Origin of the sequence: Intestinibacillus sp. Marseille-P6563 (assembly GCF_900604335.1) — a bacterium.
GTDB lineage: Bacteria > Bacillota > Clostridia > Oscillospirales > Butyricicoccaceae > Butyricicoccus_B.
In genome coordinates this window covers 1,049,055-1,105,244 of the sequence record NZ_UWOD01000001.1, presented here as the reverse complement: position 1 = coordinate 1,105,244, position 56,190 = coordinate 1,049,055, and the positions used below count along the sequence as shown (strand labels likewise).

Below are 56,190 nucleotides of genomic sequence, written 5' to 3'. Positions count from 1 at the left end.
GGAGGTGTTCTAGATTTATCTTACTTCAGTTCGGGCCAGTAATCCTTGTTGGCTTCGATCAGGTCATCGAGGATGAGCTTGGCCACCCGGGCGCTCGGTACGGTCTTGGACAGCGTCAGCGCCTGCCACAGCTTCTGATAGCTGCCTTCAATCCAGGCTTCGACAGCCAGCTTTTCCACGCTGACCTGCTGCTCCATCAGGCCCTTCTGGAACTGCGGGATGGCGCCCTGGCAGATGCGTTCGTAGCCGTTCGAACCAACGATGCAGGGGATTTCGACCATAGCCGTGCGGTCAAAGTTCTCGATGGCGCCTTCGTTGGGCACGATTAGCAGGAAGCGTTCCTGGGTATTTTCCGCGATGGCGCAGGCCAGATCGACGATGTAGGTCGCATGCGCGTCAGCCTCGAAACCGCCGTCCTTGGCCGTGCCCTTGGCGATGATGTCGCGGCAGATGCCAAAGACATGCTTTTCACGGCCCTCCATGACCTCGTTGGCACGGGTGTGGTTGGGGTCGGAATGTTCGACGACATAATCGGGGAACAGGTAGTATTTCAGATAGGTGTTTGGGATGGTGGTCGGGTCGACGGCGTAGACGTCGCGTGCCTTCTGGAAGGTCTCCACCCAGCTCTGGTCGACATGCTGGTTGGTCATGGACAGCGCATCGGCAAAGCCATTCTCCGCCATGTGCTTTTTGATGGCCGGCATCAGGTCGTTGCCTTCCTTGTCGTAGATCTTATGCCACCAGCCGAAGTGGTTGAGGCCATAGTAGCCGACCTGCATTTCCTTGCGGCTCTTCAGGCCGACCATGTTGGCCATTTTTTCTTCCAGGTCGATCGGCATGTCGCAGATGTTCAGAATCTTGGAGTTCGGACGCAGACGGCGGGTCGCTTCTGCGACGATGGCTGCCGGGTTGGAGTAGTTGAGCATCCAGGCATTGGGGCTGTACTTTTCCATGTAGTCCAGGATTTCAATAACGCCGCCGATCGAGCGCATGCCATAGGCAATGCCGCCGGGGCCGCAGGTTTCCTGGCCCAGTACACCGTACTTGAGCGGGATCTTTTCGTCCTTTTCGCGCATGGCGTACTTGCCCACGCGGATGTGTGCCAGCACGAAGTCGATGTCGGTGAACGCAGTTTCCGGGTCGGTGGTGTAACCGAATTCGATGTCCGGCGCATTCTCCTTCAGATAGATCTCGCAGGCCTTGGCCACGATCTCCTGGCGCTCGGCATCGTTGTCATAGAACATGATCTTGCGGATGGGGAAACGGTCGCGCTCGGCGAGCAGCATCAGGGCAATGCCCGGGGTGAAGGTGGAGCCGCCGCCGGCAACAGTAACAGCATATTTTTTGTTCGACATAAGAATTCCTCCCATTGAAAAATGTGGTTTGATGGATTATAGGGACATGCCGCCCAGCCGCATGGTAGCGAACAGGCACAGTCCCGCGAGCAGGGCGACCAAAATGCTGCCACCCACTTCGGAAAACAGACGTTTTTTATCAGCTTCGCGCCAGGCCGCGCCGGGTGTGACCCCATAGGTGCGGACGGTCTTCCATACGATGAGCCCCAGACCGATGACGCCGACCGTGTTCATGGTCATCAGTTCGGCAAGGAGCAGCACGGTTAGGTTCAGTACCGCATAGGCCGTACGGCCGTCGGCCAGACGGCGCTGGCAGAGGATGAGCAGCCAGCCGACATACGGCTGGAGCATGGCCGCCAGAAAGGAGACCGCCATGGTGGGGTTTCCGGCAAGAACGCCTTCTTCGGTCAGCGATGCGCCGCCGGTGCCCAGGCGCAGATAGGCCAGATAGACAAAGGGCATGCAGAAGAGTACGATTTTTAGAATCCCAAACCAGCGGTCCAGTTTGTCCGCCGGCGATGCGTGCCGGATTTTTTCCATAACGGTCATCCTTTCTGTTATTCGGTGATGGTCATGCCAAGCTGTTCTTCCACCTGGGCACGGACCTTGGCCACCGACAGGCCAATGATGACCTGTACCGATTTGCCCTTGACCATGGCGCCGTGCGTGCCGATGGATTTGAAATAGGTATCGGGTTTGACAAGATTGATGTCTTGGACGTTGACGCGCAGACGGGTCGCGCAGTTGGTCAGGTCAACGATGTTGTCTGCACCGCCCAGGCCTTCGATGATGCGTTCGGCCAGCGAATCCTTGGCAGCCGGCGCATCTTTTCCGGTTTTCTCGGCCGCCTGCTTGTCGCGGTATTCCTGCTTGGAGTAGAACTTGATATCTTCGGTGTCCACTTCACGGCCCGGGGTCTTGAAGTCAAATTTGACGATCAGGAAGCGGAATACCACAAACCAGATTGCGGTAAATACCAGGCCGATGACCAGCATCAGCAGGTACTGCTGCCAGTGGTTGGCCATGAGCGGGATCCAGTTGAGCGAAGCCATTTCAATGACGCCGCCCGAGTGGATGCCGACAATGCCCGCCAGATACATAACGGTCGACAGAGTCGCTGCCAGAATGGCATGCACGACAAACAGCGGCGGTGCGATGAACAGGAAAGTAAATTCGATCGGTTCGGTCACGCCGCAGAAGATCGCGGTGAGCGTGATCGGAATAAGCAGCGCCATGACCTTCTTTTTCTTTTCCGACCGGGCGGTGGCATAGAATGCCAGCGCAATGCCGGGACAGCCGAAGATCTTGGAGAAACCGGTCGCGGTAAAGCCAGCTTCGGGAACGAGCGACTTAAGCGACGCCGTGGAGGCTGCCAGTTCGGGCAGCTTGGTGGCCCAGTAAGCGTACAGGCCGCCGGGTACGACTGCGTTGTCGTAATAGAACGGAGAATACAGGATATGGTGCAGGCCAAACGGGATGAGCAGACGTTCGAGCAGGATGAACACCCACACGCCCAGCGCGCCCGCGCCCTTGACAAAGCCCTGGAAGGCCAGCATACCCAGCTGAATCTTGGGCCAGATGAGCGCCGAAAGCAGTGCGACCGGAATCATCACAAAGAAGCCGATCATAAACACGAAGGTGGAGCCGTTGAACGAGCCCAACCAGTCGGGCAGTTCGGTGTCATAGAACTTGTTGTGCAGCCAGATGACAATGCCCGAAATGGCCAGCGCACCGATCATGCCCATGTCCAGGGTCTTGATGTTGGCGATCATCGCCAGACCGCTGGTGCCGCCGACATCGGCCGAGAAATCCACGCCAAAGACGGAACCCCACTGGGAAAGCATGGTGCTCAGGAAATAGTGGAAGGTTAAGTACAGAACCAGCGCTTCCATACAGCAGCGCGCGTTTTGCTTTTTGGCCATGCCGATCGGCAGAGCCACCGCAAACAGCAGCGGGAGCTGGTTGAAGACCGTCCAGCCGCCTTGCAGAATCACATTCCAACACTGATAAAACAGATGGTCCGGCTTTGCCAAATCCCCCATGATCGCTTCGGTCGTGAACAGTGTGCCCACGCCGACCACGATGCCCGCAAACGCGAACAGCAAAACAGGAGTAAACATCGCGCCGCCAAACTTTTGAATTTTTTGCATCATAGCGTATTGTTTCACCCTTTTCTCATCAGATTTTTTCGGGCCGATCGCCCGTCGAAGATTGTGGATACCGTGTTCGGTTTCACGCCCTTTCCTCGGTTTCTTTTCGCCGGCTGTTCTTTCTGAGGACAGAATATCAGTTTTTGGACCGGGTTGCAATGCTTGCAAGCTCTTTGGGGAGAGGACATTCCATTTGATAGATTTTCACTTTTTGTGTGATTTTTCACACCCTCAGAAAAACAAACAGCGCGCACCGACAAAGAGCGGTACGCGCTGTTTTGCAATCCTAATAGAGAGGTAGAATAAAGCAGAATCAGGAGCCATCACTAGGCAGGCCTTCTTCTTCCAAAGCGGTCAGCAGCGGGACCACCAGCTGCTTTTTGCGGCTGACCACGCCGGGGAGTACGACCGAATTTTCGTTGCATTCCTTGTGGAAGGCCGCCTGTACCAGCCGGCCGGCATATTGGCCCACAAAAAGCAATTCGGTGGTTTCGTCGATGATATTGGTCAGCATAGCAAACAACATCGCCAGACCCGAGGAAGGCAGACAGCTTTCCATATAGCTGAGCATGCGGGGCTTGAGGGCAGTCAGTTCGTCGGCATTGACGCTGGTGACCTGAGAAACGGCGATGCGCCGGTCCCGCGCCTGGAAATATTTATAATCCATGTGGAAGATCTCATCGGTCGAGCGTTCGGCCAGATGGGAACCCGCACGGAACATAGCGACCGCATGGGTCTTGATATCGATGCCGGCGATCTGCGCCAGATGCTCGGCGATCTGCCGGTCATACGGCGTGCAGGTGGGCGAACGGAACATCAACGTATCCGACAAAATCGCCGAACAGAGCAGCCCGGCAATTGGCCGTTCGATGGGAACCTGATGTTCCTGATACATCTGTGCGACAATGGTAGCCGTGCAGCCAAGCGGCTGGTTGCGGAAATAGATCGGATGGCTGGTTTCGACCGAATCGATGCGGTGGTGGTCGATGATCTCGGTGACCCGGGCGGTGCGGATACCGTCCACGGCCTGGTCCTTTTCGTTGTGGTCGACCAGGATGACTTCCTGCTGCTCCATATCCAGCAGGTTACGCTGGGAAATCATGCCGATATACTTGCTGTTTTCGTCCAGGATGGGATAATAGCGGATGCGCCGCTTGGCAACCGTGGCCTTGACATCGGAAACCAGGTCCTTGTGCTGGAAGGTCACCAGCTTGTTGGTGCGCATGACATGGCTGACCGGCACTGCCTGGTTGATGACCTTGGAACAGGTGTATGTATCCAGCGGTGTTGCGATGATGTTGCAGCCCGCTTCCTGGGCCAGCTTGCGGATGGTGCGCGACACCTTGGAACCCAGGCCGATGATGATGCAGCCGGCCTTCATTTCAATGGAGCATAGCTGCGATTCGTAGCGGTTGCCCAGAATGACCAGATCGTGCTCGGCGATGTAGTCCTCCATCACATCCGGATTGGCGGCCGCCACGACCACCTTGCCTTGGGTAACATTGCCCTCCGGGTCGCCGACTACCAATTCGCCGTTGAGAACATCGACGAGATTGCGGTAGCTGGTGTGCGATTCGGCCAGCGCATGGGCGTCCTGATCTTCCATATAAAAGCGTGCGATATCACTCAGAGTCAGGATGCCATGCAGATAGTTTTCTTCATCCACGACCGAAACGGTCTGGATGTTGTGGTCGCTCATGTATTGCCAGGCGCGGCGCAGAGAAAGCTGGGCATCGATGCCCGCGACATCGCGGTATTGCACATCGGAAAGGCGCGGCTGTAACGATTCCAGATAGCGCGGCGGCTCCACTCCAAAGTGCTCGAGCACATAGCTGGTTTCTGCATTGATGTCCCCCGCCCGGCAGGGAATATGCTCCCGGCCGGTCAAAATGCGTTTGAGATTGGCGTAGCAGATTGCCGAACAGATGGAGTCGGTATCCGGGTTTTTGTGTCCGATGACAAACACAGGTTTCATAAGGTTTTCAACTCCTTCTCGGCTCGCGTTTCCCATCAACCGGATGGTTTGGGAAACATCCCCCGTTTTGTATATCATCCAATATACTGGATGGCAAACAATCTGTCAACCAACTTATGCACCGTGTCTAAAGTTTGGCAAAGATTTTCCCATTGACGGGATAACGCCAAAGAGCACAGGGACAAAAACCCCTGTGCTCTTTGTTATGTGTATCGCTTTGCGGGAGCCATCACGGCCATTTGAGAAAGGAAGTGATAGATCGCTTGTGTCAGAGGAATTAGAAAAAAAGGCCGAGGCCCGAACAAAACGTTACAGGCTGTTTTCAGAATGGGATTTGGCATTGCGCCGGCTGGCCGGCGGGATGCCCAGACTGCTGCGGTATTTGGCGACCGTGCGCCGGGCAATGGGGATGCCTTCGGCGGCGAGCAGATCGGTCAGATGCTGGTCGCTATATGCAGCGCCAGCTGGTTCGGAAGCGATGAGCTGTTGCAGGCGCTGTAAGATGTGGTCAAAGCTGTCGGCATCGGTGCCGGTGCTGTGAACAAAGAGGGATTTAAGGGGGAACACGCCCCACTTGCATTCAAAGAATTTGCCGCTGGCAGCGCGGCTGATGGTCGATTCGTGCAGGGAAAGCGCCTCGGCGATTTCCCGGTTGCCCAGGGCCACGCGATGGCCGGGGCCCTGATGGAAAAAATCCGCCTGTACGACCAGGATGTATTCCACGACCCGTTGCAGGGTGGATTTGCGATAGGAAAGGAATTTGACGATCTCCTGCGCCTGGCCATATTGATTCTGGATGTATTCGCTGTCGGTCGGGCTCAGCAGCTTGTTTTTGACCAGTTCGCTGTGCGAAGGGTCGATCTGAATTTTGGGGAGAAAATAATCGTTCAGGATGCAGCGAAGCTGCCCGTTGTCCTCCAAAACATAAAAGTCGGGTAAGATGTATTGGGTCGTCACATCGCCGCCCAGTCCGTTGAGCGGCCGGGGATTGAGCGCGCGGATGCGGTCGCAGGCGCGTAGGACCTCGGCCTTGGGGACATGCAGCGCCTTAGCAATGGCGCTGTACTGCTGCCGGGCCATACTTTCCAGAAAGCCGTCCACAATTTGCAGCGCGATGGCATCCGGGCGGACCGAACGCACCAGCTGCAACCGCAGGCACTCTTTCAGGTCAGCCGCTCCGACACCGGCTGGTTCCATACCTTGCAGCAGACGGATGCAAAGGTGCACATCCTGCTCGGAAACCCCAAATCGACGGGCGATTGCCTGCGCAGGCTCGGTGAAAAAGCCGTTTTCATCCAGCGATTGAATCAGATAATTGAGGATACGGTGCTGTCAGGAAGGCAGTTTGAGCGCCGCGCTTTGTAAAAACAGATCGTTGAGGGCCGACACCCCGGCGGAGCGGTCCTCCATCAGCTGCTCTTTGGAAGAAGGGGCTTGTGCGGTGCGGGCAGCGCCGCTGCGCTCAAAGGGGCTGGGGCGATAATCGATGTCGGGATATTCCAGTTCGACCACTGGGTTGCTGGTCATCAGTTCGCCCAGGTAATGGCGAAGCTGTAAATTGTTCAGTTGCAGCAGATGCATGGACGTCTGCATGGCAAGGGTCAATCCCTGCTTTTGGCTGAGTTCCAGTTTCATATCGGATACCCCCGTTTGGAAAAACACGCGCGTCCCTTGCCGGTTTGGACGCTATTTTTGGAAAGACCTGCTAATAAAAGTCAAGTAGAAATTTCAGATTTTTTAGGGAGGCAAAAAGGCAACACAAAATCAAGCCGCTGAGCATCTCAAAATTAAAACGGCGGCCAGCCAGATGGTATAGCACAAGAAAATCAGTCGTGTTCCAGGGAATCCAAGTAGGATTCCACAGAAGCGTAGTAGATACGCAGGAACTTATTTGCGGAGGCCATCATGTAGACACGGTAGGGCTTGCCTTCGGAGCGTTTCTTGTTCATGAACTGGTAGACCGGCTCATTCATTGGAGCATGCTGTAGGATGACACTCATCACCAGAAAGAGCGTTCTGCGCAGCGAAGCAGATCCGCGTTTGGAAATGCTGCGGCTACGGACATCCATTTGGCCGGATTGGTAGGGTGGGGCGTCAATGCCCGCAAAGGCCACCAGCGCTTTCTTGGAATGAAAACGGCGCACATCGCCAATTTCAGCCATGAGTTGAGGGCCGAGAGTAGGGCCAACACCAAACATCTCCATCACCACAGGATACTCCGGCAGAGAAGCCGCCAGGGACTGCATCTCCTGTTTGAGAGCAGCTAATGCGGAGGAAGTTGCCCGGAGTTGGGAAATAGCCTGTTCCACCAAAAGTTTTGCCGTATCCGTTTTGGGCATGACACCGAAGTGCCCACGGGCGGCGGCATAAATGTCCAGCGCCTTGCCTTCACTGAAATTGTAGCCGTACTTCTTGCACCACTTCTGGTATTTGGCGGCAAAGGCCTTCTCAGACAGGTCACAAACGCACTCGCGATGCCAAAAAGTAGCTACAAAGTCTATCCACTTCTCGCGGCCATCGTCGCGGGGCGGACTGGTGAACAGGCGGTTTGCATCTGGAAAAGTAGTGTCCAGCAGGGAGATCAGGTTATTCTTCAGCATGGTCTGTACTTTTGAATACTGCTGGTATTGCCGGTAGCAAGCCTTCAACATGAGACGAGTGTCCTCTTCCGGGACATATCTCGGCAGCGTGAGCCAGTGGTCAAGGCCGTAGTTGGCCAGCTTTATAGCGTCCTTCTTGTCGGTCTTGGCCCGTCTTAAACTGTTGTTCCCATAGTCGTGTACCAACATTGCATTGACTACGGAAACATAAAGCCCCGCGTCGTGGAGCAGCCAAGCCACCGGCGCGTGGTAATTACCCGTGGATTCCATCACCACACGGGTCTCGCCGTCCAAGCTTTTGAGTAGCCCTGCCAGCTCGCTCAGTTCATTGGCGGTATGACGTACTTCAAAAGGTGAAACCACCACTTCTCCGAAAGGCCGCATGACGGCGATCATGCTTTTCCCTTTGGAAACATCGATGCCAACGCAGTTCATCCATATTCCTCCAATACAAAGAATCTGCAACCGGAGTCCATCTTTTCTCGCTGCCGATTCAATCTATTGGGTGACGCGAACTCTCCGGCATCCGGTGGCTCAACCTGCTTAAATCGAACGCTACAACAAGAGGATGGCTAACAGTCTTTCCAACGGACATAGAAGCCCAAGGAGGGATAGGTCAGCCAGTTGCTCCTCTCATTGTAGCTTAGGCACGAGATGGAGGGAAAGCCGGACTGGCTGCCCGGCTTTCCTGTCCAAATTTATTGTAATAGGAGGGGAAAACGACTGCCCCTGTATGCAATAAAATTTTTTATAGATAATATTTTTCTTATCGTATCACAGATCGCCGTCCTGGGGCAAGGGCTGCGTCTGGCGTATTGGCAACTGGTCGAAAATCGTATATAATAAAGATAATCAGTCGCTTTTATAAGGACCGTCCCCGTGCGGGGAGAAAGGAGCAGGCGGCATGCGTTATCAAGAGATCATGGAGACCCTGTCGGAGTGCCGTCTGGGCGCGGTACTGATCGCCGAGGACAGCACCATTGTGTCGGTCAATGCGATGGGCGACCGCCTACTGCATGGACAAGGCAAATTACCGGGGACCCGGCTGCAAGACCTGGCTGCGCCGCTCTGCGAAGAATCGGAGGAAGTCCGCTATGCAAGCGTGGCATTTGGGGAATACCTGCTGCGGTGTCCATCCCCTGCGGCCGAGGACCTGCCCGAGGGCTGCCGCCTGGTCGTATTCCGGGCGGCCGACAAGGATGCCTGCCACGATATGCTGATGAACGTCATCAACCAGATCAGCGAATCGGTCATCCTGTGCGATGCGGACAGCCGAATCTGGCTGCTCAACGACGCGGCGGTCAAGATGGATTCGATCGTCACCCAGGATGTTTTGGGCAATGGGATTTCCAATGTATACGCCACCCGCGATGGGTCGGAACTGATCGTTCCCCAGACCATCCGGGATAAGCAGATCAAACGCAATGTGCGGCAGTATTACACCACCCGCTATGGCAAAGATGTGGACATCGTCGCCAGCAGTTATCCGATCGTGCAGAACGGCCAGGTGCTCGGCGGGTTCAGCATCATGGAGGACTGGAGCACGGTCGACAGCCTGCACAAGCAGATCATCGATTTGCAGGAAAAACTGACCGACCGCCGGGCCGGTACGCGCGGCAAAAGCGCGCTGTCGGCCAAATATCACTTTACTGATATCATTTCCATCAGTCCGGCCATGAGCAGCGTAGTGGCCCAGTGCCGGCAGGTGGCCAAGACCGGATCTTCGGTGATGATTTACGGCGAGACCGGAACCGGCAAGGAGCTGTTTGCCCAGAGCATCCACAACGCCAGCCGGCGGGCAGATGGACCGTTTTTGGCCATCAACTGCGCGGCGATTCCGGAAAATTTGCTGGAAAGCCTGCTGTTCGGCACCGAAAAAGGGGCTTATACCGGTGCGGAGCGGCGGCCGGGCCTGTTTGAGCAGGCCAATGGGGGCACCCTGCTGCTCGATGAAATCAATTCCATGAACATCAGTTTGCAGTCCAAGCTGCTGCGCGTTTTGCAGGACGGCGTCATCCGCCGGGTGGGCGGGGCGTCTGAAATCCAGGTGGATGTGCGGGTGCTGTCCAATATCAATATCCCGCCGTATCAGGCCATTGCCGAGGACAAGCTGCGGCAGGACCTGTTTTACCGGCTCGGGGTCGTGAATATCAATGTGCCGCCCCTGCGCGAACGGCGGGAGGATATCCCGCTGCTGGTCAAGCATTTTATCATGCAATGCAACGAAAAACTCGTGCGCAATGTGGCAGGCATTGATGAAAAGACTCTGCACATCTTCCAGGGCTATGCCTGGCCGGGCAACGTGCGCGAATTGCAGCATGCCATCGAGCACGCCATGAACATCCTGCCCGACGATGCCTGCACGATCACGCCCGACTATTTGCCCCGGCACATTGATGCGGCGCCTGCCGCACCGGTTGCGCCGCCGCCGGCTGCATCCGGGCCGTCGCTGTCGCATACCATCAAAGGCATCGAGCGCAGCGCGATCTGCAAAGCGCTGCGGGAGCATCACGGCAACATCTCAGAAACCGCCCGTGTGCTGCATATGAGCCGTCAAAATTTGCAATACCGTATCAAGCGGTATCAGATCGATATTCCTGCTCTGTTGCAGGGCGAGTAAAGGCGTCCGGCAAGGCAGCCTCCCAAGTTGGGAGGCTGCTTTTTTTCTGCCAGACCATGACGCTGAAAAGGGGCGCTTCCGGCAGAACAAAACCTGCCGGAAGCCAAAGAAATTATGGAAATGGGATTGAGAAAGATGGGAGCAAAAATCAGTCGGTGATACCGGCAATGTCCTTGGCCAGTTGTTTTTTGCCTTGGATATTGCCCTGGCGCGCGATCATGATGCGCTGCGCCTGCGGAGAGCCGGCTCCGTGCATGGATTCGGTGCGGTATGGTATCGCGTGTACTGGTACACGAAGGCGACGAGGTCGAACAAAACCAGGTCCTGCTGGTCATCGAAGCAATGAAGATGGAAACTTCGGTCGTGGCACGTGTCGATGGCCGGGTGGAAAGCCTTCTGGTTTCGGAAAATACCGAGGTCAAGGCGGGCGAACTGCTGGCAATCATCAAATAACAAAACAGGGGACGCCGTACTCGGCGTCCCCTTTGGTTTATGCCCAGGGCATCCAGGCCCAGATGACTGCCACCACAATGGTGGGCAGCATGTTGGCGGGTTTGAATTTTTTCTCCCAGATCAGATTGACGCCCACACAGAAGATCAGCATGGAGCCGGTGAGCGACAGGTTGTCCAGCGCGGGCTGGGTCATGATGGGCTGCAAAAACCGGGAAAGCAGCGTGATCGAGCCCTGAAACAAACCGACCGGGATGGCGGCAAACAGACAGCCTTTGCCGAGCGATGCGGCCATGACGCAGACGATCAGCATGTCGAGCACTGCCTTGAGCGCCAGAGTCGAGTAGTCGCCGGCAATGCCGTCCTGAATGGAGCCGACAACCGCCATGGCTCCGATGCAGATGGTCAGCGAAGTGGTCACAAAGGCGTTGACGAAGTGTGGGTCTTTGGCGTTGCCGGTCTTTTGGCGCAGCCAGGCGCCGAATTGTTCGATGCGGCCTTCCAGGTTGGCCATTTCACCCAAAAGCGAGCCGAGCGCAAAGCACAGCACCATCATGACCGTGCCGCCGCTGGTGAGCTTGCCGTTTTGGACGGTCAGCATTTTTTCCAGCGTGCCGCCGATGCCGACAAATAAAATACACAGGCCGGTGGCCTGCATGAGCGTATCCTGATACCGGGGGGTGAGCCGCTTGCCGCAAAGTAGGCCAATCAGCCCACCCAGCAGTACCCCGGCGATGCAGGCCGCGCGTGGGGTGGCGATTTCGATGCCGAGCGTGCAGGCGATGGCGTAGGTCTGGGCATAACCGTCGAGGATGCCCTTGAGATAGACCACCTCCTGGCTGTCGGCGACAAAGGGCAGCAGAATGGACAGACGGGTCACGCCGCAGCCCTGCGCGGTCTCGAAGAGCGCGTGCAGAAAGGTCTGGAACAAAAGGGGATTGGCGATCATCATCCGGCAGCCGCGGCAGCTGAGGTCGGGATTGATGGCGTGCAGCGTCTGGATGCGGTCATTCACCCAGTCGTCCGGACGGGACAGATGCGCAGCCAGGCGGGACCGTTCGGCCGGGGTGCCCGGCAGAAAGGCATCGAGCGGCCGGTCGGGCAGGCGGATGCACAGCTGTACTTGGGCGCATTCTGCGATCTTTTCGGTCCACAGCCGGGTCTGGATGCGGAAAAGCTGCCCCAAACGGGCATCGTCCGCCGTTTCGGGCGGATCGAGCAGCAGGCTTTGCATCAAAAGCCGCTGGGCTTCGGTACGCATCAGGCATTCTTCGCCGGTCAGCATGATGCCGTCGGTCTCATCGACCGCTTCCAGCCCTTCCACGGCGTCGATTTCGGTGAAATATTTCATGCCCATACCCCTTTCATGGATTTTGGCGGGTATTGGCCAGGGCCTGCCGCGGCAGGCCCTGGCGCTTCACACAAACAAGAGAGAGTCCCTTGGGGAGAGAACCGGATTACAGCGCCATGCGGTAAATTTCCGCGGCGATCTCGGGGGTGAGTTTGACAAAGTTGCCGTGATTGGGTGCGCCGTGGAACATGTTTTCCACCATCTTCGGGATATCTTCTTCCTTGCCACCCAGCTCGCTGATGGTGGTGGGCATGCCGATATCCTTCATGAAGCGCTGGAAGCACCGGATGCCTTCCATAGCGGTCACTTCCGGATGCTCAAAGTCGATCTGGCAGCCCCAAACGCGGTTTGCATACATCACAAAGCGCTCGGTGCCCTGGGTCTTCATGGCGTATTCCATCCAGTAGGGGAACAGGAGCGCCAGACCAGCGCCATGGGACGCGCCATAAAGGATGCCGATCTCATTGTCCATGTGATGGGTGCCCCAGTCCTGCGCACGGCCAACGCCGGTCGAGTTGTTCTGGGCGATCATGGCTGCCCACATGATGTTGGCGCGGGCTTCGTAGTCCATCGGGTTGGCCATGACGCGGCGGCCTTCCTTGATCATGGTGATCATGACCGCTTCGAGCAGACGGTCGGTCAGTTCCACATCCTTGGTGTGGGTGAAGTAGCGCTCCATGCAGTGCGCCATGATATCGGCAATGCCGCTGGCCGTCTGGTAGGGCGGCAGGGTCATCATCAGTTCGGGGTTCATGATGGCAAAGAGCGGGCGCAGGATGTCGCCGTCCGCGCAGCGCTTATACTGGTTGCCGTCCTCGGTGACCAGAGTGACAACCGAGTCGGTCGAGCCTTCCGAGCCGGACGCAGCGATGGTGACCACGCAGCCCACCGGCAGCGCTTCGGTAACCGGGCCCTTTTTGCCGCAGTAGAAATCCCAGAAGTCGCCCTCATAGACCGCGCCCAGTGCAATGCCCTTGGCCGAGTCCATGACCGAACCGCCGCCAACAGCCAGAATGAAATCCACCTTTTCTTTGCGTGCCAGTTCGATGCCTTCGTAAACCAGGTCGCTCAGCGGGCTGGCCTTGACGCCGCCCAGTTCCACATAGGAAATGCCTTCCTTGGTCAGCGAAGCTTCCACGCGGTCGAGCAGTCCGGAGCGCTTGGCCGAGCCGCCGCCGTAGTGAATGAGCACCTTGGTGCCGCCGTATTTCTTTACATAGGCACCGGTTTCATTTTCCGTGCCTTTGCCGAATGCAAAATAAGTCGGGCTGTAAAACGTAAAATTATCCATACAAGAAACCTCCTCGTATAATAAGATTCAAAGTTAATAATTTCAGGCATCAGCAGGCATTGAGATGCCCGTGATACAATAGCTGTAGGACAGCAGGGTCAAGCTCTCCACCTCCTTGTTGAGCCACAAGGCTGCTTCATTTTTAGTCTGTTCCCCTGAGCCGGAAGTCAGCTGCAAACTCATTGGCTGTTTGCCGGAGGCAAGGCCGCCCTTTCAGCAGTGAGGGCTTTCGCATTGGTCTGCCCCGGAATGATTCTGATACGCGAGGTTGCGGATGCTTCGGTTATCATGGGTATCTCAAAGCCTGCTGGCCTGAAATCTCCATGTGGGGAGGTGAAAATTATGAACCCACTATTCGTTGGCATTGATGTGAGCAGCAGAAACAATGTGGCCTACCTGATGAAACCCGACGGCAGCAAGCACTCCAGCTTTTCCATACAGAACAACCTGGGTGGTGCTAAACTGTTATCAGAGAAGATCGTGTCGGCACTGCGTTCCATGCAGCTCAGCGATGTGGTGATCGGCCTGGAGGCCACCTCCATCTACGGAGACAGCTTGGTTTACGCTCTCCGGGAGGATGGCAGCCTGGGCCGGTTCCAGCGGAAGATCCATGTCCTGAATCCAAAGCAGGTCAAAAAGTTCAAGGAAGCCTATCCCGACCTGCCCAAGAATGACTTTGTGGACGCCTTTGTGATTGCCGACCATCTCCGTTTCGGCAGGATCGCCAAGGAGGTCTATATGGACGACTACCGCTACCAGGCGCTCAGGACCCTTACCAGGGCCAGGTTTGACGTGATCCAAAACCTGACCCGGGAGAAACAGAGATTCGCTAACTACTTATTCCTCAAATGCTCCGGCATAGCCCAGGACAAGGACATCCAGAACACCAGCGCCACCACTATCGCGCTCATGGAGCGGTTTGAAACTGTGGATGATCTGGCAAACGCCGACCTGGACGAACTGACTGCCTTTCTGGATGAGAAGGGCAGAAACTTCGCTGACCCGGCTGCCAAAGCCAAGGTTATTCGAACTGCCGCCAGAGACTCTTACCGCCTGCCTGTTACTGTGAACAATTCTGTAAATCAGGCGATGGCAGTCTCTATTGCCTCTATGCGGGCTCTGGAAAAGCAGGTCAAGGTGTTGGACAAGGCCATTGAACAGCAGTTTGAAATCATTCCCAACACCCTGACCTCTATCCCCGGGATTGGCAAGGTCTACTCCGCCGGGATCATCGCCGAGATCGGCGACATTCACCGTTTCAGCTCTCAAGCCTCGGTTGCCAAGTTCGCCGGCCTTGTCTGGACACAGCACCAGTCCGGTGAATTTGAGGCTGAACACTCCCGGATGATCAAGTCCGGCAACCGCTATCTCCGCTACTACCTGCTGGAAGCCGCCAACTCTGTGAGAAGATGCGATTCCGAGTTCCGGCGCTACTATGACCTCAAGTATCAAGAGGTCAACAAGTATCAGCATAAACGCGCACTCGCTCTCACTGCCAGAAAACTGGTTCGGTTGATCTTTCGGCTGCTGAAGGACAACCGCCTGTATATCCTGCCGGAGGGCTGAGCGTACCGCTTGCCGCTCTGGCGCATAGGCCCTGTTTCAAAAAACTCAGGGACAGGGCTTGGATTGGTGTTGTCTTTTTCCTGCCTACATGGTCCTTTTTACTCATTCCCATTTGAAATTTTCTTGCATCACCTACTTGACTTCATACCATTGGACTAAAAGTCCAGCGTAGAGAGAATGTTCTTCTACCTTGTCTCCATTATAGGAGGGGCGCTTTGCTTCGGATGTGCCCGTTTTCCTCTTTTTTTTGCCGCATCTCTCCTGTTGTTTTTCTGGCTGTCGATGTGCCGCAAACGGCAAAAAGGATATGAGAGAAGGCAAATCATTTGCCGGTTCGCACCCGTATAATAAAAAAATAAACAACCGGATCGCCGGGAAAAGGAGCGGTTGCGTATGTGGGATACCTTAGACGGATTTTACCAAAAGCTCGATGGATATTATGCCCGGGGCGATTTGGGACAGACCGAGCACTTCCTGCAAAGGAGTGCCGCCTGGGCCAAAGGCGCCGAAGAACAGATCGCGGTCTACAATGAACTGGGGTCCTTTTACCGGGGCGCGGGGCACTATGCCCAGTCGCTCGCAGCCTTTCAGCGGGCCCAGGTGTGCGCTGCCAGTCAGCTGGGGGAAACGTGCAGCCAGTATGCGACCATTTTAAACAATGTAGCAGGCACCTACCGTCTGATGGGAGATTTTGAGCGGGCCATCCAAGATTTTGAGAAAGCCATGGCCATCTATCGCGCACTGGGCGAGGAGCAAACTTACGCGTACGCCAGTGTGCTCAACAACCTGTCGCTCGCCTATCGGGAGGCGGGGCGGCTGGATGAGGCCATCCTTTGTCTGGAACGGGCGCTGCTGCGCATCGAAAAAATGCCGGGCAGCCGGCAGGAGGTCGCGGTCACTTACAACAATCTGGCGACTTTGTATTATGCCGCTGGCAAGCGGGAGCAGGCGATGGCCAGCCTGGGGCGGGCTTTGCAGGAATTTGAAAAGTGCGCAGAAGAAGAAAATGTCCACTATGCGGCAGGGCTGAACAGTCTGGCAGCCCTGCTGTATGCCGAGGGGGATTTTACCAAGGCCCTGGCGTTGTACCGCAAATCGGCGGCGTATACCAAGCGATTTTTCGGTGAAAACGTGGAATATGCGATCACTTTTCAAAATATGTCGTGGATCTACAAGCGGTTGGGACGGGAATCGGAAGCCCGTGCCGCGCTGGTTAAGGCCGGGAAAATCTATGAAGCGCTGCTGGGACCCGACCATGAGCGCACCCGCGCGGTCACAGATGATCTCAAACGCATGCAGCAGGCGCACGCACGATGAACGGTCTGGAACTGGCGCGGTACTATTTCGTGCAGTTTGGGCAGACGGCTCTGGAAGAGAAGTTTCCGGAGCTCTGGCCCCGGATGGCGGTCGGTCTGGCCGGAGAAGGCTCGGAATGCTTTGGGTTTGACGATGCTTGGTCCCGCGATCACGATTGGGGTCCTGCGTTTTGCATTTGGCTAAGCGCAGCCGATTATGCGCAATATGGCGCACAGGTGCAGGCGGTCTACGACCAGCTGCCCCAACAAATTGCCGGATTCCCACCCCGCAAGCCTGGACCGCATAGTCAGGGGCGGGTGGGTTGTCTGAGCATGCCCCGGTGGTATACCCGGTATACCGGCGGTCCAGAGGGACCGCACACGCTGGATGAATGGCGGCGTGTGCCCGAGCATTTTCTGGCAACAGCCACCAATGGCGCGGTGTTTTGGGACCCGTCCGAGGCCTTTTCTGCCGTGCGGCAGCGGCTACTGACCTGTTATCCCGAGGACATCCGGCTGAAAAAGATGGCGGCCCGGGCAGCGGTCATGGCGCAAGCCGGACAGTATAATTATCCACGCAGCCTGCGGCGCGGCGCGCATGTGCCGGCAGCTCTGGTACTGGCAGCCTTTTTGCAGGCAACCATGTCGATGGTGTATCTGCTCAATCGCCGCTATGCCCCGTTTTATAAGTGGATGCAGCGCGGCTTATACGATCTGCCCCGGCTGTCGCATATCGCTCGGCAGACCGAACGGCTGAGTTGCAGCCTGGATGGCGCGGCCAATCAGCAGACGATCGAAACCATTTGCGCCGCGATTGCAGACGAACTGCGCAGACAGGGACTGTCTGCCAGTTCCAGCGGCTTTTTGCTCGATCATGGGCAGGAACTGCTGGGACAGATTCACGATCCCGCGCTGCGGCAAACCCACATCATGGAGGAATGAAGGCATGGAGCAGATCATTGCACTGGAATGGAAGATGTTCGACCGGGTGCATAACCCCGGTGGCCGGGCCGCCTGCCAAAATGACCCCAAACGGTTTGCGGGCATGCGTGCCAGCCAGTTTGCAGCATGGTCCCCGGAACTGCGCGACTGTTACTGGCAAGATCTGCAGCAGGCCGCCGCGCAGGGACGCAATGTCATGCAGGAAAAATATGCGTATATGATGGCACGCACCTGTCCGGCCGAATATGCGGCGATCCAGGCATACCTGCCGCCGTTGGTGCCGGAAAAAAAGCCGGTGATCGACCGGTTATGCGAAATCCATGTTCAAAATATGGAACGGCTGGCCGCGCGCTATCCTCGTGTCATCGGCCGGGGACGCCCTATCCGCCGGCAGGCGGACAGCCCGCAGGTCACATCGTCTGAAACCTATCTCTGGGGCGAACTGCAAACCTATTCACGGAAAATGCTGGGTCTTTTGACTGCGTATGCCGCACAGCTTGCGCGCGCCGGACAAAATTTGGACGAGATCATCCTGCAAAACACCGTGGCGTATTATGGATATGCCAGTCTGGAAGACGCGGAAAACGCATTGCGCGGGACCTAGTTTGCCAAAACGCAGGATTTCTTTGCCGTAGCTCAGATGTTGCAGGGGAAAGGTGTCTTTTTTTGGCACGACCCGCTACAATCGTAATCGCGCCTGATGGCAGGCGCGATTTTGACGTATAAGGAGAAAAACAGCGTGAAACGAAACGCATCCATGGATATGACCAGCGGGCCGCTGCTCGGCCCGATCCTGTGGTTCAGCCTGCCGCTCATGGCTTCGAATATTTTGCAGCTTCTATTCAATGCCGCCGACGTGGTGGTCGTGGGACGGTTTGCAGGGTATGCCAGCCTGGCGGCAGTAAGCAGCACGGTGCCGGTCATCAATCTGTTCATCACCTTGCTCATGGGCCTGTCGGTGGGCGTCAATGTGGTCATTGCCCGCTATCTGGGGCTGACCGGACACCCGCAGGAGATCACCCGCGCGCTGCATACCGCCATTTTGCTGGCACTGGCCGGCGGTGTGATTTTGGGCGCAGTCGGCATTGTATCGACCGGTTGGATGCTGGATTTGGTGTCGATTCCCGATGATGTGCGGCCGCTGGCGCAGGTGTACATGCAAATCTATTTTGTCGGGACGCCCTTTTCCATGCTCTATAACTATGGCGCCGCCGCCCTGCGCGCGGCGGGCGATACCAGACGGCCGCTGCTGTTTTTGCTCATCAGCGGCATCGTGAATGTGGCGCTCAATCTGGTGGCTGTGGTGTGGCTGCACTGGCATGTGATCGGCGTGGCGCTGGCCACGGTCCTCAGCCAGATGATCAGTGCCGCCCTGATTTTGCTGTGCCTGTCCAGGACCGAAGGCGAGCTGCATTTTTCATGGAAAAAGCTGTGCCTGGACAAACGGGGCCTGGTCGAGATGGCGCACATCGGCATCCCGGCCGGGGTGCAGTCCTGTCTGTTCAGCCTGTCCAATGTGGTCATCCAGGGCGCGATCAATTCCTATGGCAGCGTCATCATGGCCGGGTGCGGCGCCGCCGAAAGCATCGAAAACTTCATGTATGTGGCCATGAATTCTTTCCACCAGGCCGGACAGACCTTCATCAGTCAGAACGTAGGCGCCGGGCGGCACGACCGGGTGGGCCGTATCCTGCGCACCTGCGTGCTGTGCACGCTGGTGCTGGGCATCGCGCAAAGCGTGCTGGTCGTGTGGTTCTCCCATCCGCTGGTGAGCATCTACAACAACGAAGCGGCTGTCATTGAAGCGGGTGCGGTGCGTCTGGCGGTCGTGGCATCGACCTATGTGATTTTCGGCGTGGCTGATGTGTTTGTGGGCGCCATCCGCGGCTATGGGGCGCCGATCGCGCCAGTGATCATCAATCTGCTGGGCACCTGTGCCTTTCGTCTGGTGTGGATCGGGTTGCTGGACACCAGTCGGGTGCCGGTCGAGTGGGTCTATCTGTCCTATCCGATCAGCTGGATGCTGATTTTGCTGGCGCTCATTCCTTGCTGGGTGCATCTGCGCCGCAAAGAAGCGCGGCGGCATGTATGAGATTGAGCACAAAAAATCCAAGCCGCAGCCGAGCGGGACGGCTGGTTTTCTAGTATGCTAAAAACACCGGGACACACAGCCGGGTCGCCATTTGGTCACTTCCCACTTTCCAAAAGGCGTACCCAGGCGCAAAAAAGCAGCACGAAAACGTGCTGCTTTTTTGATAAATACGGCGAAACTGGGATAAAATAACCCCAAAGGAGGCAAGTATATGCGCAATTTGGGGATGGGCGCCGGGTGCAGCGCCCTGAGCTGGACGACCGAGGATGGCAAGCATTTGTGGGGACGAAATTTTGATTATAACCGTATCGCGCCGGGCAGCCGGGTGACGTTTGCGCCGCGCGGCACGGTCTATGACCGGTATATCGCGTCCGGCGCCGAGCAGGCCGTCGGGACACAAAGCTGCGCGGTGTATGCAGCTGTGGGCACTGGGCTGCTGCTGCCCGCATCGCCCATTTTGTACGAGGGCATCAATGAAGCCGGTCTGATGGGCGGACAGCTTTACTACCGGGAATTTGCCCATTTTCCGGCGGACGCTCGTCCGGGAACGCAGCCGATCCAGCCGCCGCTTTTGGTCTATGACTGTCTGGCCCAGTGCGCGAGCGTAGCCGAAGTCGTCCAGCGGCTGGAACACACGGTTACGCTCGTAAATGCGCCGCTGTACGGCACCGTACCGCCCCTGCACTGGTCGTTCAGTGACCGCACAGGCGAGAGCATCGTCATCGAACCTGACCACGACGGCCTGCACCTGTACCGCAACACCTTGGGGGTGATGACCAACAGTCCCCCCTATCCCTGGCACCGGCTGCATCTGCTGAACTTCACCGGCGTACGCGATTTGGACCGCGGCGAAATGGAGTGGGAAGGAGAAAATTTGTCCCCCTGTTTTTCGGGCAGCGGCGCGCAGGGACTGCCTGGCGACTGGGGTTCGCCGTCGCGGTTTGTCCGCCTGTGCTTTTTGCGGAAATACGGCGTGCGGGGCCGGAACGAAACGCAGGGCGTTTCGCGTATGCTGCGGCTGTTTCAAAGCGTAGCCTTTCCGCTGGGGATGGTGCGCGTGGCCGATTCCGAGCCTAAGACTGTGCTCGACCAATACGTCGGCGCGTTTGATTACACGGTCTATACCGCCATTGCCTGCGCCGAATCGCGGCGGTATTACTGGACCACGTACGAAAATCAGCGGGTGCGGTTTGTCGATCTGGCCGCCCTTTTGGAGCGCCCGACCCCGGTGCAGTTTGACCTGGACACCCCGCCTGATTTTTTGCAGCAGATGCCGGGCTGAAAAAAATTTTTCCCTTCCTGCTTGACAGATGGCCGGAAGGGGACTATACTTACATCAATTGAATTGGAATCTTCAGGGCAGGGTGCAATTCCCTACCGGTGGTATAGCCCACGAGCCGCAAGGCATGATTCGGTGAAACTCCGAAGCCGACAGTATAGTCTGGATGAAAGAAGATGAAACGTTTGCGATTTCGCGCGCAATTTGGTGTATTCAGGCCCTGGAATGATTTGTCATTCCAGGGTTTTTTGCACGCTTGCGCGGGAGGTGTCTTTGCTTTTTCTGCCTTGAACATTTGGTTCAAGGCATTTTTCTTTTCCCGGAGGCGAATGCAGATGGAAGATGCAGCCTATATGCGCCGGGCCCTGGCGCTTGCCGAACAGGGCTGCGGCTGGACCAGTCCCAATCCCATGGTCGGCGCGGTCATCGTCCGCGACGGACGGGTGATTGGCGAGGGCTATCACGAAAAATGCGGCCAGGCCCACGCCGAACGCAATGCACTGGCGCACTGTACCGAGTCGCCGCGCGGTGCGACCCTATATGTTACCCTCGAACCCTGTTGCCACACCGGCCGTCAGCCGCCGTGCGTGGATGCCATTTTGGAAAGCGGCATTGCCCGCGTGGTTGTTGGTTCGCTTGACCCCAACCCCAAGGTCGCGGGCAAGGGCATCCGTATCCTGCGGGAGCATGGGGTCACGGTCGACACTGGCGTCCTGGAGGACGAATGCCGGGCGATCAACACGGTGTTTTTCCATTTTATCCAGACCGGGCGGCCCTATGTGGTGCTCAAATACGCTATGACGTTGGACGGCAAGATCGCCACCCATACGGGTGCGTCCAAGTGGATCACCGGTGAGCAGGCACGCCGCCGGGTGCATGCCGACCGACATCGCTACCGCGCCATCCTGGTCGGGGTGGGAACCGTGCTGGCCGATGACCCGCAGCTGACCTGCCGCATCGAAGGCGGCCGCAATCCCATCCGCGTTATCTGCGACACCCATCTGCGCACGCCATTATCGGCGCAGGTGGTGCGCACGGCCCGCGAAACGCCGACCATTCTGGCCACCTGTTGCACGGATGCTGCGCACCGTGCGGCCTATGAAGAAGCTGGCTGTCAGGTACTGGTCCTGCCCGAGCAGGACGGAAAGGTCAGCCTGTCGGCGCTGATGGAGCGGCTTGGACAGATGGAGATCGACAGCGTGCTGCTCGAAGGCGGCGCGTCCTTGCACGGCGCGGCGCTCGAAAGCGGGATCGTCAACCGGGTGCAGGCCTATGTCGCGCCCAAGCTGTTCGGCGGGGCGGGAGCGCCTTCGCCCATCGGCGGACAGGGCGTCGCACTGCCGAGCGAGGCGGTACACCTGAAACACGCGACCATGACCCTGCTAGGAGAAGATATTTTGATCGAAGGCGAGGTGGAACCCCATGTTCACGGGGATTGTTGAGGAGGTCGGGCGCATTGCGCGCGTCCAGCCGGGTACCCATTCGGCGGTGCTGCACATCCAGGCCAGCACGGTGCTGGATGACCTCAAAATCGGCGACAGCGTGGCGGTCAACGGCGTATGCCTGACCGTGACCAGCCTGCAAAAGGACGGGTTTTCGGCCGACGTCATGCACGAAACCCTGAACCGTTCGGGCCTTGCCCAGCTGCGGGCAGGCAGCGCGGTCAATTTGGAGCGCGCCATGGCTGCCCAGGGACGCTTCGGCGGACACATTGTGTCCGGCCACGTCGATGGCCAGGGCACCATCACCCAGATTGAGCGCGATGACAACGCCGTGTGGTACACGGTCAAGGCCGCGCCCCATCTGCTGCGGTACATCGTGGAAAAAGGCTCGATCACGATCGACGGCATCAGCCTGACGGTCGCCCGCGTATCGGCGAACGATTTCGCCATTTCGGCCATCCCGCACACGGTGGCCGTGACCATCCTGCGTGACAAGCGGGTGGGGGATTCGGTCAATCTGGAAACCGACATCATTGGCAAATATGTTGAAAAACTGCTGACACCTGCCGCCGAACCGGCGAAGGACAGCGCGATCACCATGGATTTTTTAGCCCGCTGCGGCTACTGAGATACAGAAAGGAAGCAAGACCATGTTCCATACCATTGAACAGGCGCTCGAAGATCTGCGCCAGGGCAAAATCATTCTGGTTACCGATGATGCAGACCGGGAAAATGAAGGCGATATGATTTGTGCCGCCGAGTTTGCGACCACCGAAAACGTCAATTTCATGGCGACCCATGCCAAGGGCCTGATCTGCATGCCCATGTCACAGGAATATATTGAAAAGCTGCAGCTGGCACAGATGGTGACCCGCAACACCGACAACCACGAAACCGCCTTCACCGTGTCCATCGACCATGTGGACACCACGACCGGCATTTCGGCCGCCGAGCGGTCGATCACGGCCATGAAGTGCGTGGCCGACGATGCCAAACCCGAGGATTTCCGCCGCCCGGGTCATATGTTCCCGCTGCTGGCGCGGAAGAATGGCGTGCTCGAACGCAACGGCCACACCGAAGCCACGGTCGATCTGCTGCGGCTGGCCGGCCTGAAGGAATGCGGTCTTTGCTGTGAGATTATGCGCGAGGACGGCACTATGATGCGTCGGGACGAGCTGCTGGCCTGCGCCAAGGAATGGGGCATGACCTTTGTCACCATCCAGGACCTGCAAGCCTACCGCAAGCGGCATGAAAAGCTGGTCGAGTGCGTGACCGTGACCCGCATGCCCACCAAGTACGGCGAATTTACCGCCTATGGTTACATCAATAAGGTTAACGGCGAACATCATGTTGCGCTCGTCAAGGGCGACATCGGCGATGGACAGAACGTTCTGTGCCGGGTGCATTCCGAATGCCTGACCGGCGACACCTTCGGTTCGCTGCGCTGCGATTGCGGCCAGCAGTTCGCGGCTGCCATGACCCAGATCGAAAAGGAAGGACGCGGCATTTTGCTGTACATGCGGCAGGAGGGACGCGGCATCGGCCTCATCAATAAGCTGCGCGCGTACGCTTTGCAGGACAAGGGTATGGACACCCTGGAAGCCAATCTGGCGCTCGGCTTTGCGGGCGATCTGCGCGAATACTACACCGGCGCACAGATTTTGCAGGACTTGGGCGCCAAGACCCTGCGCCTGTTGACCAACAACCCGGATAAAGTTTATCAGCTGGCCGACTTCGGCATGGAGATTGTCGAGCGGGTTCCCATCCAGATGCGCGCAACCGCACACGATTTGTTCTATCTTAAGACCAAACAGGCCAAAATGGGCCATATTCTCGATTATAAATAAGAAAAGGAGCAAAGAATCATGAAAGTATTTGAAGGCAATCTGGTATCCAAGAAGATCAAGGTCGGCATCGTAGCCGCCCGTTTCAACGAGTTCATCACCTCCAAGCTGCTGTCGGGTGCGCTCGATGGCCTCAAGCGCCACAACGTCGAGGAAGACGACATCTCGGTCGCCTGGGTGCCGGGTGCGTTTGAGATCCCGTTGATTGCGTCCAAGATGGCTAAGAGCGGCAAGTACGATGCGGTCATCTGCCTGGGTGCGGTCATCCGCGGCAGCACGACCCACTACGATTATGTATGCAGCGAAGTGTCCAAGGGCATTGCCAATGTATCGCTGGCCAGCGATATTCCGGTGCTGTTCGGGGTACTGACCACCGAGAACATCGAGCAGGCCATCGAGCGTGCGGGCACCAAGGCAGGCAACAAGGGCTATGACTGCGCGCTGAGCGCCATTGAGATGGTCAACCTCATCCGCGAGATCGAAGGCTAAAGAAAAAAGAGCGCTGGATTTCCAGCGCTCTTTTTGGCACAAAAATAAGCACGCGAATGGTTCGCGTGCTTATTTTTTTACTTTTCAGCAATGCGGATACGGTTGACCGCCTTTTTCAGCTTGATGCTGGCAACGTCCTGCTCGTGTTCGCTCAGCTGCTGCTGCAGCCGGGCCTTGGCTTGCGCCTCGGCCTCGCGGGCGCGGCTGATGTCGATCTCGTCCGCCCATTCGCAGGTGCGGGCCAGAATGACCGTGCCTTCCGAGGAGACATCCACAAAGCCGCCAGCAACGGCTGCCATGCGGGAGGTCCCTTCCGAAAAGATGGTCAGGCCGCCGATGCCCAGGGCCGCCAGATACTTGACATGGCGGGGCAAAATGCCGATATCACCCTGGGTGGTGCGGACCACAACGCGGTCCACATCGCCATCGAAAAAGACGCGGTCCACGGTGAGGACCTTGAGATGAAAGGTAGACATAAATTACGCCCCCTTCTTCGCCTTCTCCACTGCCTCATCAATCGTGCCGACGAACAGGAATGCCGATTCGGGCAGATCGTCGTGCTTGCCTTCCAGGATCTCCTTAAAGCCGCGGATGGTTTCCTTAACCGGGACATATTTACCCGCCATGCCGGTAAACTGCTCGGCAACGTGGAACGGCTGGGACAGGAAGTTCTGGATCTTACGTGCACGGGCAACGGTCAGCTTGTCCTCGTCGGACAGTTCGTCCATACCCAAAATGGCGATGATGTCCTGCAATTCCTTGTAGCGCTGCAAAATGGACTGTACCGAACGGGCAACCTCGTAATGCTCGACACCCACGATCTCCTTGGACAGGATACGGGAAGTCGAGTCCAGCGGGTCGACCGCCGGGTAAATGCCCGCCGAAGCGATCTCACGCGAAAGGGTGGTGGTCGCATCGAGGTGGGCGAAGGTGGTGGCCGGCGCCGGGTCGGTCAAGTCGTCCGCAGGCACGTAAACAGCCTGGATGGACGTGATCGAACCCTTCTTGGTCGAGGTGATGCGCTCCTGCAGAGCGCCCATCTCGGTCGCCAGGGTCGGCTGATAACCTACTGCCGACGGCATACGGCCGAGCAGCGCGGATACTTCCGAACCCGCCTGGGTAAAGCGGAAGATGTTGTCGATAAACAGCAGCACGTCCTGGCCTTCTTCGTCGCGGAAGTATTCGGCCATGGTCAGGCCGGACAGGCCCACGCGCATACGCGCTCCGGGGGGCTCGTTCATCTGACCGTACACCAGAACGGTCTTATCGATAACGCCCGACTCCTGCATTTCGTTGTACAGGTCGTTGCCCTCACGGGTACGCTCGCCAACGCCGGTGAATACCGAGATACCGCCGTGCTGCTTGGCGATGTTGTTAATGAGCTCCATGATGATGACCGTCTTACCAACACCGGCGCCGCCGAACAGGCCGATCTTACCGCCCTTGGCGTAGGGCGCGATCAGGTCAACGACCTTGATGCCGGTTTCGAGGATCTCGGTGGTGGACTGCTGGTCCTCATAGGAGGGCGCCGGACGGTGGATCGGCCAGCGCATTTCGGACTCGACCGGCGGCTTGTTATCCACCGGCTGACCGAGCAGATTGAAGATACGTCCCAGGTTCTGCGGGCCGACCGGCACCGTGATCGGTGCGCCGGTGTCGACCGCCTCCATCCCGCGCACAAGGCCATCGGTCGACTGCATGGAGATGCAGCGCACGGTGTCCTGGCCGACGTGCTGCGCCACCTCGGTGGTGACGACATGGCCGTCCGGGGCCTTGATGGTGATGGCATTGAGGAGCTTGGGAAGCGAATCTGCATCAAACTTGATATCCAGTACCGGTCCAATGATCTGGACAACGGTACCCTTGTTATGCTCACTCATTGGCAAAACTCCCTTACTAGAAAGAGTGGAAGGGGGAGGGGAGACCCCTCCGGGATGCCCCACTCTGGTTTACGAACCAACCTGACCGGAACCGGCGATGATCTCGGTGATCTCCTGCGTGATCGCCGCCTGACGCGCGCGGTTATAGGACAAGTTGAGGTTTTCGATCATTTCGCTTGCGTTGTCGGACGCCGACTCCATCGCCATGCGGCGGGCCGACTGTTCGGACGCATAGCTTTCGACCACAGCACCATACAGCATGCCGTTGAGGTACTCGGGCACGATGAACGAGAACACCGCCTCGGGCGAGGGGTCGTATTCGGTCAGTGCCTTGGCCTTTCCCTGGTCTTCCACCGCGTCAAACGACAGCGGCAGCAGCTTTTTGCAGCGCGCCTCTTGGGTCATTGGGGAAACAAACTCGGTGTAGCACAGATAGGCTTCATCGATCTCGCCCTTTTTGTAGCGGGCCAGCATTTCGCCGACGATGTCGTGCGTATCCTGGATGCGCATGGTCTCGGCGATACCGGGATAATCGGCCAGTACTTCCACATCGCGCTTGGCATAATACTCCTGAGCCTTTTTGCCGACCGTGATGACGCTCACAGTTTTGCCGGCCATTTCGGCGGCAGCCAGCTTGAGCACATTGGAGTTATAGCCACCCGCCAGTCCGCGGTCGCCCGCGATGACGATGAACAGGCTCTTTTTGACCGGGCGGGCCTTGGTGTAGATGGAATCACCCTCCCGGGTGTCCATTGCGATGCGTGCCATGGTCTGATAGATTGTCTGGAAATAGGGGCGCGAGCGGATGACGCGCTCCTTGGCATGGCGCAGCTTGGAGGATGCGACCAGTTCCATCGCCTTGGTGATCTGCATGGTCGACTGGACGCTCTTCATGCGGCGCTTGATGTCCTTCATATTGCCGGAAGCCATTCTTATCCTCCCTTCTTCCGAAAATCAGAAAAATTTATCGTTCGGAGAGGAACTTGGCTTTGAAATCGACAATGGCCTGCGTCAGCTCATCCTTGACGTTATCGATCACCTTGGTATCGCGGATGTTTGCCGCAATGTTCGGGTGGTTGGCGTCCAGGTAGGCGAACAGCTCGTCCTGGAACTCGCCGACCAGTTCGCGCGGCACATCGATCAGATGCTTGTTGACGACCGCAAAGATGATGATGACCTGCTTTTCAACCGGGATCGGGCTGTTCTGGGGCTGCTTGAGCACTTCCACGATGCGTTCGCCCTGATCCAGACGGGCCTTGGTGTCCGCGTCCAGGTCGGAGCCGAACTGGGCGAATGCCTGGAGTTCACGGTACTGCGAGTACGCCAGTTTCAGCGTACCGGCAACCTTCTTCATGGCCTTGATCTGCGCATTACCACCGACACGGGATACCGAGATACCGGGGTTAACCGCCGGGCGTACGCCCGAGTTAAACAGTTCGGTTTCCAGGAAGATCTGGCCGTCGGTGATCGAAATGACGTTGGTCGGGATATACGCCGAAACGTCGCCCGCCTGGGTCTCGATGATGGGCAGCGCGGTCAGAGAACCGGCGTCCTTGAGGTTTGCGGCGCGTTCGAGCAGACGGGAATGCAGATAGAATACGTCGCCGGGGTATGCTTCACGTCCTGGCGGACGGTGGAGCAGCAAGGAGAGTGCACGGTAAGCCACCGCGTGCTTACTAAGGTCATCGTAAATGACCAGCACGTCCTTGCCCTTGTGCATGAAGAATTCACCCATCGAGCAGCCGGCATAGGGTGCAATGTATTGCAGCGGCGCCGATTCGGATGCGGTTGCCGCAACGATGATGGTGTAATCCATCGCGCCAGCGGCGGTCAGGGTCTCGGCCACCTGTGCGACCGTGGAGCGCTTCTGGCCAATGGCCACATAGATACAGATAACGCCCGTGCCCTTCTGGTTGATGATGGTATCCAGACCGATCTGGGTCTTACCGGTCTGGCGGTCACCGATGATGAGCTCACGCTGACCGCGGCCGATCGGGATCATCGAGTCGATGGCCTTGATACCGGTCTGGAGCGGTACGTTGACCGGGGTACGCTCGATGATGCCGGGGGCCGGCATTTCAATCGGGCGGGATTCGCTTGTCTGGATGGGACCCTTGCCGTCAATGGGCATACCCAGCGCGTCGACCACGCGGCCGAGCAGGGCGTCGCCCACCGGGACTTCCACGATGCGCTTGGTACGCTTGACCGTATCGCCTTCGCGGATGTTCTGGTCCGAACCCAGGATAACGGCACCGACCAGATCCTCTTCGAGGTTCTGTGCCATGCCATATACGCCGCCGGGGAACTCGAGCAGTTCGCCGGCCATACAATCTTCCAGGCCGTGGATATGGGCGATACCGTCGCCGACGGTAACGACCGTACCGACGTTGGTCAGCTTGATCTGGCTCTGGTAGTTTGTGATCTGCTGTTTGATGATTGTGCTGATTTCATCAGGGCGTAATTCCATGAAGTCACCTACTTCCTTACGCAATAGTTTGAGTCAGCTGCTGTGCCAGCTCTTGCAGACGGGTCTTGACCGAGGTATCGATCTGCTTGTTGTCCACCTTGACGACAATGCCGCCCAGGATGGAAGGATCGACCTTGGTTTTCAGGACCACCTTCTTGCCGGTCACAGAGCACATTTTGGCTTTGAGCTTTTCGGTCAGCTCTGCGCTCATGGGCGCTGCCGTGGTGGCGCGCACTTCGCAGATGCCTTCCTCAAAGTAATATTGCTGCTTGTACGCCTCGGTCATCTCGGGAAGCAGGCCAATGCGGCGCTTCTCGGTGATGAGCATGAGGAAATTGAGCAGGTACGGATCGATCCGTCCGCCAAAGACGTTTTGCAGCGTGTCCTTTTTTTCGGAAAACTGGATGGACGGGGTCTTTAATACCTTCATCAGGTCCGGATTATCGGCAAAGACCTGCGTGACCGCTTCCAGTTCTTCCAGCAGCTCGGCGGTTTTCTTTTCCTCCTTGGCTACTTCATACAGGCTCAGCGCATAGCGTTCGCTGACGATTTCTGCCATGCGCTCACCCCACCTTGTCGATGAAATCTTCGATCATGCGCTTATGGTCGGCCTCGTTGATGTCCTTTTCGACCACCTTGGACGCGATCATAATCGACAGGTCGGCGATTTCGTCCTTAATTTCGTTCATGGCCTTCTTGCGTTCCATCTCAATGGACTGCTCAGCCTTTTTCTTCAAATCGGTTGCCTGACGGCTTGCTTCGGCGAGAATTTCCTCCGAGCGTACCGTCGCGCGGCGGGTGGCAGACTGCGTGATCTGTGCCGCCTCCGCCTTGGCGTTTGCGATGGATTCGGTGTAATCCTTCTTCATCGCGGCAGCTTCCGCACGGTCGGCTTCGGCCTGGTCATACATGGCCTGCACTTCTTCGGCGCGGGCTGCCAACATCTTGCGCACCGGCTTAAACAGGAATTTCTTGACGATCAGGAACGTGATGATGGTGTTGCAGATCGTAACGAGAATATTCCAGCCACCAATGCTGACAAACTGTTGAAACATATCCACCGGTTACCTCCTTTCGAGTGGGAGTCCTGTTTTCGCAGTTTTTTAGAACTGGCCGACCAGCGGGTTTGCGAAGAGCAGGAGCAGCGCGATAACCAGCGCGTAAATACCGGTGGACTCGGCCATTGCAATACCGAGGATCATCGTACGGGTAACGTCGGACTGTGCTTCCGGCTGACGAGCGATGGCCGAGCAGGCCTGACCTGCAACGTAACCTTCACCAATACCAGGGCCAAGACCAGCGATCATTGCCATGCCGGCACCCAGAGCGGACATACCTGCTACAAATGCTTTCGGATCCATAATTTTTTCCTCCTAAACTTTTCCTTTGTTTCATTTGGGCCTTAATCCTTGGCTGCGCCAACGTAGGCCATGGTCAACATACTAAAGATGAATGCCTGGATACACGCCGAGAATAGGTCGAAGTACAGGCTGGTGACGCCGGGGATACCGATCTGGAAGAGCGGGATCGGCAGATGCAGCGCCGTAGACAATGCGCTTAACGCGCTCATCAGCAGGGTGGTAATAACCAGACCGCCTGCGATGTTGCCGAAATGACGGAAGCTCATGGAAATCGGCGTTGCGATTTCACTTAAAAGGTTGAGCGGCGCCATAATGACGATCGGCTCGGTAAAGCCTTTCAAGTAGCCGCCGAGTCCGTGATACTTGATCTTTGTATACGTAATGAGTACAAAGGTCATCAGTGCCCAGCCGAGCGTGGTGTTGAGGTCTGCCGTAACCGACCGCAGCGTCACCAGGGACGCCAGCGAACCGAATACCGACGAGAACATCAGCGTGGCGATATAGGGCGCATAGCTGCGGAAACTCGGCCCCATATTCTGCTCGACCAGACCATCGATCATCAGCACGAACTTTTCGGCAATGGCCTGTTTGCCTTTGGGGATCTTCTCCATTCTGCTGGTGAGAAAGATACACAGAAACAGGATGAAGACCATTACAATCCAGTAGTTGACCATCGTTTCTGTGATGGGCAAGTTGGGATTGTCAAACAGGTACGTGTATATTTTTGGTCCGTTTACTTCAGCCACTTATCCTAACCTCCTTTCCTTTGAAATACGCCGGATGCGACGAGTAGGATCTTGGGAAAGAACAGCGGCACCGCAGCCGCGACCGCGTTGAGCGGCGGACATTTGATCACCGCAACCAGTAGCGCACCGGTGAGTACATACCGCACAAAATAGCGGCTGGACTGCATACGCCGCGCCCGGACGGGATCGCCCAGCAGAGCGGCCCGGACGGCCGTGCACGCCATCTGATAAAAATTAAACAGGGTGTAGGCCGTACCGAGCGCCAGGCTCAGCGCCACGCCCCATTGGTAGTATCCGAAAAGGGCGAACACAGCATACGCAAACAAGGCCAGCGGGATGCACCCGCGCCGCATGCGCCGCGTTTCCTCTCGGACGACCTCAAAAGCGTCCATGGCGATCCTCCTGATTGGAATGTTCGGATTCCTGTTGCATAAAGCGGAAGAATTTGAACAGGTTCCAGACCGCGGCTGCCAGCCCCAGGGCAATGGCCACCAACATGATCCAGGAACCAAGCGCAAACCGGTCTTGCAGCCACAAAGCGACCAGAACACTGACCACCAGCGGCCCGACCAATGAGGCACTGAGCGCCGAGACCCAAACGAGATATTTCCAGATGCCGGACATGCCCCGCATGGTAAGCACCCCCTTACCAAAGGATTACGCTATCTCTTATTATACATAAAAGAACCAAAATGCAAAACACTTTTTATCGGCATTTTGCAAGAATATTTTCTGTTTTCTTGTGGAAATTTCCCGAAGCAAACAAAAAACCGAGCGCAACCTTGGTCATTGCGCTCGGCAGAAATGTATTACTGGGGGACGTATTGCCAGGAAACTTAGAGGTATTTTTTCATGGACTCGGTGATCGAGGTCTCCACTTCGCTCAGCGCAACGGTGAAATCGACGCTGTGCTTGGTCGAGAAAGCATCCAGTTCCTTCAGGAAGGTTTCTGCAACCGACGGGTCCTTGCAATCGAGCAGTTTGTACAGGCTGTCGATGTATACCTTGGTGATATCGTAGTTACCTGCATGGATGCCCGACAGGAAACCGAGCAGACCCTTGTAACCTTCTACCATGTAATCGCTGACGTTTACCAGACGGGCGTCGTGCGAGATGTCGAACTTGAGCTTATCGCCCTTGGCGATGCATACGACGCTGCCCTTTTCTTCTTTTACAGCGGCATTTACCAGTTCGATGATGGTTTTCGTTTTACCGGTACCGGTGCCGCCGACAATTAGTTTTACCATTATAATTCCTCCCAACCTTTGAGGTTATCTTTATGTTACCATAGAACAAACAAAAATACAATCAAAAACACAATTTTTCTTCCGGCCTTTTACCAGCCCCGGCACAGCTGCGCAAGGCACAAACTGGAAAAATGGTCAGCCGGCTTGTTTCATCAGCGCGGCGCGCAGGAAACTCTGGTAAACATCGCCAAACCGCAGCCGGTCGACCGCTTCGGCCGCCGCCAGGGGGATGGTCAGCAGGGTTTTATCCCCGCTTTTGACCGTGACCGAGCCGAGTTCCTGCCCAGCTTCGATGGGGGCGTCCACCGCGTCGGGCAGGTGGGTCTCGGTGGTCACATTGGATGCCTCTTCCTTGGCGACAACGACCGGCTGGATTTCCCCGGCTTCCAGGGTCACGGTCTCCTTTTGCCCCATGCGCACCCGCAGCGGCGTCAAAGCAGCGCTTAGGTCCGGGGTATAGGGCGCAAAATTTGCAAAACCATAGTCGAGCAGGGCGGTGGCATCGGCGGTGCGGTCCTCCTTGGTGGGCGCGCCCATGACCGTGGCGATGAGCGTCATGCCGTCGCGCTCGGCGACCGCCGAAATGCAAAAGCCGGCTTCCGAGATATAGCCGGTTTTGAGACCGACCAAACCGTTGTAGCTGCGCAGCATCTTATTGGTGTTGGCGAGCGAAAATTCCCCGTTTCGGATAGTATCCATCCAGATGGTCGTATAATCGAGGATTTTGGGATGCCGCAGCAGTTCGGCCGAGATGAGCGCCAGATCGCGTGCCGAGGTAAGTGTTTTCTGGCCGTCGGCATCCAGACCGTTGGCGTTGACAAAGGTGGTCGAGGTGCAGCCCAGTTCTTTGGCCCGTTCATTCATCTTTTGCACAAAGGCTTCTTCCGAACCGCACAGATGCTCAGCAACGGCTACCGCGCAGTCGTTGGCCGAGCCGACCGCAATGGCTTTGAGCATCTCGTCAAAGGGAAGCTGTTCGCCCTCCTTGAGCCAGATCTGTGTGCCGCCCATGGAAGCGGCATGTGCCGAACCGGTGACCATGGTGTCGAGCTGTACCTCGCCCCGGTCGAGCGCTTCCATGGCCAAGAGAAGGGTCATGATCTTGGTGACCGAAGCGGGCTGCAAGGATTCTTCGGCGTTCATTTCATACAGCATCTGGCCGCTGGCGTCGTAAAGCGCCGCCGATTTGGCGGTCAATTCCCCCATGGCGGGCAGGGCAGCGGCATTCATATGCAGCAGGACGGCGCACAGCGCCAGGCTCAAAAGCTTTTTCATGCGGTCCTCCACCTTTCGCATTTTGTAACAGCGTATGCGCCATTTCCGGTGGGTATGACGGTTGACAACCACCCTGCAAACGGCGTATCATAAAAGAATACCGCATCAAAACACTGTCTGTCCCATTCCAGGCAGACAGGGGAGGATGCGGTTTGTTTTGAAACTGGATCGCGGGGGGAAATGCGTGTTTGCCAACAGTCTTATTGTGTTCCAGCAAATTTTGGTCATGTTCCTGATCATGCTGCTGGGATATTATCTGTTCCGAAAAAAAGTATTTACCAATCAGACGACAAAAAGCCTGTCCGAACTGCTCAACCGGTATGTCATGCCGTGTACGCTGGTGCGGTCGTTCCAGCGCGAGTTCGACAGCGCCCTGGCCAAGGAATTTGGCATTACGCTGGTGTGTGCAGCGCTGGTGTTTGTGATCTGTATTTTTCTGGCCAAATGGATCTATCGGCCCGAGCGGGCAAAAAACTACGCCGACCGGCGCGTATGCCTGAACCTGACCAACGATGGGTTTATGGCGCTGCCGTTGCTCTCGGCCATGTTCGGGTCGGACGGCGTATTCTTGGGCGCGGCGCACATCTGTTGCATGACCATCATGCTGTGGACATACAGCGTCTATCAGCTGTCCCATGGCCGGGAAAAGATGACCGTGAAAAATGCGGTGTTCAACAACCCCGGTTTGCTGGCCGCGATTGCGGGCATCCTGCTGTTTTTGTCCCCGGTCAAGCTGCCGTCGGTGATCTATACCGCCATCGACCTGACCGGCGATATGAACACCCCCATGGCGATGATCTGTCTGGGCTGCTTTTTGGCACAGGTCAACCTGCGCGAATGCTTTTTGGACGGCGCGTTGTGGAGGCTCAGCCTGCTGCGCTTGCTGGTTGTGCCGGCGATCACCATGGTGCTGCTGTTCTTTGCCCCGATCGGGGATACGGCGGCGCTGGTGCTGCTGGTCGGTGTCGCGGCCCCCTGTGCGATTGCCTGCGCGATGTTCAGCCAGGTCTATGGCGCCGATTACTTATTTGCCACCCGGGCGATCGCGCTCACGACCTTGCTAAGCGTTGTGACCTTGCCCGGACTCATTGCGGTGATGGAAGCCGTCTTGCGGCTGCGCGCATAGAAAAAAACTCCAGACGCTCCCTGCTTGGGAGGTCTGGAGTTTCTTTATGCCCGGTTTAAGCTGCGGTACTGCGCCGGGCGCAGACCAGTCAGCCGTTTGAACAGCTTGCAGAAATTACGGTAATCGGAAAATCCGGCGCGGCCGGCGCATTCCTTGAGCGGTGCGTCCGATTCGCGCAGCAGGAGCTTGACGTGCTCCATGCGGCAGTCCTGCAAGTAATCGCTGAAATTGACGCCCATTTCCCGCTTGAACAAAAAGGAAAGATAAGCCGGGTTGAGGTGCACCTGGGCCGCGACCGAAGCGAGCGAGAGCGGCTGGTCGAAGTTTTCCCGCAGATAGGCGGCTGCCTGCTGGATGGCGCGGTTACCGCAGCCGGTGCCGCGTTCATCGGCCAGATGCTGGGTGGCCTGCTCGAGCATTTCGCGGCAGGCGGCCAGGGTATGGGGCGGCTGCTGGTCGACCCCGATGATTTGCAGTAGTTCGCCAAACCAGCGCATGGTGCCGTCCGGCGGGGCCTGGGTATCCTGGCACAGGGTCAAAATGCGCAGACCTTCTTCGCATACGCGCTCAAACAGACATTCTTCCACCATGCCGGGCAGGCGACGCAGAAAGGCGCCCGCCTCTTCGGGCATCGCGCCCGGTACCACCGACAAAATGGCATCGTCGTGAATGGTCTGCGGGTCATAGAAAGCATACGCCGCCGCGTGATAAGCGCTGCATACCGCTTGGTGCAGGGCCTGTTCGCCGGTGCAGGGCAGGCTCAGCCCCATGCGCGGCTGGACGTTTAAATATTCCTGAATGCAGCGGTATAGACCACTGGAAAAGGCGCGCATCCAATCGGTCTTGGCGGCGGTGCCCGAGATGGCGCTCAGGTCGAGCAGCATACAGCAGGAGGTCTCATCGTAGGGCAGGCAATAGGCCGGTTTGTTGCGGCAGAACTGGCCGCATACCTGCACCAGCGCATCGCGGCGTACCGCGTCGGCCGATACAGCGATGGCGGCTGCGGACACAAAGCGACCGTCGATGCCGGCGTCCCGCAGCTGGGCGGTCAGGTCTGCGCTGGTTTCGTCGTGGATCAGGCGCAGCAGCAGTTCATAGCGCAGCATTTCGGTGCCTTTGGCGGCAAGCTGGCGCAGCTTGTCCGACTGCTCGGCGCGCTTGGCGGCCGATTCCAGCTTGGCGCGTGCGGTGTCCAGCTGCTTTAAAAGCCCAGGGGCATCGAGCAGGTTTTTGAGTACATATTCATTGGCGCCCTGCTTCATGGCCTCTTTGACATAATCAAATTCCCCATGACAGCTCAGCGCAATGATATAACAGTCGGGCAGGCGACTCCGGGCCTTGCCGATCAGTTCAATGCCGTCCATGACCGGCATACTCAGGTCGGTGATGATGAGTTCCGGGGCAAAGCGGTCGATCAGTTCCAGTGCTTCATTGCCATTGCATGCATCGCCCACCAGAGTAAAGCCCTGGCTTTCCCAGTCGATGAGTTGTTTTAGGAACATACGCACCAAAAAGTCGTCATCTACCAGAAGCGTTTTAATCATGCATATCCCTCCGCTGCAAGTATTGTTCGGTGAAATCGTCTACATTTTGCCGGGTCAGCAGTTCGATCGGCAGATAGATATTTTGTCCCACATCCTTGCCCGCCAAGCTGTCCATGACCGTTTCGATGGCCTTGTAACCAATGTCATACCCATCCTGCGTGATCAGACCGCTGATGAGGCCATTGCTGACCGCTGCGAGGGCATCCGGCTGGGTGTCCACGGTGACGATCTGCACGCTGTTTTGCAAAAAGGTCGCCTTGACCTGTTCGACGGCGCCCAGCGCCATGACCGCGCTGGTGCAGAAGATGCCGTCCAGATCGGGATAGACTTCCAGAATGTCGCGGGCGGCTTCCATGCCGCTGTCAAAGTTGGAATCGGTGTAGCGGATGGCTGCGATGTCGATGTTGGGATACTGCCGCATGGTGCTTAAAAAACCACCGGCGCGTTCAAAGTGGCAGGACTGGCTCTGCGGCCCGGCGATGACGGCAAACTGGCCGGAATACCCGGTGGTTTCGCCCAGATATTCGGCCGCCATGGTGCCCACCAGCGTGCTGTCGACGCCGATGAACGGAGCGTCGGTGTTGTCGGCGCGGGTGTCCACCGTAAAGAGCGGCACACCAGCCTGTTCGGCCAGCAGCTCCATCTGCGGTCCTAACAGGGAATTGCAGGGTGCCCACAGCAGGGCATCCGGTTTTTGCTCCAAAATGTCGCGGAAGATCATGGTCTGCTGGTTGGTATCGGTTTCGTTTTCCGGATAAAGCAGGATGAGTTCCGCCCCATATTCGGCAGCCGCGTCCTGCATGCCGCTGCGCATCTCCTGCCAGTGGGGATTGCCCATGGATTTGAGCAGCACAGCAATGGTGGTGGACTGGTTTTGAACCCCTTGCCCGGCATCACGCGGTGTACAGCCGCCCAAAAGCAGCAAAGCCAAAGCAAAAGCGAGGAAACGTTTCATGCGCGACTCCTTTTAAATCTGGTACTCGGACGCATTGCGGCTGGCAGGCAGGGTAATGACAGCCTGGGTGCCTGCGCCGGGCGCGCTGGAGTAATACAGCCGACCCTGATTGCCATAATACAGCTTCAGCCGTTCCCGGATATTCGGGATGCCGATGCCGCTAAAGCCGCCTTTGCGCGCCACACGCTGCCCATTCATCAGGCGGTTGACTTCTTCCTGGGTCATCCCGGCGCCGTCATCGGTCACGCGCAGGATGAGCTGATGGCCGTCGGTCTGGGTGTCCACCTGCACATGGCAGCCGGCCTGTCCGGGCTGGGTGCCGTGCAGGATGGCGTTTTCCACAAGGGGCTGCAAGATCAGACGGGGGACATAGAAGTCCTTGGACTGCGGGTCGACGTGGAACGTCACATCGAACGAATCCATGTAGCGGAATTTTTGCAGCTTCACATAGTTTTCCACCAGATGGATCTCTTCTTCCACGGTCAAAAAGGCGCCGCGGCGGCTGATGCTGGCTTGCAGCAGTTCGATGAAAGCGCCAAGCTGTTCGCCGATGCGGTCGGCTCCCTGAAGCATGGCGGCGTATTTGATCGAATTGAGCGTATTATACATGAAATGCGGCGTGATCTGGTATTGCAGGGCATCCAGCTCGGCCTCTTTTTTCTGCATGCGCTCATCGACCAGCTGGCCGATGAGCCATTCGACCTGTTCGACCGTCTGGTTAAAGCCTTCGCTCAGTTCGCCGATTTCATCGTTGTCCCATACGAGTGCCCGGGCCGAAAGATCGCCCTCCTGGACACGCCGCATGGCATCTTTCAGATTCTTGACCGGCGCGTACATCCAGCGGGATACGTACAAAGCCACCAACAGCATCACCAGCGTCGTGAGCACCAGGACCACGATGATATAGCCGAGCTGGGCGCGCAGGTCGCTGACGATTTGGTCGCGGTCGCTCAGGCAAATGAGCTGGAAGCTGGTCATGGGGGAGCGCAGGGCGGTCAACAACCGGTTGGCGCCATATTGCACCGAAGCCGATGAGCCATCGGGCAATTCACCGCCCGGACGCACATCGGTAAACTGTTTGCCGATTGCCGAGGTGTCCTTGGTCAGAAGAATGGTGCCCGAAGCATCAACCAGATAATATTCGTCCTCCACGGGCTGGGTGCCGCCGCTGAGCAGCTGATAGAACAAATCGCGCTCGCTCAAATTGACCGCCACCCACGCCAGGGTGTTCTGGTCGGCATCATAGATCGGCCGGGTGTAGGTCAGCACATACTGAGGTGCCCGGTTGACATTGTCATACAGGATGACCGGGGAAAGGCGGGTGCCCGAAGGATTCTGCTGCTGATACTCCATCCAGGAATAATTCTGGGTGAAGAAGATCTCCTGCACCGCATGATAATCGGCCGAGGTGATGACCTGTTCACGCTGGGGCAGATAGAGATAGATCGAATCGATAATGCCGCCGTCGGGCTGGTATTGTTTGAGATAACCGGACATGGTTTGCGCATCTTCGGACGAGCCTTGCTGATAGCAATAATCGTGCATCATTTGATACAAGGTCTGGTCACAGGACAGCGCAACCGACGTATCATAGGCGGAAGAAAGCATTTCCTCCAAAGACTGCATGGTGATGCGCAGCATGCGGGTCTGGGATAGGACATAATTCTGCTCGACCGTCTGGGCCGAGAGCCGGAAGAAGAAAAACGATACCAGCGCACAGGCTGTCAACGTAATGCCGCCAATGGCCAGCAGCACTTTGGCGCGGAAGCCCAGACTGCGGCGCTGTTTGGTTGTGTGCTTATGGGCAAAGAAGCTTCGCATATCCGTCCACCTACTACCGCAGCCGCTTAAAATTACTATCGTACATTATACTGTAAAATTACCAAAACGTCAAAGCAAGGGTTTGGAAAACCAGAAAGAAAAGCAGATTTCCTTCTTTTTTGCAGGCAGATATGCTATAATACAACCAAACGCCGTGTCCGGACTTGCCGGGCGGCGGATTCCAAGCCCAGGAGGACGTTTTAAAATGGACGAAATGCTGCAAGAGCAGGAACAAGAACAGGATACCTTCCAGCAGGAGGCGGCACAGGCCATGCAGGAAGCCGAAGACGAAGAAAATCCGGCGGCAGCCAAGCGCCGCAAGTGGTCGGCCTTTGTCGAAGGTCCGGCGGCTGATTTCTTTACCGGATATAAGCTGGAGAAGATGACCATTGACGATGGCAGCGGCAACAAAGCCAAGTTCAGCCGCACCAAGGATGACGGCATCAAGGTCGAGTACACGTCGGCCGTGCTGCTGTAAACCGAAAAAAAACGGCATTCCAAACGGAATGCCGTTTTTGTGTTTTTTTTAGAATGCGATCTTCTTGGCCAGGTAGTGTACCAGATCGTCGATCTTGATGCGCTCCTGCTCCATGGTGTCGCGGTCGCGGACGGTCACGCAGCCGTCCTGCTCGGTTTCAAAGTCCACGGTGATGCAGAACGGAGTGCCGATCTCATCTTCGCGGCGGTAACGCTTGCCGATCGAACCGGCGTCGTCAAAGTCTACATTGAACTTCTTGGACAGCTTTTCCCAGATGGGCTGTGCCTGTGCGGTCAGCTTCTTGGACAGCGGCAGGACAGCAGCCTTGAAGGGCGCCAGTGCCGGATGCAGACGCAGAACCGTACGGACATCATCCTTGCCGTTCTTGTCCTGGCCAACGACTTCTTCGTCGTACGCATCGCACAGGAAGGCGAGCGCCACGCGGTCGGCGCCGAGCGAAGGCTCGATGACATACGGGATATACTTTTCGTTTGCTTCCTGATCGAAGTATTCCATGGAAACACCCGAGGTGTTCTGGTGCTGGGTCAGGTCGAAGTCGGTGCGGTCTGCGATGCCCCACAGTTCGCCCCAGCCAAACGGGAACAGGAACTCGATGTCAGTGGTGGCGTTGGAATAGTGCGAAAGCTCTTCCGGGTCATGGTCGCGCAGACGCAGGTTTTCGTCCTTCATGCCCAGGGCCAGCAGCCAGTTGTGGCAGTAGTCCTTCCAGTACTTGAACCATTCCAGATCGGTGCCCGGCTTGCAGAAGAATTCCAGTTCCATCTGCTCAAATTCACGGGTACGGAACGTGAAGTTGCCCGGCGTGATCTCGTTACGGAAGGATTTGCCCACCTGACCAACGCCGAAGGGGATCTTCTTGCGGGTGGTGCGCTGGATGTTCTGGAAGTTGACGAAAATACCCTGTGCGGTTTCCGGACGCAGGAAGATTTCGTTCTTTGCGTTCTCGGTAACACCCTGGAAGGTCTTGAACATCAGGTTGAACTGACGAATATCGGTAAAGTTATGGCCGCCGCAGTTGGGGCAGGTCAGACCGTGCTCGACGATGTAGTCCATCATCTGCTGGTTGGACCAGCCGGCCGGGTTTTCGCCGGTCTGCTCTTCGATGAGCTGGTCGGCACGATGGCGGGTCTTACAATCTTTGCAGTCCATCAGCGGATCGGAAAAACCGCCTACATGGCCGGAAGCGACCCAGGTCGTCGGGTTCATCAGGATGGCAGCATCCAGGCCGACATTGTACGGGCTTTCCTGTACGAACTTCTTCCGCCAAGCAGCCTTGACGTTGTTCTTGAACTCTACGCCGAGCGGGCCGTAGTCCCAGGTGTTGGCAAGGCCACCGTAGATCTCCGAGCCGGAATACACGAAGCCACGGCCCTTGCACAGGGCGACGATTTTTTCCATTGTCTTTTCGCTGTTTTTCATTTTCATTCTCCTTTTGGCGCATCTGGCTGATGCACGCTTTTTTTCATCAAGTGGCAAAAAATGCTTGACACGAATTTATTCTACCTATATAATATTTACTTGTCAAGAGTAGTATTGAAATGAATGGGATAAAAAATGGGCCCATAGCTCAGCTGGGAGAGCGTTCGGTTCGCATCCGAGAGGTCGAGGGTTCGAATCCCTTTGGGTCCACCAAATCAAGATAATCCGAACCTTTTCCCGATAGGGAACGGGTTCGGATTTATCATTTATCTGGACGAAATAGCATAAGCAAAGCGGCGGCGGTATGTGTTACATACTGCCGCCGCTATTATTTAGGCTTCGTCTGTCTTTCCCCTTTGTCCTTGTTCTGTTGCTGAGCTTGCCATTCGGCAAACGCCCTCTTGCCTTCGTCGCTCTCAAAATAGGTTTGCATATCGGGGAGCAGACAACGGGCAAGGGCTTCTAATTCGTAATCAGGTATCTTCGGGTGATATTGCTTTTTCCGCTGCGTCAAGTGAGCCGCCCTCCTTCGCGGCGATGTTGTATTGTCGATAGTTAATGATGTTTTTCACATTCCCAGCCTCATCGGTGACTGCGATGGTTTTTTCATAGGTAAGCGGTGTACCATGTATCATCTTTTGTGCTTCGGCCTCTGTGGTCTGCCATATCTCCGGCCTTTTCACGCCCCGGCTTGTACGGTATAAATTGAAGCCGGGAGGGTACAGACGTAGCCTTGCTCCCTTGATGACCGCTTTCTTTTGCCGCTTGCCCTGCTCGTCGATTGTACTTGCCTCGGTTATTTTGCCTCTTGGGCTACTAGCGCGGAGGGCTTCGGATAATTCCATATCACCCAAATATGCTGTCAGGTATAAGCCGTGGTTGTCGATTCCTTTGAGGCTCTTTGTCTTTGTGAAGCCATGTCCCCAAATCCGTGCCATATCTGAATTAGGGATAAAGGGGGCTTTTTCTGTAAACAGAAATAAGCAATGCAAATGCCATGCGCCACGCGCTTGTGGTTCGGCAGCAATGATGTATTCGGCGGGCGGGTGCCCTTGCTTAAGGGACGCTTGCAGACGGTCAATTCTTCGGTCAAAATCTGGGACGGAGATACCCATATTCTTGACCGTCAAAATAATGCCGTGGTGCTTATCCTTATCCCGTTTGACGCCGACAAGCATAGGGTATTCATTTTGTGCATTGTGCAGTCCGCAGCGCCGCACAGCGCGGTCAAAGCGCCGTTTCAACAGCGGCGGTGTACGGAATATCTGCACAAGGCAGACAATGACAGTAAATATAAGAGCAAGGGCAGCCACAGCGATTATAAACTCAGGTGAGATAAATGATTTCATGCGAGTTTCCTTTCTGGCGGGGTGAGGGCAACGTATGTTGCCCTCACCCCGTCTTATTTGTCGCTCTTGAGGGTGACAATTTTCGCGGTCTGTGCAGTCGCAGTCATGCCAATGCCGCCGTTGCTGCTGGAATATAGATTTACAGCGCAATCTGGAAGCTGCACGTAAATAAAGTTGCCCCCCAGACAGGCCGCTTCAATTTGTTCGCCTGTGAGATTCGGCAGCGGGTCATGGTCAAACTTAACCGCAAGCGGAGCAAGACAAGCTCCTTGCAACGCAAGGGTTAATTTTACGCCAGTTCGCACATCGGAAAGTTTTTTTCCGTCCTCGTAGGGAAAAATATCAGTTTTTCCCGTTAATACAGCATAGTCATAGCCAGCATTTACGGCGGGTAAATCTACATTAAGTTTATAGGGCATGGTATACTCCTTTCCCCCGTCGAGCCGATAGGACAGCTTAATACATAATCTGAAAAGCGCTTTTCTGAGTATAGCTTACCATGCAGAAAAGTATTATAATACCATATTATCATCATTGATTTTGTCCATTTAAGTATTATATAATAATAATTAAGAAAAAGGTAAAGGAGATACGACCTATGCCAAAGATTTTGAAGAAAACTCCAAATGATAAATTTAAAAATATCGGAAATAGGCTTAAAAAGTTGAGGATAGATAATGACTTAACATTAAACCAAGTCGCCGCTCGCCTTAATCCCTATGTGCAAATCCAATTAGATGGGAAGTCGGGCGAAACAAGAATTGCGGAAATCGAAAAGTCAAATGCCAACTTAACACCCGAACTTGCGGTTGCGTATTCTCGAGTTTTTGATGTTTCCCTTGAGTATGTTTTTTGCTTGTCTGATGATATGAGGCCAGAGAACAAAGAAGTAAAAGAAACATTAGGATTGACTGACGCAGCAATCGCCAAAATCAAAGCTTTTTCAAGTGAAAATGGTTCGGCAACATACTTGAAAATTTTAAATCTTCTTTTTGAAACTGATTTTATGTCGGAGTTAATTCACAGTCTGGATTCTTTCGCCTATACAACGCAGAAATATTCAAATTTTGTAACGCTCGATTTTGATTACAGGCAAGAAGATAAAGAAATTGTTGGCTTAATCTCAAAATGGAAACTGGAAAAATCAGTTTCTAAGGCTATTGATAAAATTGCCAAGCTGCTGGAAGATAGTGAGGAATTGAAGTTACCAGAAGAAGAATAACAAAAAAGCAGTCCCTAAGGTAATACCAAAGGGACTGCTTTTGTCAGTTTACTTTTCTATCAGTTTATCCAAGCTAACGTCCAAAGCAACTGATATTCTATAAAGAGTTTCTACACTAAAATTGTAAGCAACCTTTTCGCTCTCAATCTGGCGAACAAAATCATGGGAACGTCCTATCAATTCAGCCAACTCCGCAGCGGTTAGCCCTTTCTCTTTTCGACACTTCTTGATATTATGCCGTATCGTATTATAAATATCATCATCAAATACAAGCTGATTCATTTTATGAGCCACCACCTAACAAAAGTGTAGCCAAATGTGGAGCAAATGTATGTTAGGTATTGCCTCACAATTCATTATTGTAAGAGAAAAAATCGTATGATATAATAAAAACGAAATCCCCAATTAACCACAACTTTTAGGAGGGAAGTCTATGAAAAAGCGCATTTTGTTTTTGGCATTGGCTCTGGTGCTTTGCGTGAGCTTGGCTGTCCCGGCTTCGGCCTTTGATATGGGCAAAGCGGGCCAGGCAGCTACCGTAAGCTTGGGCGGGGGAACGCTGGCCGTGGTAGATAACAACAACACACTTTGGATGCGCGGAAAAGAAGCGTATAAGGACTTGGGAAATGGGAAATTTGAGCAGTCTGCTTCCTTTGCTAAAGTGATGGAGAATGTAAGTTCGGTCAGTTGTGATGGCTCAAATACCGCTGTGATAAAAACAGATGGTTCCCTGTGGGTTTTTACCTACCATTATTATGATGAACACTCCAATTATTTTTTACGATTCACACCCAAAAAAGTGATGGATAACGTGATTTCGGTTAGCTATAACAATGGTTCTATTGCGGCGATTAAAGCAGATGGATCCTTGTGGACATGGGGCAATAATTTAAGTGGACAGTTGGGAAATGGTACTATGGAGGATTCTGATGTTCCCGCCCGTGTCTTGGAGGATGTTGCAGCTGTTAGCTGTGGTGAAGGTGTTATGGCCGCAATTAAAACAGATGGTTCCCTGTGGATGTGGGGAGCAAAATGCTATTTATGCGACGGAAATAATGATATAAAAGGGTATCAGACCGTTCCTGTTAAGGTTATGGACGGCGTTTCAGCTGTCAGCTGCGGAAGATTTGCCTCAACTGCCGTTAAAACAGATGGCTCCCTCTGGGTATGGGGATTTAACTCATACGGCCAGATGGCGAACGGCACAGCTGGATGGGATACATATACAACACCTCAAAAAATACTTGACGACGTGGTTTCAGTTTGTAATGGCAGCACCCATTCTGCCGCAATTAAGGCAGACGGTTCCTTGTGGATGTGGGGGGAAAATGATTGCGGTCAACTGGGAAATGGATACACCGGAACAAATTATTCTTCGGATGGAAAACCATATCAATTTAAGCCAACAAAAATTATGGATGGTGTAGCGTCCGTCACTTGTAGCAGTTTTGATACTGCAATCGTAAAGGCAGATGGTTCCATCTGGTTTTGCGGGCGTTCTGACGATATGGGAATTGGAAATGGGACAGACCCCAATGGGTTTTTAATGCAGACTATTCCGGTTCAGCTTATAGGCGTGACCGCTAAACTATCATCTGCAGATACCGAAGTTTCAAACGTAGGCGGGTTCAATGATGTGTTGGAAACGGACTATTTTGCCGCCTCGGTTTTGTGGGCTGTCGAAAATAGTGTTACCAGCGGTACGACATCTACAACCTTTTCTCCTGACGATACCTGTACTACGGCGCAAATCTTAACATTCCTGTGGCGTGCAAAGGGTTCTCCTGAGCCCACCAGCAAAACGAGTACATTCACGGACATTAAGGAGAGTGGTTATTTTTATAAGGCAGCATTGTGGGCAAAAGAAAATAATATCATATCAAAAGACAGCACGGCCTTTAATGGAAATACTCCTTGTACTCGGAGTATGGCAGTTCTGTATATCTGGCGCGCCGCTGGTTTCCCTGCCGCTGAAAAAACCAGCAGCTTTACAGATGTAGCTGCTACCACGCTCTATGCGCCCGCTGTCGATTGGGCGGTGGAAGCGGGTGTCACTTCCGGCACAAGTGCAACCACCTTTAGCCCTGATATGACTTGCACCCGCGCTCAGATTGTGACATTCCTGTATCGGGCGTTTGCATAATAAGAGTCACTCTCATTGACAAAAAGACGGTCAGAGCATTTTGCTTTGACCGTCTTTTATTCTATATCCGTGTTGACATTTTAACTCGCATATCGTATTATTCAAGTATGAGAAAGGAGAGTTGACTATGCAGGAGATAGCACAGCGGTTAAAGAGCTTACGAGAAAGCGTCAACCTGTCCCAAGCCAAATTAGCTACGCTGATGGGCGCAACACAAGCCAGTGTAAACCGCTATGAAAACGGGCAATCTTCCCCGCCCTTAAAGATTCTGCGATGGTATGCAGATTTCTTCGATGTATCTATGGACTACATATTTGCCCGCACGGAACAACCGGAGGGAAAGCTATATGAACACAAGCCGAAAGTCATAGATGCCATTACGCAAGACAACAAGGAATTGCGGCAGTTTGTGGATATGTGTTTTGACCCTGCTTCCCCGGTCAGTGAAAAATTGCGGGAAGTCCTGACGAAAATGTTAGAGGAACAGCGCGGTTAGAGAGGGCGTTTCCCCTTAGGGGAGTGTATTCAAAAATCCCCGCTCGTCAAGGTTAAAATGAACTGGCTTTGAACTGCACCCCAAAAGTTGGACAAGAAAGTCAACGAAAGGGGTGCAGAAATCTATGGGAAAAGAATTGTTCAGTGAGGAATTAAAATTAGCAGTTGTTCAGTATGTACTGGAAGGGCATACACGCAAAGAGGCATCCGAGAAATTTTGCGTATCCTGTACGCCGATTGAAAAATGGGTAAACTTGTATAAGCTGCATGGTGCAAAAGGACTTCTAAGCAGAAATCTGGTTGGCCGACAAAAAGGCTTTGATGGCGAGTTTCGCCTAAAAGTGTTACAATACAAGCAGGAACATCACTTATCCTGTACACAGACAGCTATGCACTTTTGCCTTGATGTTGTAACAGTGTGCCGGTGGGAGAAGAAATTCCAAAAGGAAGGTGCACGGGGACTTATGAAAAAGCAGGCGACAAAAGGTAGCGAAAAACGACAAAAGAAGCAGGAACAGTCGGAGCTGCAACAGGAAAACAAGCGGCTGTCAGAAGAAAATTACCGGTTGAGAATGGAGAATGATTACCTAAAAAAATTAAACGCCTTAATTCAGAAGCGGGAAGAACCCGAATAAGCGATGTTGTGGCTGCTGTTACAGAATTAAGGCGTGATTATCCTCTGGCAGCATTACTTAAACTGGCCGGCATTCCCCGAAGTACATACTACTATCATTCCCGGAAAGCCAATGCTGTGGATAAATACGCAAAAGAAAGGGCGGAAATCATAGCAATTTATCAGGAGAATCAAGGCCGGTACGGGTATCGGCGGATTGGTATGGAATTACGCAACAGAGGCTTTTGTCTGAACCACAAGACGGTACAAAAGCTGATGAAGGAGTCAGGCCTAAAATGTATGGTACGAATGAAAAAGTATCGTTCTTACCGTGGAGAAGTCGGCAAGATTGCACCAAATCTACTGGCTAGAGATTTCCATGCGGAAAGGCCGAATCAGAAATGGGTAACTGATGTGACTGAGTTTTCCCTGTTTGGAAACAAACTTTATCTTTCTCCTGTGCTTGACCTGTATAATGGTGAGATCATCAGCTATGCCATCAGTGAACGGGCTAATTACCGCCAGGTGGATGAGATGCTGGATAAAGCATTCTCCCGGCTCCCGGACAGCAGCGGGCTGATCCTTCATTCGGATCAGGGCTGGCAATATCAGAACGTCAGGTATCAAAAAAGACTGTTAGAAAAAGGCATTCGGCAAAGTATGTCCAGAAAGGGAAACTGTCTGGACAATGCGGTTATGGAAAACTTCTTCGGACTGTTAAAATCGGAACTGCTATACCTGCGGACGTTCCAATCATTAGACGAGTTCTGCCAGGAACTGATCGCTTATCTTGAATACTATAACCATAACCGAATCAAAGAAAAATTGAATGGGTTAAGTCCTGTCCAATACAGAATTCAAAATGGCTTTGCCGCATAACTTTTGTCCAACTTTTGGGGAGCACTTCACTTTGCCAGACCTTGACAAACGAGGATTTTTGAATCGGAGGTAATCAAGGGGAACGCCCCCCGGTGAGGCGGGCAAGCCACCCACGAAATAACGAAAGGACGTGCAAAAATGAAAGCAGTTATTTATGCCCGTTATTCCTCTGACAGCCAGCGTGAGGAAAGCATAGAAGGACAGCTTCGGGAGTGCAAAGAGTACGCCGAACGCAACGGGATAACCGTATTAAGCACCTATATTGATCGGGCTTTGTCCGCGAAAACCGATAACCGGCCGGACTTTCAGCGCATGATTAAGGATAGCGCGAAAGGACTTTTTGATATTGTCCTTGTGTGGAAACTGGACAGATTTTCCAGAAACCGCTATGACAGCGCACACTATAAAGCAATCTTAAAGAAAAACGGTGTCAAAGTGGTGTCGGCAAAAGAGGCCATAGCCGAGGACAGCACCGGAATTTTGCTGGAAAGTCTTTTGGAGGGCTATGCCGAATTTTACTCTGTTGAATTGTCCGAGAAAATACACCGAGGACAGAAAGAAAACGCGCTAAAAGGTTTGAACAATGGCGGCAGGATTCCATTAGGCTATGTATTAGGGAAAGACCAGCGATTAGAGATTGACCCCATTACCGCGCCTGTTGTGCTGGAAATCTTCACACGCTATGCCGAGGGTGAAACCGTGCGGGCAATCGTGGAATCCCTGAACAAGCGCGGCTTACAGACTAAGCGGAACAAGCCGTACAGCATGAACAGCTTTAACGCCATCTTGAAAAACCGTAAATACATAGGCGAGTACAAATACCAAGATGTAGTAATTCCCGGCGGCGTTCCCGCCATTGTCCCGCAAGAACTCTTTAGGCCACGCCATGCACTGCGCCGTCAGCCGTCGAAAGAACGGCCGTGTTGGGGGTATCGTTCTGGTCTTCGGCGCAGCCATCCGAGCCGAAGACTTCGACGCGCTGGTCATATCCATAAACGGCCTTGCGGCTGTTGTCGATCACGCCAATGGCGCCGTTTTCAAACTTCAGCGTTACCACAGCGGTGTCGACATCGCCCGCTTCGCCGATGCCCGGATCGACCAGCACCGAGCCAACCGCATTGACCTCGGTCACTTCGCTGCCTGCCAAGAAGCGGGCCATATCGAAATCATGGATCATCATATCATAGAAGATACCACCAGAAACTTTGACATAGGATACCGGGGGCGGCTCGGGGTCGCGCGAGGAGATTTTGATGATATTGACCTTGCCCACCTTGCCGTCGCGTACCATATCGTATACCGCGCGGTGGTTGTGGTCAAAGCGGCGGCAGAAACCGATTTGCAGCTTCACGCCAGCGTCCTTGGCTGCGTTAATTGCCTCATGGACACGGGCCAGATCGTAATCGATCGGCTTTTCGCAGAAGATGTGCTTGCCGGCATGCGCTGCCTCGATGATGTACTTGGCGTGCGTATCGGTCGACGAGCAAATGAGCACAGCCTCGATCTCGGGGTCGTTTAAAATGTCGTTTGCATCCTTGGTGCGATGCGGGATGCCGCACGACTGGGCAAACGCTTCGGTCTGCTCGTTCATGAACGGATCGGCAAGGGTTTTGATCTCTAGTTCGGGTACAAAACGGGAAATGTTCTGGGCATGGACCTTGCCGATACGGCCGGCGCCGATGATGCCTACTTTCATGGGGAACCCTCCTGATTTCACATATTTCTTGGGAACTGCATTTATTATAAAAGGGTTCCTCGGCGGCGAAGCTTGTCTTTTTTCATGATAACATGTGATTTTTTTCGGTTTCCGATGGATTTGACCCGATGGCGTTGACACCATTTCGCAAGGAATACTATAATAAGAAAAAATGTTTTGGCGATTGGGGATTGCCATGAAATTTGTATTCCGTTTCCGGGTCATGCTGACGATTTTGGTGGTGGCCTTTTTGATGGCTGCGGCCTTTTGTGTCAATAACTACTATGACTCCAAGCGCCTGCTGACCGAAAACTACATTCTCAATTTGGAGGACAAGCTATCTTTGCAGGCCGACCGGTTTGATGCAATGATGCAGCAAATGTATCAGCAGGTGCTGCATATCAGCAAGCAGGAGCAGCTGGAACAGTTGGTTGCGGATTGCCGGCGCGGCACACCATCCAATTTATCACAGGCTGCTTATTCGGAACGCTTGGCCGGCATGCAGTCGGCCGATGGCGGGCAATTTGAGCTGTTTTTATATGTGCCGGAAACACAGCAGGTGATTTCTTCGGTCGCCTACCGTTCCAATGCCGATGTATCGGAAGAAGAACTGGCGGCCCTTGTGCACAGGGACGATCTCCAGCCGCTCACACCGACCTATATGGAAAATCCGTTGTTGCAGTCGGCACAGTATGTTTTCTGTTATGCGGTGCCGATTGAAGATACAGCAGGCGAACCGATTGCCCTGCTTTGCATCATGCTGGATGAAAGAATGCTGTATTATGATCTGCTCTCACCGCTGAACACAGCGGCGCAGGACCACTACCGGCTGATCTCGCCGCAAGGCCGGATTCACTCGGCCGCGTCTGCGGCAGAATTGGGGCAAAAGTTCGAAGCATTTGATGCCATGCAGGGAAAGAAAATGAACGCGGATGAGCAGCAGGGGAATCAGCTGACCATTTCGGTGGCCGCACCGCTGTCGCAGTATTACCTGGTCTGCCAAAGCGACCTTGGCACTGTGGCACAGGGCTTACAGGAAATTCTGTTATCCCAGGTAGTACGGTTATTTGTTGCGTTTTGCATTCTGTTTTTTCTGTCGATTATTTTATCCCACTGGTTGGCCAAGCCGCTGCGCGAGTTGGCGCAGGCGATGGAAGCGGTGGGTAGCGGCGACTTTAGGAAATAACCGCAACCAATATGGTGAAAAACACAAAAGTAACGAATGTAAATAGCATGCTCACTTCTCCTTTTTTCTGCGCGTCGGTCATATTTTCGACGCGTTTTATCCCCTTGCATGCGCATGACAGCCGACAGAGTGTCGATTGTCGATGCCGGGTTCACCTCCTTGTATGCAATCTTCTAGCATCTTTGATTATACGGGGTTCCCCAGGGACATGTTATTGGCGGTTCTATGGATTTCGTGTTTTTTCTTTCGAAAGCATCGAACCGAGGAGAGAAAGCAGCAAGCCTAGCCTACCGGAATGCGTTTGCGGTAATATACGGTTTATTGCATCCAATCGGTCCACGACTGGGCGAATAAATTGTCTTTTAAGCACATAAAATAAAAAGCGCCACGCATCGGTACACCGGCCAAATCAAAGCGGGCCAACGTACCGTTGGCCAGTTCCGGTTCGACCACCGGTGCATAGAAAAACGATACACCCAGTCCGTTCATCACCAGGGATTTGATGGTGGAAAAATCACTGATGGTGACTACGCGGGAAAAACTTTGCAGGGTATGATTTTCGCGGTGCAAGGCTTCTTCAAAAATAGCCCGGGTACCCGAACCGGTTTCGCGTAGGATGAGCCGTTCGTCCAGGAGTTCTTCGATGGATACAGCCCTGCCAGCCAGCGGATGCGCAGGATTGCACACGCCGAAAAACTCTTCCCGTCGGTAGAGTTGGGATTCATAACGGCTTTGATCGAAAAAGCCTTCCACCAGAGCAAAATCCAGTTGTCCGGCTTGTAGAGCATGCAGCAAAATTTCAGTGTTATCGACCACAAGGGAAAAGGATGCTTCCGGATGGGCACGCAAAAATCGTTCGATTTTGGGCGCAATCAAAAACTCGCCAATGGTTTTGGAAGCACCGACACGTAACGAGATCGGAGCAGGCATCGCCAAATTTTCTTCTACTTTTTGGCTGTTGTACGCCATGGAGCGGGTAAACTCCCGCAAACGAAGGCCGGCATCGGTCAAGCGAAGTACCTTGCCTTCATAGGAAAAAAGACGGCAGCCATAGTGCGCTTCCAGATAGTGAATATGATGTGTTACCGCCGGTTGTGTCAGGCACAGCCGTTCAGCAGCACGGGTATAGTTCATGGTTTCACACAGGACCAGAAAAGTATTCCATCGAGGGTCTAACATCATCGATCACCTATTCAGTAGATTTATGGTAACATAAGAAATCTTCATTTTATTTTATCGCTGACTTGGGATATAATCAAGAGCAGGAAAACAAAATACATAGAAAAGAGAGATGAACATGGATTTTGTAAAAAAGATTGGACCGGGTTTGCTGCTCTGCCTGGTGTTGTCCATTCCGTGCTGGTGGTTGGGCCGGATGTTCCCGGTAATCGGCGGACCGGTGTTTGCCATTTTGGCAGGCATGGTCGTGTCGATGTGTTTGCGCAGCCGCGTCCGGTATCAGCCGGGCATCGCCTTTACTTCCAAAAAGATTCTGCAATATGCGGTGATTTTGTTGGGATTTGGTCTGAACCTGTCTGAAATTGCAAAGGTAGGCGCCAAATCGTTGCCCATCATTTGCACAACGATCACCATGTCGCTGGTGATTGCGTTTGTTCTGCACAAGCGCCTGTCAATCCCGGACAATATCTCGGTGCTGGTGGGTGTAGGCTCTTCGATCTGCGGCGGCTCGGCCATTGCAGCGACAGCACCGGTCATCGGAGCGGATGACGAGGAGATCGTACAATCCATTTCGGTCATCTTTTTGTTCAATATTCTGGCGGCGCTGCTATTTCCCACGCTGGGCGGACTGCTGGGGATGAGCAACGAAGGCTTTGGGCTGTTTGCCGGAACGGCGATCAATGATACCTCTTCGGTAACGGCGGCGGCGTCCACATGGGATACGTTACACGGTACCAACGGCGCTGTGCTGGGATATGCCACCATTGTCAAGCTGACCCGCACACTGGCGATCATTCCGATTACACTGGCACTCGCATTTTGGCGGACCTGGAAGGTCAAGCGCGGCGGCAATACATCCAATGGTTCGTTTGACCTGAAAAAGATTTTTCCCTTCTTCATTTTGTTCTTTGTGCTGGCGTCTATCATTACGACCGTTTCCACGATGGCAGGTGTTTCGGCCGAGTTCTTCCAGCCATTTAAGGAACTGTCCAAATTCTTCATCATTTTGGCCATGGCTGCCATTGGCCTGAATACCGATCTCATCAAGCTGGTCAAAACAGGCGGAAAGCCCATCTTTATGGGGGTATGCTGCTGGGTCGGCATCACGGCTGCAAGCCTGATTATGCAGCATATGATGGGGCTGTTGTAAGACCGAACCTCCTTCCTTGCTATCTGGTATGGATTCAAGACTTGTCGATGAAAGTCCAGGTACGGCCCCAAAAGGCATGCAAAATATGTATGATAGACCATGCCGCAAAGGTATTTTACATTTGCCCATAGGACCCGTACAATAAGAGGAGCAACCAGTATCAGAGAAGCGAGGAAGGGAGTCAACGGATATGGAATATCGGACATTACCCCACGGCGGGGAATCGATCAGTATTCTAGGTTTGGGTACCAGTTCTATTGGGATGGCCGGAGAAAAGGAAATTCGTGCCACGGTAGAATTGGCCCTGGAGCAGGGCATCAACTTTTTTGATATGGCTTCGGCCGATGCCGCGCCGTTTCCGGTCTATGGACAGGCTATGCAGGGATGCCGGGATCGTGTTTATTTTCAAATCCATTTTGGGGCAAATTATGAAGGCGGTACCTATGGCTGGACAACCGACCGCAGTACCATCGAGCGCTCTATTGCATGGCAGTTGCAGGCGCTTCGCACCGATTATATCGATTTTGGCTTTTTGCACTGCATCGATGAAGAATCCGATTTGGAGCAGATAGAAAACAGTGGTGTGTTGGAATACATCCAGCAGCTTCAAAAAGAAGGGGTGGTGCGGCATATTGGTTTGAGTTCGCATACACCGCGGCTGGCCAACCGGGTGCTGGACTGGGGCGTGATCGATCTGCTGATGTTCAGTATCAATCCCGGATATGATTATCACCATGGGGACTACGGAGTTGGCGGTGCAGATGAACGGATGGAGTTATATCGCCGTTGCCAGGCAGAAGGGGTCGGAATTTCCGTCATGAAAGCGTTCAGCGGCGGACAATTGCTGCAAGAGAAGACCTCTCCGTTTGGTGCAGCGCTGACCGAGTATCAGTGCATCCAGTATGCGCTGGATAAACCGGGTGTGCTCACCGTATTGCCTGGTGTGCGCAACCGGGAAGATTTGCGCCGCATTTTGGGATACTTGCAGGCTTCACCCGAAGAAAGAGACTATGCAGTGCTCGGCACGTTTACGCCTACGGATGCAAAAGGTCTGTGTGTATATTGCAATCACTGCCAGCCTTGTCCGGCTGGACTGGATGTAGGACTCATCAATAAATATTACGATTTGGCCAAAGCAGGCGATGCACTGGCGCGCAATCATTATGACAAGCTGGAGAAGAAAGCCGATGCTTGCGTTCATTGCGGACACTGTGACCGCCGGTGTCCGTTCCATGTGGCACAGGTCGACCGGATGAACGAAATCCAGGAATTTTTTCAAGAAAATAGGATGAAATAAGTGGATAAACCCCAAATCCCCGGATCGTTTGATCCGGGGATGTTTTTCGGGGATTTTTCAGGCATAGGGGACAAGAGGGGCGCGATATAGTAAAGAAGGGATTTCCAAACAGGGAGGTGGAGCGCGCACATGCGCGGCTGCTTATGAAAATGATCGTTTATTATCCCAAACGGAACAAAGGCAAACGGGAACCATCGGAAGCCGAACAGCAGGCCGAGCGTATTTTGGAGAAACTGCGCGAGCTGGAACGCGAGACGCAGCAACAGCCAAACGACACTGGTATCAAGAAATCTTAACAACTTCGCTGAAAAAACCAAAGCTGCTTTGTATAAAATGCCAAAGAAAACCGTGAAAATACTCGACAAGTGACAAACAAGGTGCTATAATAAAACCGCTGTTTTAACTGCTAAAGTGAAAAAGCTGAATGGGGAAGTAGAAGTTATGAAAATTCTGGTATGCATGAAACAGGTCCCGGGCAGCACCAAGGTGGACATTGACCCGGAAACCGGTGCGATGAAGCGCCCGACGGGCGATGTGCGCACCAATCCGTATGATCTGTTTGCGTTAGAAACCGCGCTGCGTCTGCGGGAAAAGCTGGGCGGCACGGTCACGGTATTGACCATGGGGCCACCGCAGGCCGAAAGCATGATGCGGGATGCCTACACGATGGGCGCGGATGAGGCGGTCATTTTGTCCGACCGCAAGTTTGCGGGGTCGGATGTGCTGGCCACCTCGTATACACTGTCGCAGGGCATCCAGGTGCTGGGCGGCGCCGACCTCATCATCTGCGGCCGGCAGACGACCGACGGCGACACCGCCCAGGTCGGCCCGGCCATTGCCGAGCATCTGACCATCCCGCATGCGGCCTGGGTCAGCGCCATTGAGGACGCCGATGAAACGGCGATTCGGGTGCGGCAGGACCTTGCGAGTGTGTCGCAGGTGTCCGAGCTGCCCTATCCGTGCCTGATTACGGTTGATAAGGATATCTGTGTACCGCGGTTACCGTCGTATCTTTTGAAGCGGGCGACCGCCGAGCGTCCGGTCCGGTTCTTGGGCTTTGACGATTTGCCTGACCGCGATTTGAGCCGGTATGGACTGGTCGGTTCGCCCACGGCCGTCGAGCGCATGTTTGCGCCCCCGGAAACCGAAACGCAGGTCTATCTGGACGGCGACGCCGAAGGCAAGGCCGACGCGCTGTTTGCCATCCTGACCGGCAAGAAAGTGATCTGAGGAGGGCGGAATCTGTGGAATTTTTGAAATTTGACGCGCAGAAATGCGTGTTGTGCGGCCAGTGCGTGCAGAGCTGTCCCTTTGGCGCGCTGAGCATCGGCAAGGACAGCATCGAAGTCAATGAAAACTGCCGCATGTGCGGCCTGTGTGTGCGCCATTGCCCGGAGCAGGCCATCCGCTTTGAGCAGCGCGCGAACGAGATCGACAAGAGCCAGTGGCGCGATTTCCTGGTCTATGTCGAGCAGGAGCGCGGGGACATCCATCCGGTGGCCTATGAGCTGATCGGCGAGGCGCGCAAAATGGCGCCCAAGGTCGGCTATCAGGTCAACTGCGTCATCGTCGGTGGGCCGGGGACAGCCCAAAACGCCGAAAAGCTGCTGCACTACGGCGTACATAAGGTATATGTGTATGAGCACGAGGGCTTTACCGGCTTCCGCGCCGACTGCTATGCCGACGCGGTGGCCGACTGCATCGCCGCCATCAAGCCCAGCTCTGTGCTTATCGGTGCGACCGCCCTGGGCCGTTCGCTTGCGCCCCGGCTGTCCACCCGTTTCCATACCGGACTGACCGCCGACTGCACCACGCTGGACATCAAGCCCAGCACCGACTTGGTGCAGATTCGTCCGGCCTTTGGCGGCAATATCATGGCGCAGATCGCCATTACCCGGTC

At 54.9% G+C, this 56,190-nt stretch carries 54 protein-coding genes, 1 tRNA gene, 3 pseudogenes and 1 riboswitch (1 of these 59 cut by a window edge); of the genes and pseudogenes, 26 read left to right on the top strand and 32 right to left on the bottom strand.

Annotated elements, in window-relative coordinates; genetic code table 11:
* Positions 1–20 precede the first annotated feature (20 nt).
* The 7 genes from EFB11_RS05760 to EFB11_RS05730 form a co-directional block, all read right to left on the bottom strand.
* Complete coding sequence (locus tag EFB11_RS05760) at positions 21–1,355, bottom strand: 6-phospho-alpha-glucosidase (RefSeq protein ID WP_122789330.1); 1,335 nt, start codon at positions 1,353–1,355, stop codon at positions 21–23.
* A 36-nt stretch (positions 1,356–1,391) separates the two neighbouring features.
* Positions 1,392–1,895, bottom strand: coding sequence for a hypothetical protein (locus EFB11_RS05755; RefSeq protein WP_122789329.1), 504 nt, complete (start codon positions 1,893–1,895; stop codon positions 1,392–1,394).
* 17 nt (positions 1,896–1,912) lie between these two features.
* Complete coding sequence (locus tag EFB11_RS05750) at positions 1,913–3,508, bottom strand: alpha-glucoside-specific PTS transporter subunit IIBC (RefSeq protein ID WP_122789328.1); 1,596 nt, start codon at positions 3,506–3,508, stop codon at positions 1,913–1,915.
* Positions 3,509–3,818: 310 nt separating this feature from the next.
* Positions 3,819–5,480, bottom strand: a complete 1,662-nt coding sequence (locus EFB11_RS05745) for a putative manganese-dependent inorganic diphosphatase (protein WP_122789327.1) — start codon at positions 5,478–5,480, stop codon at positions 3,819–3,821.
* Between the two features lie 309 nt (positions 5,481–5,789).
* Positions 5,790–6,803, bottom strand: coding sequence for an RNA polymerase factor sigma-54 (gene rpoN / locus EFB11_RS05740; RefSeq protein ID WP_122789326.1), 1,014 nt, complete (start codon positions 6,801–6,803; stop codon positions 5,790–5,792).
* A gap of 9 nt (positions 6,804–6,812) precedes the next feature.
* Complete coding sequence (locus EFB11_RS05735) at positions 6,813–7,115, bottom strand: hypothetical protein (RefSeq protein WP_122789325.1); 303 nt, start codon at positions 7,113–7,115, stop codon at positions 6,813–6,815.
* A 191-nt stretch (positions 7,116–7,306) separates the two neighbouring features.
* On the bottom strand, positions 7,307–8,515 hold the full coding sequence (locus EFB11_RS05730) for an IS110 family transposase (RefSeq protein WP_122788497.1): 1,209 nt from the start codon (positions 8,513–8,515) through the stop codon (positions 7,307–7,309).
* A gap of 469 nt (positions 8,516–8,984) precedes the next feature.
* On the opposite strand from EFB11_RS05730, the gene EFB11_RS05725 reads away from it, so the two are divergent.
* Positions 8,985–10,700 carry a sigma-54 interaction domain-containing protein gene (locus EFB11_RS05725; RefSeq protein WP_122789324.1) on the top strand — a complete coding sequence of 572 codons (1,716 nt, stop codon included), beginning with the start codon at positions 8,985–8,987 and terminating at the stop codon, positions 10,698–10,700.
* 148 nt (positions 10,701–10,848) lie between these two features.
* Here the strand turns inward: EFB11_RS05725 and EFB11_RS05720 are convergent.
* Positions 10,849–10,980: pseudogene (locus EFB11_RS05720) on the bottom strand (4-hydroxyphenylacetate 3-hydroxylase C-terminal domain-containing protein); the annotation flags it as partial.
* Here EFB11_RS05720 and EFB11_RS05715 point away from each other — a divergent pair.
* Positions 10,971–11,153 carry a biotin/lipoyl-containing protein gene (locus EFB11_RS05715; RefSeq protein ID WP_122789323.1) on the top strand — a complete coding sequence of 61 codons (183 nt, stop codon included), beginning with the start codon at positions 10,971–10,973 and terminating at the stop codon, positions 11,151–11,153. The pseudogene EFB11_RS05720 and the gene EFB11_RS05715 sit on opposite strands and share 10 nt — an antisense overlap.
* Before the next feature lie 37 nt (positions 11,154–11,190).
* On the opposite strand, the gene EFB11_RS17440 is transcribed toward EFB11_RS05715, so the two are convergent.
* Together EFB11_RS17440 and EFB11_RS05705 are read right to left on the bottom strand one after the other, a co-directional pair.
* Positions 11,191–12,501, bottom strand: coding sequence for a DUF554 family protein (locus EFB11_RS17440; RefSeq protein WP_330510684.1), 1,311 nt, complete (start codon positions 12,499–12,501; stop codon positions 11,191–11,193).
* 106 nt (positions 12,502–12,607) lie between these two features.
* A complete protein-coding gene (locus EFB11_RS05705) occupies positions 12,608–13,792 on the bottom strand; it encodes an iron-containing alcohol dehydrogenase (protein ID WP_122789322.1) in 1,185 nt (394 codons plus the stop codon).
* A 342-nt stretch (positions 13,793–14,134) separates the two neighbouring features.
* On the opposite strand from EFB11_RS05705, the gene EFB11_RS05700 reads away from it, so the two are divergent.
* The 10 genes from EFB11_RS05700 (at position 14,135) to ribH (ending at position 24,741) form a co-directional block, all read left to right on the top strand.
* The gene (locus EFB11_RS05700) at positions 14,135–15,358 is read left to right on the top strand and encodes an IS110 family transposase (RefSeq protein WP_122788753.1); all 1,224 of its coding nucleotides are present in this window, start codon (positions 14,135–14,137) and stop codon (positions 15,356–15,358) included.
* A gap of 393 nt (positions 15,359–15,751) precedes the next feature.
* Positions 15,752–16,675 carry a tetratricopeptide repeat protein gene (locus EFB11_RS05695; protein ID WP_122789321.1) on the top strand — a complete coding sequence of 308 codons (924 nt, stop codon included), beginning with the start codon at positions 15,752–15,754 and terminating at the stop codon, positions 16,673–16,675.
* Positions 16,672–17,595, top strand: a complete 924-nt coding sequence (locus EFB11_RS05690) for a DUF4037 domain-containing protein (protein WP_122789320.1) — start codon at positions 16,672–16,674, stop codon at positions 17,593–17,595. The genes EFB11_RS05695 and EFB11_RS05690 overlap by 4 nt, the downstream gene beginning before the upstream one ends.
* Positions 17,596–17,599: 4 nt before the next feature.
* A complete protein-coding gene (locus tag EFB11_RS05685) occupies positions 17,600–18,199 on the top strand; it encodes a DUF4125 family protein (protein WP_164706618.1) in 600 nt (199 codons plus the stop codon).
* A gap of 135 nt (positions 18,200–18,334) precedes the next feature.
* Complete coding sequence (locus EFB11_RS05680) at positions 18,335–19,687, top strand: MATE family efflux transporter (protein ID WP_243115167.1); 1,353 nt, start codon at positions 18,335–18,337, stop codon at positions 19,685–19,687.
* A 211-nt stretch (positions 19,688–19,898) separates the two neighbouring features.
* Entirely contained in the window at positions 19,899–20,969 is a 1,071-nt protein-coding gene (locus EFB11_RS05675; protein WP_122789317.1) for a choloylglycine hydrolase family protein, read from the top strand.
* 64 nt (positions 20,970–21,033) lie between these two features.
* A riboswitch (FMN riboswitch) is annotated at positions 21,034–21,148 on the top strand.
* A 153-nt stretch (positions 21,149–21,301) separates the two neighbouring features.
* Positions 21,302–22,408, top strand: a complete 1,107-nt coding sequence (gene ribD / locus EFB11_RS05670; RefSeq protein ID WP_122789316.1) for a bifunctional diaminohydroxyphosphoribosylaminopyrimidine deaminase/5-amino-6-(5-phosphoribosylamino)uracil reductase RibD — start codon at positions 21,302–21,304, stop codon at positions 22,406–22,408.
* The gene (locus EFB11_RS05665) at positions 22,389–23,036 is read left to right on the top strand and encodes a riboflavin synthase (RefSeq protein WP_122789315.1); all 648 of its coding nucleotides are present in this window, start codon (positions 22,389–22,391) and stop codon (positions 23,034–23,036) included. Before ribD ends, EFB11_RS05665 begins: the two co-directional genes overlap by 20 nt.
* A gap of 22 nt (positions 23,037–23,058) precedes the next feature.
* Complete coding sequence (locus tag EFB11_RS05660; RefSeq protein ID WP_122789314.1) at positions 23,059–24,255, top strand: bifunctional 3,4-dihydroxy-2-butanone-4-phosphate synthase/GTP cyclohydrolase II; 1,197 nt, start codon at positions 23,059–23,061, stop codon at positions 24,253–24,255.
* Positions 24,256–24,273: 18 nt separating this feature from the next.
* A complete protein-coding gene (gene ribH / locus EFB11_RS05655; protein ID WP_122789313.1) occupies positions 24,274–24,741 on the top strand; it encodes a 6,7-dimethyl-8-ribityllumazine synthase in 468 nt (155 codons plus the stop codon).
* Between the two features lie 77 nt (positions 24,742–24,818).
* Here the strand turns inward: ribH and atpC are convergent, their stop codons facing one another.
* The 12 genes from atpC to EFB11_RS05595 all read right to left on the bottom strand — a co-directional run bounded on the left by atpC (position 24,819) and on the right by EFB11_RS05595 (position 33,717).
* Positions 24,819–25,217: an ATP synthase F1 subunit epsilon gene (atpC, locus tag EFB11_RS05650; protein ID WP_122789312.1), complete on the bottom strand. Its 399-nt coding sequence runs from the start codon at positions 25,215–25,217 to the stop codon at positions 24,819–24,821.
* A 3-nt stretch (positions 25,218–25,220) separates the two neighbouring features.
* Positions 25,221–26,621 carry a F0F1 ATP synthase subunit beta gene (gene atpD / locus EFB11_RS05645; RefSeq protein ID WP_122789311.1) on the bottom strand — a complete coding sequence of 467 codons (1,401 nt, stop codon included), beginning with the start codon at positions 26,619–26,621 and terminating at the stop codon, positions 25,221–25,223.
* 69 nt (positions 26,622–26,690) lie between these two features.
* Positions 26,691–27,551 carry an ATP synthase F1 subunit gamma gene (gene atpG, locus EFB11_RS05640; protein WP_122789310.1) on the bottom strand — a complete coding sequence of 287 codons (861 nt, stop codon included), beginning with the start codon at positions 27,549–27,551 and terminating at the stop codon, positions 26,691–26,693.
* Positions 27,552–27,585: 34 nt separating this feature from the next.
* The gene (atpA, locus tag EFB11_RS05635; protein WP_122789309.1) at positions 27,586–29,088 is read right to left on the bottom strand and encodes a F0F1 ATP synthase subunit alpha; all 1,503 of its coding nucleotides are present in this window, start codon (positions 29,086–29,088) and stop codon (positions 27,586–27,588) included.
* A gap of 16 nt (positions 29,089–29,104) precedes the next feature.
* A complete protein-coding gene (locus EFB11_RS05630) occupies positions 29,105–29,647 on the bottom strand; it encodes a F0F1 ATP synthase subunit delta (protein WP_122789308.1) in 543 nt (180 codons plus the stop codon).
* A 4-nt stretch (positions 29,648–29,651) separates the two neighbouring features.
* Positions 29,652–30,143 carry a F0F1 ATP synthase subunit B gene (gene atpF, locus EFB11_RS05625; RefSeq protein ID WP_122789307.1) on the bottom strand — a complete coding sequence of 164 codons (492 nt, stop codon included), beginning with the start codon at positions 30,141–30,143 and terminating at the stop codon, positions 29,652–29,654.
* 48 nt (positions 30,144–30,191) lie between these two features.
* Complete coding sequence (gene atpE / locus EFB11_RS05620; protein ID WP_206424143.1) at positions 30,192–30,449, bottom strand: ATP synthase F0 subunit C; 258 nt, start codon at positions 30,447–30,449, stop codon at positions 30,192–30,194.
* A 41-nt stretch (positions 30,450–30,490) separates the two neighbouring features.
* The gene (locus EFB11_RS05615; protein ID WP_243115166.1) at positions 30,491–31,195 is read right to left on the bottom strand and encodes a F0F1 ATP synthase subunit A; all 705 of its coding nucleotides are present in this window, start codon (positions 31,193–31,195) and stop codon (positions 30,491–30,493) included.
* A gap of 5 nt (positions 31,196–31,200) precedes the next feature.
* Positions 31,201–31,587 (bottom strand): ATP synthase subunit I, encoded by a 387-nt coding sequence (locus tag EFB11_RS05610; RefSeq protein WP_122789305.1) that lies wholly within the window; start codon positions 31,585–31,587, stop codon positions 31,201–31,203.
* Complete coding sequence (locus EFB11_RS05605) at positions 31,574–31,828, bottom strand: AtpZ/AtpI family protein (protein ID WP_122789304.1); 255 nt, start codon at positions 31,826–31,828, stop codon at positions 31,574–31,576. Before EFB11_RS05605 ends, EFB11_RS05610 begins: the two co-directional genes overlap by 14 nt.
* A gap of 203 nt (positions 31,829–32,031) precedes the next feature.
* Positions 32,032–32,442, bottom strand: coding sequence for a hypothetical protein (locus EFB11_RS05600; protein WP_122789303.1), 411 nt, complete (start codon positions 32,440–32,442; stop codon positions 32,032–32,034).
* Positions 32,443–32,577: 135 nt separating this feature from the next.
* Complete coding sequence (locus tag EFB11_RS05595) at positions 32,578–33,717, bottom strand: D-alanyl-D-alanine carboxypeptidase family protein (protein WP_122789302.1); 1,140 nt, start codon at positions 33,715–33,717, stop codon at positions 32,578–32,580.
* 157 nt (positions 33,718–33,874) lie between these two features.
* On the opposite strand from EFB11_RS05595, the gene EFB11_RS05590 reads away from it, so the two are divergent.
* Positions 33,875–34,843, top strand: coding sequence for an AEC family transporter (locus tag EFB11_RS05590; RefSeq protein ID WP_164706617.1), 969 nt, complete (start codon positions 33,875–33,877; stop codon positions 34,841–34,843).
* 44 nt (positions 34,844–34,887) lie between these two features.
* Here EFB11_RS05590 and EFB11_RS05585 read toward each other — a convergent pair whose 3' ends face one another.
* Genes EFB11_RS05585 through EFB11_RS05575 form a run of 3 tightly spaced genes read right to left on the bottom strand, consistent with a single transcriptional unit; the run spans position 34,888 to position 39,163 of the window.
* Entirely contained in the window at positions 34,888–36,387 is a 1,500-nt protein-coding gene (locus tag EFB11_RS05585) for a response regulator transcription factor (protein ID WP_122789300.1), read from the bottom strand.
* Positions 36,380–37,342, bottom strand: coding sequence for a sugar ABC transporter substrate-binding protein (locus EFB11_RS05580; RefSeq protein ID WP_122789299.1), 963 nt, complete (start codon positions 37,340–37,342; stop codon positions 36,380–36,382). The genes EFB11_RS05585 and EFB11_RS05580 overlap by 8 nt, the downstream gene beginning before the upstream one ends.
* A gap of 12 nt (positions 37,343–37,354) precedes the next feature.
* The gene (locus EFB11_RS05575) at positions 37,355–39,163 is read right to left on the bottom strand and encodes a sensor histidine kinase (protein ID WP_122789298.1); all 1,809 of its coding nucleotides are present in this window, start codon (positions 39,161–39,163) and stop codon (positions 37,355–37,357) included.
* A 205-nt stretch (positions 39,164–39,368) separates the two neighbouring features.
* On the opposite strand from EFB11_RS05575, the gene EFB11_RS05570 reads away from it, so the two are divergent.
* A complete protein-coding gene (locus tag EFB11_RS05570; RefSeq protein WP_243115165.1) occupies positions 39,369–39,641 on the top strand; it encodes a hypothetical protein in 273 nt (90 codons plus the stop codon).
* Positions 39,642–39,689: 48 nt separating this feature from the next.
* On the opposite strand, the gene EFB11_RS05565 is transcribed toward EFB11_RS05570, so the two are convergent.
* Entirely contained in the window at positions 39,690–41,081 is a 1,392-nt protein-coding gene (locus tag EFB11_RS05565; RefSeq protein WP_122789297.1) for a glycine--tRNA ligase, read from the bottom strand.
* Between the two features lie 137 nt (positions 41,082–41,218).
* Between EFB11_RS05565 and EFB11_RS05560 the strand changes: the two genes are divergently transcribed.
* A tRNA-Ala gene (locus EFB11_RS05560) sits at positions 41,219–41,294 on the top strand.
* 115 nt (positions 41,295–41,409) lie between these two features.
* Here EFB11_RS05560 and EFB11_RS05555 read toward each other — a convergent pair.
* Genes EFB11_RS05555 through EFB11_RS05545 form a run of 3 tightly spaced genes read right to left on the bottom strand, consistent with a single transcriptional unit; the run spans position 41,410 to position 42,849 of the window.
* The gene (locus EFB11_RS05555; RefSeq protein WP_122789296.1) at positions 41,410–41,595 is read right to left on the bottom strand and encodes a hypothetical protein; all 186 of its coding nucleotides are present in this window, start codon (positions 41,593–41,595) and stop codon (positions 41,410–41,412) included.
* Positions 41,555–42,430 (bottom strand): rolling circle replication-associated protein, encoded by an 876-nt coding sequence (locus EFB11_RS05550; RefSeq protein ID WP_243115164.1) that lies wholly within the window; start codon positions 42,428–42,430, stop codon positions 41,555–41,557. The genes EFB11_RS05555 and EFB11_RS05550 overlap by 41 nt, the downstream gene beginning before the upstream one ends.
* A 53-nt stretch (positions 42,431–42,483) precedes the next feature.
* Complete coding sequence (locus EFB11_RS05545; protein ID WP_122789295.1) at positions 42,484–42,849, bottom strand: hypothetical protein; 366 nt, start codon at positions 42,847–42,849, stop codon at positions 42,484–42,486.
* 179 nt (positions 42,850–43,028) lie between these two features.
* Between EFB11_RS05545 and EFB11_RS05540 the strand changes: the two genes are divergently transcribed.
* Positions 43,029–43,652, top strand: coding sequence for a helix-turn-helix domain-containing protein (locus EFB11_RS05540; protein WP_122789294.1), 624 nt, complete (start codon positions 43,029–43,031; stop codon positions 43,650–43,652).
* Positions 43,653–43,700: 48 nt separating this feature from the next.
* On the opposite strand, the gene EFB11_RS05535 is transcribed toward EFB11_RS05540, so the two are convergent.
* Positions 43,701–43,934 (bottom strand): helix-turn-helix domain-containing protein, encoded by a 234-nt coding sequence (locus EFB11_RS05535; RefSeq protein WP_122789293.1) that lies wholly within the window; start codon positions 43,932–43,934, stop codon positions 43,701–43,703.
* A gap of 151 nt (positions 43,935–44,085) precedes the next feature.
* Here EFB11_RS05535 and EFB11_RS05530 point away from each other — a divergent pair, with 151 nt between their 5' ends.
* The 4 genes and pseudogenes from EFB11_RS05530 to EFB11_RS05515 all read left to right on the top strand — a co-directional run.
* Positions 44,086–45,795, top strand: coding sequence for an RCC1 domain-containing protein (locus tag EFB11_RS05530; RefSeq protein ID WP_122789292.1), 1,710 nt, complete (start codon positions 44,086–44,088; stop codon positions 45,793–45,795).
* Between the two features lie 127 nt (positions 45,796–45,922).
* Positions 45,923–46,291 carry a helix-turn-helix domain-containing protein gene (locus EFB11_RS05525; protein ID WP_122789291.1) on the top strand — a complete coding sequence of 123 codons (369 nt, stop codon included), beginning with the start codon at positions 45,923–45,925 and terminating at the stop codon, positions 46,289–46,291.
* 124 nt (positions 46,292–46,415) lie between these two features.
* Positions 46,416–47,782, top strand: a protein-coding gene (locus EFB11_RS05520) for an IS3 family transposase (RefSeq protein WP_122789290.1) whose coding sequence is annotated in 2 segments (ribosomal slippage) — positions 46,416–46,917 and positions 46,917–47,782 — 1,368 coding nt in all. Because the reading frame shifts where the segments join, the coding sequence is not laid out codon by codon here.
* A gap of 138 nt (positions 47,783–47,920) precedes the next feature.
* Positions 47,921–48,658: pseudogene (locus EFB11_RS05515) on the top strand (recombinase family protein); the annotation flags it as partial.
* Positions 48,659–48,677: 19 nt separating this feature from the next.
* On the opposite strand, the pseudogene iolG reads toward EFB11_RS05515, so the two are convergent.
* Positions 48,678–49,478: pseudogene (gene iolG / locus EFB11_RS05510) on the bottom strand (inositol 2-dehydrogenase); the annotation flags it as partial.
* Between the two features lie 196 nt (positions 49,479–49,674).
* Between iolG and EFB11_RS05505 the strand changes: the two are divergent.
* Positions 49,675–50,664, top strand: a complete 990-nt coding sequence (locus tag EFB11_RS05505) for a cache domain-containing protein (RefSeq protein ID WP_164706616.1) — start codon at positions 49,675–49,677, stop codon at positions 50,662–50,664.
* 318 nt (positions 50,665–50,982) lie between these two features.
* On the opposite strand, the gene EFB11_RS05500 is transcribed toward EFB11_RS05505, so the two are convergent.
* Positions 50,983–51,843, bottom strand: coding sequence for a LysR family transcriptional regulator (locus EFB11_RS05500; protein ID WP_122789288.1), 861 nt, complete (start codon positions 51,841–51,843; stop codon positions 50,983–50,985).
* 118 nt (positions 51,844–51,961) lie between these two features.
* Here EFB11_RS05500 and EFB11_RS05495 point away from each other — a divergent pair, with 118 nt between their 5' ends.
* The 5 genes from EFB11_RS05495 to EFB11_RS05480 all read left to right on the top strand — a co-directional run.
* Positions 51,962–52,993 carry a YeiH family protein gene (locus EFB11_RS05495; RefSeq protein ID WP_122789287.1) on the top strand — a complete coding sequence of 344 codons (1,032 nt, stop codon included), beginning with the start codon at positions 51,962–51,964 and terminating at the stop codon, positions 52,991–52,993.
* Between the two features lie 190 nt (positions 52,994–53,183).
* Positions 53,184–54,290: an aldo/keto reductase gene (locus EFB11_RS05490; RefSeq protein ID WP_122789286.1), complete on the top strand. Its 1,107-nt coding sequence runs from the start codon at positions 53,184–53,186 to the stop codon at positions 54,288–54,290.
* 143 nt (positions 54,291–54,433) lie between these two features.
* On the top strand, positions 54,434–54,586 hold the full coding sequence (locus EFB11_RS16765) for a hypothetical protein (protein WP_164706615.1): 153 nt from the start codon (positions 54,434–54,436) through the stop codon (positions 54,584–54,586).
* Positions 54,587–54,731: 145 nt separating this feature from the next.
* Positions 54,732–55,520 carry an electron transfer flavoprotein subunit beta/FixA family protein gene (locus EFB11_RS05485; RefSeq protein WP_122789285.1) on the top strand — a complete coding sequence of 263 codons (789 nt, stop codon included), beginning with the start codon at positions 54,732–54,734 and terminating at the stop codon, positions 55,518–55,520.
* Positions 55,521–55,534: 14 nt separating this feature from the next.
* Positions 55,535–56,190, top strand: partial view of an electron transfer flavoprotein subunit alpha gene (locus EFB11_RS05480; protein ID WP_122789284.1) — the 5' portion only. The gene runs 535 nt beyond the window's last position; only the first 656 of its 1,191 coding nucleotides appear in the window; the start codon lies at positions 55,535–55,537; the stop codon falls past the right edge of the window.

What these genes read in the sequence shown, in the direction of transcription:
- EFB11_RS05760 (WP_122789330.1), bottom strand. Translation starts at nt 1,355, where the DNA reads ATGTCGAACAAAAAATATGCTGTTACTGTTGCCGGCGGCGGCTCCACC.
- EFB11_RS05755 (WP_122789329.1), bottom strand. Translation starts at nt 1,895, where the DNA reads ATGGAAAAAATCCGGCACGCATCGCCGGCGGACAAACTGGACCGCTGG.
- EFB11_RS05750 (WP_122789328.1), bottom strand. Translation starts at nt 3,508, where the DNA reads ATGATGCAAAAAATTCAAAAGTTTGGCGGCGCGATGTTTACTCCTGTT.
- EFB11_RS05745 (WP_122789327.1), bottom strand. Translation starts at nt 5,480, where the DNA reads ATGAAACCTGTGTTTGTCATCGGACACAAAAACCCGGATACCGACTCC.
- EFB11_RS05735 (WP_122789325.1), bottom strand. Translation starts at nt 7,115, where the DNA reads ATGAAACTGGAACTCAGCCAAAAGCAGGGATTGACCCTTGCCATGCAG.
- EFB11_RS05730 (WP_122788497.1), bottom strand. Translation starts at nt 8,515, where the DNA reads ATGAACTGCGTTGGCATCGATGTTTCCAAAGGGAAAAGCATGATCGCC.
- EFB11_RS05725 (WP_122789324.1), top strand. Translation starts at nt 8,985, where the DNA reads ATGCGTTATCAAGAGATCATGGAGACCCTGTCGGAGTGCCGTCTGGGC.
- EFB11_RS05715 (WP_122789323.1), top strand. Translation starts at nt 10,971, where the DNA reads ATGGTATCGCGTGTACTGGTACACGAAGGCGACGAGGTCGAACAAAAC.
- EFB11_RS17440 (WP_330510684.1), bottom strand. Translation starts at nt 12,501, where the DNA reads ATGAAATATTTCACCGAAATCGACGCCGTGGAAGGGCTGGAAGCGGTC.
- EFB11_RS05705 (WP_122789322.1), bottom strand. Translation starts at nt 13,792, where the DNA reads ATGGATAATTTTACGTTTTACAGCCCGACTTATTTTGCATTCGGCAAA.
- EFB11_RS05700 (WP_122788753.1), top strand. Translation starts at nt 14,135, where the DNA reads ATGAACCCACTATTCGTTGGCATTGATGTGAGCAGCAGAAACAATGTG.
- EFB11_RS05695 (WP_122789321.1), top strand. Translation starts at nt 15,752, where the DNA reads ATGTGGGATACCTTAGACGGATTTTACCAAAAGCTCGATGGATATTAT.
- EFB11_RS05690 (WP_122789320.1), top strand. Translation starts at nt 16,672, where the DNA reads ATGAACGGTCTGGAACTGGCGCGGTACTATTTCGTGCAGTTTGGGCAG.
- EFB11_RS05685 (WP_164706618.1), top strand. Translation starts at nt 17,600, where the DNA reads ATGGAGCAGATCATTGCACTGGAATGGAAGATGTTCGACCGGGTGCAT.
- EFB11_RS05675 (WP_122789317.1), top strand. Translation starts at nt 19,899, where the DNA reads ATGCGCAATTTGGGGATGGGCGCCGGGTGCAGCGCCCTGAGCTGGACG.
- ribD (WP_122789316.1), top strand. Translation starts at nt 21,302, where the DNA reads ATGGAAGATGCAGCCTATATGCGCCGGGCCCTGGCGCTTGCCGAACAG.
- EFB11_RS05665 (WP_122789315.1), top strand. Translation starts at nt 22,389, where the DNA reads ATGTTCACGGGGATTGTTGAGGAGGTCGGGCGCATTGCGCGCGTCCAG.
- EFB11_RS05660 (WP_122789314.1), top strand. Translation starts at nt 23,059, where the DNA reads ATGTTCCATACCATTGAACAGGCGCTCGAAGATCTGCGCCAGGGCAAA.
- ribH (WP_122789313.1), top strand. Translation starts at nt 24,274, where the DNA reads ATGAAAGTATTTGAAGGCAATCTGGTATCCAAGAAGATCAAGGTCGGC.
- atpC (WP_122789312.1), bottom strand. Translation starts at nt 25,217, where the DNA reads ATGTCTACCTTTCATCTCAAGGTCCTCACCGTGGACCGCGTCTTTTTC.
- atpD (WP_122789311.1), bottom strand. Translation starts at nt 26,621, where the DNA reads ATGAGTGAGCATAACAAGGGTACCGTTGTCCAGATCATTGGACCGGTA.
- atpG (WP_122789310.1), bottom strand. Translation starts at nt 27,551, where the DNA reads ATGGCTTCCGGCAATATGAAGGACATCAAGCGCCGCATGAAGAGCGTC.
- atpA (WP_122789309.1), bottom strand. Translation starts at nt 29,088, where the DNA reads ATGGAATTACGCCCTGATGAAATCAGCACAATCATCAAACAGCAGATC.
- EFB11_RS05630 (WP_122789308.1), bottom strand. Translation starts at nt 29,647, where the DNA reads ATGGCAGAAATCGTCAGCGAACGCTATGCGCTGAGCCTGTATGAAGTA.
- atpF (WP_122789307.1), bottom strand. Translation starts at nt 30,143, where the DNA reads ATGTTTCAACAGTTTGTCAGCATTGGTGGCTGGAATATTCTCGTTACG.
- atpE (WP_206424143.1), bottom strand. Translation starts at nt 30,449, where the DNA reads ATGGATCCGAAAGCATTTGTAGCAGGTATGTCCGCTCTGGGTGCCGGC.
- EFB11_RS05610 (WP_122789305.1), bottom strand. Translation starts at nt 31,587, where the DNA reads ATGGACGCTTTTGAGGTCGTCCGAGAGGAAACGCGGCGCATGCGGCGC.
- EFB11_RS05605 (WP_122789304.1), bottom strand. Translation starts at nt 31,828, where the DNA reads ATGCGGGGCATGTCCGGCATCTGGAAATATCTCGTTTGGGTCTCGGCG.
- EFB11_RS05600 (WP_122789303.1), bottom strand. Translation starts at nt 32,442, where the DNA reads ATGGTAAAACTAATTGTCGGCGGCACCGGTACCGGTAAAACGAAAACC.
- EFB11_RS05595 (WP_122789302.1), bottom strand. Translation starts at nt 33,717, where the DNA reads ATGAAAAAGCTTTTGAGCCTGGCGCTGTGCGCCGTCCTGCTGCATATG.
- EFB11_RS05585 (WP_122789300.1), bottom strand. Translation starts at nt 36,387, where the DNA reads ATGATTAAAACGCTTCTGGTAGATGACGACTTTTTGGTGCGTATGTTC.
- EFB11_RS05580 (WP_122789299.1), bottom strand. Translation starts at nt 37,342, where the DNA reads ATGAAACGTTTCCTCGCTTTTGCTTTGGCTTTGCTGCTTTTGGGCGGC.
- EFB11_RS05575 (WP_122789298.1), bottom strand. Translation starts at nt 39,163, where the DNA reads ATGCGAAGCTTCTTTGCCCATAAGCACACAACCAAACAGCGCCGCAGT.
- EFB11_RS05570 (WP_243115165.1), top strand. Translation starts at nt 39,369, where the DNA reads ATGGACGAAATGCTGCAAGAGCAGGAACAAGAACAGGATACCTTCCAG.
- EFB11_RS05565 (WP_122789297.1), bottom strand. Translation starts at nt 41,081, where the DNA reads ATGAAAAACAGCGAAAAGACAATGGAAAAAATCGTCGCCCTGTGCAAG.
- EFB11_RS05550 (WP_243115164.1), bottom strand. Translation starts at nt 42,430, where the DNA reads ATGAAATCATTTATCTCACCTGAGTTTATAATCGCTGTGGCTGCCCTT.
- EFB11_RS05545 (WP_122789295.1), bottom strand. Translation starts at nt 42,849, where the DNA reads ATGCCCTATAAACTTAATGTAGATTTACCCGCCGTAAATGCTGGCTAT.
- EFB11_RS05540 (WP_122789294.1), top strand. Translation starts at nt 43,029, where the DNA reads ATGCCAAAGATTTTGAAGAAAACTCCAAATGATAAATTTAAAAATATC.
- EFB11_RS05535 (WP_122789293.1), bottom strand. Translation starts at nt 43,934, where the DNA reads ATGAATCAGCTTGTATTTGATGATGATATTTATAATACGATACGGCAT.
- EFB11_RS05530 (WP_122789292.1), top strand. Translation starts at nt 44,086, where the DNA reads ATGAAAAAGCGCATTTTGTTTTTGGCATTGGCTCTGGTGCTTTGCGTG.
- EFB11_RS05525 (WP_122789291.1), top strand. Translation starts at nt 45,923, where the DNA reads ATGCAGGAGATAGCACAGCGGTTAAAGAGCTTACGAGAAAGCGTCAAC.
- EFB11_RS05505 (WP_164706616.1), top strand. Translation starts at nt 49,675, where the DNA reads ATGAAATTTGTATTCCGTTTCCGGGTCATGCTGACGATTTTGGTGGTG.
- EFB11_RS05500 (WP_122789288.1), bottom strand. Translation starts at nt 51,843, where the DNA reads ATGTTAGACCCTCGATGGAATACTTTTCTGGTCCTGTGTGAAACCATG.
- EFB11_RS05495 (WP_122789287.1), top strand. Translation starts at nt 51,962, where the DNA reads ATGGATTTTGTAAAAAAGATTGGACCGGGTTTGCTGCTCTGCCTGGTG.
- EFB11_RS05490 (WP_122789286.1), top strand. Translation starts at nt 53,184, where the DNA reads ATGGAATATCGGACATTACCCCACGGCGGGGAATCGATCAGTATTCTA.
- EFB11_RS16765 (WP_164706615.1), top strand. Translation starts at nt 54,434, where the DNA reads ATGAAAATGATCGTTTATTATCCCAAACGGAACAAAGGCAAACGGGAA.
- EFB11_RS05485 (WP_122789285.1), top strand. Translation starts at nt 54,732, where the DNA reads ATGAAAATTCTGGTATGCATGAAACAGGTCCCGGGCAGCACCAAGGTG.